Here is a 56,347-nt window from a genome sequence, read left to right as displayed (position 1 = left end):
GGTTCGTCGCAGATCAGCAGCTTCGGCTCTACCACCAGCGCGCGGGCGATGCCGATGCGCTGACACTGACCGCCCGAGAACTCGTGTGGATAGCGGTTGATCTGGTTCGGCAGCAGACCGACCTTCTCCATCATCTCGCGGACTTTTTCCTTGCGCGCCGCACGGCCCATTTTCGGGCGATGCGTGCGCAGGGGTTCCGCGATGATCTCGCCCACCGTCATGCGCGGGTCGAGCGAAGCCAGCGGGTCCTGGAAGATCATCTGGATATCGGAGCGGTATTTGAGCATCTGCCGCGGCGAGAGGGTGAGCAGATCGGTCTTGCCCTCCCAGAGCACCTCGCCTTCGGCGGGCAGCATCCGGATCAGCGCGCGGGCCAGCGTGGACTTACCGCAACCGGACTCGCCCACGATGCCGAGCGTCTTGCCCTGCTCGAGCTTGAAGCTCACGCCATTCACCGCGCGCAGCTTCGGCGGCTCGGTCCAGGGCAGGTCCGAAGCGCGGCGGATGTCGAAAGTGACCCGAATGTCGCGGGCCTCGATCAGCGGGGTCGTCATGCGGCGGCCTCCTCGATCGTTTCAATGGAACGGTGACAGGCGCGGGCGCGCCCCTCGCTGAATTGCGTCAGCGCCGGCATATCCTGCGCGCAAATCTCCTCGGCAAAGTCGCAGCGCGGGCAGAACGGGCAGCCCTTCGGCGCGCCCGTCATGTTCGGCGGATTGCCCCGGATCGGGGTCATCGCATTGCCCGCGTCAAGCCGCGGCAACGCGCCCAGCAAGCCTCGCGTGTAAGGGTGGGTCGGGTTAGCGAAGAGCGGATCGACGGGCGATTGCTCCATCACCTGACCACCATACATAACGATCGCACGCTCGCAGAAGCCCGCGACCACGCCGAGGTCATGAGTGATCAGCACCGTGGCCATTCCCAGCTCGCGCCGCAGCTCTCCCAGCAGGTCCATGATCTGCGCCTGCACCGTCACGTCGAGCGCCGTGGTCGGCTCGTCCGCGATCAGCACATCGGGTTTGCACAAAAGCGCCATCGCGATCATCACGCGCTGACGCATCCCGCCCGAGAATTCATGCGGGAACAGCCGCACCCGGTTCTTCGCATCCGGGATCTTCACCAGATCGAGCATATGCGCGGCCTCGGCCACCGCATCGCGCTTGGAAAGCCCCTTGTGCAGCATCAGCACCTCGGCCATCTGGTCCGAGATCCGCATATAGGGGTTGAGCGCCGTCATCGGGTCCTGAAACACCATCGCGATCCGGTCGGCGCGGATCTTGTTCAGCTCGCGCTCGGACAGGTTCAGGATCTCCCGCCCCTCGAATTCCACCGAACCCGAGGCTTTCCCGTTCGCGGCCAGCAGCCCGAGGATCGAAAAGCTGAGCTGCGACTTGCCCGATCCGGATTCGCCCACGATGCCGAGCGCCTCGCCCTTTTCCAGCGCGAAGCTGACGCCGTTGACCGCATGGATTTCGCCCTCGGGCGTCTCGAAACGGACATTGAGGTCTTTTACGTCCAGCAAGGCCATATCAGCGCTCCTTCGGGTCGAGCGCGTCACGCAGCCCGTCCCCCACGAAATAGAAACCGAAGAGGGTGATGACGAAGAAGAAAAGCGGGAAGGCCAGCTGCCACAGCGTGCCATAGCTCATCGTCCCCGCCCCTTCCGAGATCAGCGCGCCCAGCGAGGTCTGCGGTTCCTGCACGCCGAGGCCAAGGAAGGAGATGAAGCTCTCGGTCAGGATCATCAGCGGCACCAGCAGCGTCGCGAAGACCACCACCACGCCCACGAGGTTCGGCAGGATATGGCGGCGGATGATCGTGGGTGCAGGCACGCCGATGGCGCGCGCGGCCTCGACATATTCGCGGTTCTTCAGGGTCAGGGTCTGGCCGCGCACGATCCGCGCCATCTCCAGCCAGGATATCAGGCCTACCCCCACGAAAAGCATCCCGATCGAGCGGCCATACATGACCAGCAGCAGGATCAGCACGAACATGTAGGGGATCGCCAGTAGGATATCGACGAGGCGCATCATGAACCCGTCGACGCGGCCGCCGAAATAGCCCGAGATCGCACCATAGACCGTGCCCACCGAGACCGCGATCAGCGTGCCGATCACGCCCACCAGCAACGAGATCTGGGTGCCTTGCACGGTGCGCGCGAACAGGTCGCGCCCCAGATCGTCGGCGCCGAAATAATGCCCGTTGGCGAGTGACGGCGCCGAGGCCGTCGCATCGCCCATCACGTTATAGTCGATGTCGGAATTGTTCCACGCCGCCAGAAGGTTGCCGAACAGCGCGAAGCTCACGACGAAGATCAGCAGCCCCAGCCCGAAGATCGCGGCCTTGTTGCGGAAGAAGCGGCGGCGCGCATCGGCCCAGAGCGAGCGGCCCGCCACGTCTTCGCGGCTCGTTGCCTCGGCGAGCGAGGTCATCTTGGTTTCATCTATGACCATCTCAATACCGGATTTTCGGGTCGATCCATCCGTAGATGATGTCGACGACAAGGTTGAACAGGATGGTGAGCGTGCCCAGTAGGATCGTGATCCCCATCATCACCGCGTAATCGCGGTTGAGCGCGCTATCGACGAAGCTTTTGCCGATCCCGCCGGTGGTGAAATACACGTCCACGATCACCGAGCCGGTGATCATCGAAACGAAGGCCGGCCCGAGATAGGAAATCACCGGCAGCAGCGCGGGTTTGAGCGCGTGGCGCAGGATGATCTTGCGCTTCGGCAAGCCCTTGGCGCGGGCCGTGCGGATGTGGTTCGAGCTCAGCGTCTCCAGCATGGACGAGCGCGTGATCCGCGCGATCGAGGCCATGTAGGAGGTCGAGAGCGCGATCACCGGCATGATCCAGAACCGCGGATCGTCGAAGCTCCAGCCACCACCGGGCAGCCAGTGCAGCGACAGCGTGAAGATCAGCACGAGGATCGGCGCCATCACGAAATTCGGCAGCACCTGCGCGCCGATCGAGATGCCGACGGCGAGATAGTCGAGCCAGGAATTGCGCTTGATCGCGGCCGTCACACCGAGGCTCACCCCGACCAGAACGGCGGTGATGAAGCTCAGGAAGCCATAGGTCAGCGTCACCGGAAAGCCCTGCGCGATGATGTCGTTCACCGAGCGGTCCTTGTAGGTGAAAGAGGGTCCGAAATCGAAATGGGCGACCACGTTCCACAGATAGGTGGCGATCTGGCGCCACAGCGGCTGGTCGAGCCCGTATTTCGCGTTCAGGTTGGCAAGCACTTCGGGCGGCACGGCGCGCTCGGCGGTGAACGGCCCGCCCGGCGCCACATGCATCAGCACGAAGCTCGCGATGATGAGCGTGAGCAGCGTCGGGATCGCAATGGCCAGACGCTTGAGAATATAGACGATCATACGATTACCCCGGAATGGCTCGGGCGGGCCGATCGCTCAGCCCGCCCGATTTGGGTCCGCGCGGCTTAATTCGCCGTGCGATACATGTTCTTCGCATACCAGTTCAGCTCCACGTTCTCGAACGGGTAGCCCTTGATATGCGAGTTGAGCAGCATCGGCAGCGAGTAGTGGTAGACCGGCGCGAGCGGCATCTGCTCGGCGAGGATCTGCTCGGCCTTGGTGTAATCGGCCTGCGGATCGGCGGCGGTCTTGCTGTCTTTCAGCAGCGCGTCATAGGCCGGGTCCTTCCACTCGCCCACATCCTGATCCGACCACGAGGTCAGCACGTCGAGATAGGTCGAGGGTTCGTTGTAATCGGCACACCAGCCATAGCGCGAAATGTCGAAATCGTGCTGCTGCTGTTTCTCGAGATAGACCTTCCACTCGTAATTCTCGAGCGTGACCTCGACCCCGAGCGGCTTCCAGAACTGCTGTACCGCGATGGCGAGCTTCTTGTGATCCGACGAGGTGTTATACATCAGGCGCAGCTTGAGCGGGTGGTCGGGGCCGTAGCCAGCCTCTTTCAGCAGCTCCTTGGCCTTCGCCATTCGCTCGGCCTGGGTCATCTTCGAGTAATCCGTCTCGGGCATGGTGAAGCCCGCGGTCGCCCAGTGGGTCCAGCTATAGGCCGGCTTCTGGCCACCCTTGAGGATCTTGTCGACGATGATGTCGCGGTCGATCGCGTAGCTGAGCGCCTTGCGCACGCGCACGTCTTTCAGCGCCTCGGGGCCGCTGTCACCCACGTTGAAGATGTAGGAATAGGAACACGAGCGCGGCGGTGCGAAGGCCTGATCCGGATACTCGTCCTTGAGGCGCGGATACTGGCCCGCCGGGGTCTGCACGAAATCGAGCTCGCCCGCCTCGTAGCGCGTCAGCGCCTGGTTGAGATCGGTGATCGGGACGAATTTCAGATCGGTCAGCGTGGTATTCGCCGCATCCCAGTAGCTGTCGCTCTTCACCAGCTCGATGCTCTCGCCGATCTTCCACGACTTGAGATTATAGGCCCCGTTCGAGACCATGTTCTCGGGCTTCGTCCAGTCCGAGCCGAATTTCTCGACGACCTTTTGCGGCACCGGGAAGGTCGAGGAGTTCACCAGCATCTGACGGAAATAGGGGATCGGGGTCTCAAGCTGGACCTGCAGCGTCATGTCGTCGAGCGCCTTCACGCCCAGATCGGTCACCGGCTTCTCGCCCGCGATCACCGCATGGGCGTTCTGGACCTGCATCAGCTCCATATACCAGGCGTAGTCCGAAGCGGTCTTCGGATCGGCCAGACGCTGCCAGGCATAGACGAAATCCTGCGCGGTGACCGGATCGCCGTTCGACCATTTCGCGCCTTCGCGCAGGTGGAACGTGTAGGTCATCTTGTCGTCCGAGACGTCGAAGCTGGTTGCGAGCGCGGGTACAAGATTGCCCTCCGCATCCTGATCGTAGAGCCCCTCGAAGAGCTGGTGGAGCACGTCGTTGCCATCCTTCGACGTGTTCAGATCGGGATCGAGCGTCTTGAGATCGTCCTGCATCCAGTATGTGAAGGTCTGGTTCGCGGCGAGCTTGGTGCCTTCGGGAACATGGCTCGACTGGGCAAGAACGGGCACGGCGCTGCCCAGCATCAGGGCAAGGGCGGAAATCGCGGCTATGGATTTCAAGGGATACCTCCGATTTGTCCGGGGTCGGAGCGTCGCAGCACACAACCTCAGGGTGATCCCGACGCCCCCCGGTTTTTCATTGATGCATCATCAAGAGTGAAGTTTCCCGCACGCGCAAGTCTGACGTCGCGACGGTCACACCCATGTGAGAAGGCTTTCGCGCAAGCCCCAAGAAGCTTGGCGAAACTTGCGCGGCACACGCGCAAAGCGAAACGAATGATCGGGCTCAGGCGTGTCCGGCGGCAGATGAGAGAGTCCGCGGATCGATTCCCATACCTTCAAGAGCGCGCGTCCACTTGGTCGCGTGATCGCCATCAAGCGCAAGATCGGCATCGCTGTCGGCGATGAGCCAGCCATTGTCGAGGATCTCCTCCTCGAGCTGTCCCGGTCCCCAGCCCGCATAGCCAAGGGCCATCAGTGCCTGATCGGGCCCACGGCCCATCGCGATATCTTCGAGAATGTCGCGCGTGCCGGTCATCCGCAGCCGGTCCGTCACTTCCATCTGACCTTCGCTGCGCCGCCAGTCGGGCGAATGCAACACGAAGCCACGCCCGGTCTCGACCGGGCCGCCGAACAGGATCGGACGGTTGAGGCGGATATCGGAGCCCGGTCCCTCGATGCCGAGCGTCTCGAGCAGTTCGGAAAAGTCGGGCTTGGGCAGCGGCTTGTTGACGATCAGCCCCATCGCGCCCTCCGGCGAATGTGCGCAGACCGCGATCACCGAATGCTCGAAGCGCGGATCGCCCATGCCCGGCATCGCGATCAGGAATTTGCCCGTGAGATCCATTGTCGCAGTCCTTTGCGATCCATAGCTGCTATCTAAAGGTGGCGTCGCGGGAGGCAGGGTTCAAGGCCGTTTCGCCAGCCGAGCCTGATCGCGGGTCAATTGTTGCAACGCCCTGTCGCGTTTGTGACTTTGGCAGGCACGCCGCAGAGGCTAGGGAAAGAGTATGACACGTCTGTTACCAGTTCTGAGCCTTGCGCTTGCCACCTTGCCCTTTGCCGCGCCCGCGCAGCAGAGCGTTCTTCCGGCGCCGCCTCCGCCCCCGGGCTTGGAGAATGCCGAATTGCTGCCCGGCTGGCAGCGTAAGGACGGCTCGCGGATGGCCGGGCTCGAGATCTCGCTGGCACCGGGCTGGAAGACCTATTGGCGCGCGCCGGGCGATGCGGGCATTCCGCCGCAGATCACCTTCGCGGGCTCGCAGAATGTGGCCGATGTGAAACTGCATTGGCCCGCACCCGAAATTTTTCTTTCCGCCGGGATGCGCACGATCGGCTATCACGACGGGGTGCTGCTACCGGTCTCGATCACACCCGCTGATCCGACGAAACCGGTGACGCTGAAGGCCGAAGCAACGATCGGGATCTGCGACCAGATCTGTGTGCCGGTGACGCTGAACCTCGAGGCCGAGCTTTCGGGAAAAGGCGCGCTCGACCCGCGGATCGAGCAGGCGCTGGCCGCGGAGCCGAAACCGGTCGATGCCGTTACCCGCTGCCAGACCGAAGCGGTGCGCGACGGGGTCAAAGTCACCGCGCGGATCGACCTGCCGCCGGCCATTGGCCCGGAAGAGACGTTGTTCGAGCTGGCCTCGCGCCCGGTCTGGGTTTCGGAGGCGACCAGCCATCGCGAGGGTGATGCCCTCGTGGCTTCGGCCGATTTCGTGCCCCCTGAGGCGAAACCTTTCGATCTCGATCTCCGCGACGTGCGCATCACCGTGCTCTCGGATCGCGGACCTGTGCAGATCGAGGGCTGCACCGAGTAAGCCGGTCCGAGGCCGATCAGGCCTCGGGCGGCGCCATGTGCCGGACGTGACCGCGCAGCAGACGCGGTGCGATCAGCCCCGCCGCCAGCACGATCATCGTCGCGATCAGCGCAAAGCCTCCGAAGGCGGGCATCATCGCCTGACCCGTCAGCATCGCGCGGCCCAGCGTAATCGCGAAAGCCACGATCAGGAGCGCCGCGACACCGCCCAGAATGCCGCGCAGCTTCACCACCCGAGCGCCATGGCGCACGGCCGTGATCTGGCGCCCGAAATCGAGCTGGATCGCGAGCATCGCAGGCACGACCAGCAGCACGATCACCATGCCGAAGCCCAAGCCATAGACCAGCGTGATGACGGTCGATTTCAGGAACAGCGCCGAACTCGATTGTTCGTAAAGGAGCGGCGCAAGGCCCAGCACTGTCGTCAGCGTGGTCAGCAGAACCGGGCGCAGACGATCGGAGACCGCATCGACGATGGCCGGGACGATGCCGCGCCTCTCGGCATATTCGTCCACGGTCGAGATCAGCACGATCGCATCGTTGATGATGATCCCCACCATGCCGATTCCGCCGACTACGGCGAACATCGACATCGGCAGGTTCCAGACATAATGGCCCCAGATCGCACCGACCGCGCCGAAGGGGATCACCGACATCACCACCAGCGGCCGGGTCCAGCTCGCGAAGATCCAGGCGAGCACGATATAGATCCCGATCACCACCATCGACAGGCCGACCGTCGCATCGGACATGAAATCGCGTTCCTGCTCGGCCTGACCCGACATCACATAGGCCACACCGCGTTCCTCGGCGATACGCGGCAGGATCTCGGTCTCGACCTGGGACAGAATCGCATTGGCCCGCGCGGGATCGTCCTCGGAGACATCGCCCGTCACCGAGACCTGCCGCACGCCATCCTCGCGCCGGATCGTCGAGAAGCCGGTCTGGCTGCGCACCGAGACGATATCGGCCAGCGGCACCCATTGACCTGCGGGCGTGCGCAGCTGCATCCGGTCGATGAAGTCGGCGGCCAGTTCCTCGGGCGGCAGTTCCACCCGGATCGTGGCCGAGCGCACACCATCGGGGAAGCTCGCCGCTTCGGTACCGTTGAGCCGCGCGCGCAGCTCGCGTCCGAGCGTCGCGATATCGAAGCCCAGCGCATCGCCCTGCGGGGTGAGGTCGAGCACCAGCTCCTGCTTGTCATAAGCGAGGTTATCCTCGACCGCCGAAACCTCGGGGAATTGCGCCAGTGCCGTCTTGAGATCCTCGGCGGCCTCCTTGAGCACGCGCGTTTCCGCACCGGAGAATTGCACCGCGATCCCGTCGCCTGCGCCACCCATCGAGAAGCGCCGGAAGCTGATCTCTTCGACCAGAGGCAGGCGTGGCGTTTCCTGTTGCAGCCGCGAGACGAAATCGAAGCTCGAATAAGGACGGTAATCGGGGTCGATCACCTCGATCGAGATCGAGCCGAGCAGATCTGTATCCTTGGTGTCGGCCGAGGCCAGCGCACGCCCAGACGCCCCGCCGATTTGCGCGATGGCGTATTCGACCGGGTTCACGCCGTATTCGTCCTCGAACTCCTTGGCGACGCGCGTCACCGTCGCCTGCATCGCGCGCATCATCGCCTCGGTGTCAGCGCGCGTCGCGCCCTCGACCATCGAGAAGGAGCCGTTGACGGTGGATTGCTCGGGCGGATTGAAGAAGCGCCACTGCACCTTGCCCGACATCACGAAGGAGACCTGCCACAAGAGCAACGCGATCGCCGCTGCGATGACCGGATAGCGCGCGGTGACGACTGCCCGCGTCAGCGGCTTCATTACCTTGCGGCGGAACCAGTCGAGCCCACGGTTCACCTGCCGCGAGGGCCAGTCATACCACTTGCCTTCAGAGGTATGCCGCAGCGCGTGGCTCATGTGATTGGGCAGGATGATGAAGCATTCGACCAGCGAGGCCATCAGCACCGCGATCACCGTGTAGGGAATATCGACGATCATGTTGCCCATGCGCCCGCCGATCACGGTCAGGCCCGCGAAGGCGATGACGGTCGTCAGGGTCGAGGCAAAGACGGGGGCGGCCATGCGCCGCGCACCATTCTCGGCGGCCAGCGTGGGATGCTCACCCAGATGGCGCGCGCGGAAATCGGCATGTTCGCCCACCACGATTGCATCATCGACCACGATCCCCAGCGTCAGGATGAGCGCAAAGATCGAGATCATGTTCAGCGTCATGCCGGAGAAATACATCACCGCCAGAGCCGCAGCCATCGAGGTGGGGATGCCCATCGCCACCCAGAACGCGGTACGCGCATTGAGAAACAGGAACAGCAGCCCCAGCACCAGCCCGAGACCGAGCACCCCGTTATTCACCAGCAGGTCGAGGCGCTGCGTGATCCGCTCGGAGCGCGTGCGCACAAGGTCCATCGTGGTCCCGGCGGGTAGGGTCGGCTGCATCTGCGCGACAACCGCCTGCACCTTCTTCTGGATCGCGATTGCATCGCCCGCGGCCGAGCGCGCGACATTGATCACCACGGCCGGATTGTCACCGACGAAATAGGCCTTGTTGCGATCGCCGCCCGCGACATGGATGCGCGCGACATCGCCCACAGTAAGCTGCGAGCCATCAGGTTCGGTCCGGATCACGAGGGCCGCGATCTCGGGAGCGGACCGGCGTTCCTCACCGGTTGTTACGCGGGTCGCGCCGCCCGCCACATCGCCTGCGGGATCGGTCGCGGCCTCGGCGGCGATCACGTTGATGATCTCCGTGAGCGTCACATCATGGGCCATCATCGAGACGGTCGGCACTTCGACGACGGTCTCGGGCGCGGCGATCCCGGCCAACGCGGTGCGCGTGACACCTTGCTGATAAAGCCGCACCACCGCCTCGTCGCCCAAACGTCCGAGCTGTTCGGTCGAAAGCGGCCCGGTGATCACCAGATCGGTCACCGTATCGCGCCAGACGCCCCGCGTGACCTCGGGTTCCTCGGCCCCTTCGGGCAGATCTCCCGCCGTCGCCAGCGCGTTCTCGACATCGTTGACCGCGCGCGACATGTCCCAGCCCGGTTCGAAATCGAGGCTGATGCGGGCCGAGCCCTCAGACGCGCGGCTTTCGGAATTCTCGACCCCCTCGACCGCGATCAGCGAAGGTTCGAGCACCTGCACGATGGCGCGATCGACCTCTTCGGCCCCCGCCCCTTCCCAGGTGACCGAGACGGAGACCGATTCCTCGACCGAGTCGGGAAAGAACTGCGCCCTCATCCTCGGCAGGGCGATCAGACCGGCGCAGATCATCACCACGAGCACGATATTGGCGAGCGTGGCGTGACGGGTGAACATGCCGATCAGCCCGCGTCCGGGCGGCAATTCCCTCGGGTCCAGATTTGCTGCCATCTCAGCCCCCGATCCGCGATTCGAGTTTCTCGACGGTCGCGACCGGCACTTCTTCCTGCTTCAGTTCGGCAAGGAAGCGCTGCTTGGCGCGGTCGGGCATGGCGGGGTTTGTCTCGACATAGTCGATCAGCTTGGCGCGCCGCTCCGGGTCGAGCTTCATCATCTCGGGTCCGGTGGCTGCCTCGGGCTGGCCGGGCCGCATCGGACGCAGCTTGATACCGCGGCCCAGAAGCGGTGTACGTTCGGTCACGATCTCCGTGCCGGGGGCGAGGTCCCCACGGATGATCACCGCATCGCCCTGACGGCGCAGAATGGTGACGGGCGCCTCATCGAGCCGGTCCTCCGCCCCGAGCACGAGCACGGTGCTTTTCGCATCGGCCGCCGCCGAGGGGATCTCGGCTACATTGTCGAGCGCGGGCTCGCTTAGACGCACGGTGACGAAATCGCCCGGGCGCAGGTTCGCAGCGCCCGTTTCGATCCGTGCGAAGAGAAGCCGCCCCGTCACGCCATCATCGACGGCAGCGGAAACGCGCGAGAGCTGCCCTTGGGCGGTCAGCGTCTCTTCTCCGGCGACCAGTTCCACCGTGACCGGAAGGTCGCGCAGCTCGCCCCGCGCATCGCTCAGCCGCGCGAATTGCGCGGTCGAGACGCGGAAGGCGATCTCCAACGCGGTCGGGTCGATCAGCTTGCCCAGCATCTCGTTGGTCGACACCAAGCCGCCAGCCACCGCGTTCACCTCCGCTAGGCGGCCTGCGAACTCGGCCCGGACCTCGGTATCGGAGAGCTTTCGCTCCGCCTCCGAGAGCGTGATCTTCGCACGGGTCAGCCCGGTGCGCGCGGTATCAAGCTGTGCCTGTGCGGTCGAAAGGGCCGAGCGACGGTTGAGCACCGCCTGATCTGCGGCAGAGGCCGCAAGCTCCGCCGTCTCCAGCGTCGCAGCAGACCCCACGCCCCGATCCGAAAGCGATTGCTGACGGTCGAGCGCCTTGCGCCGCAGATCGGCCTGACGCTGCGCCGCGCTCACATCATCGCGGGCGATAAGCAAGGCGCGCTCGGCCTGCGCCAATGCGGCTTCCGCCTCAGCGACCGATGCCGCAGCACTGTCGCGGGTCGCCTGCGCCTCGGCCGGATCGAGCTTCACCAGAAGCTGCCCCCTCTCGACCTCCGCGCCATCTTCAAAATCGGACGCGAGCTCCACGATCGTTCCGGCCGCCGAAGCGCGCAATTCCAGCTCGCGCGTCGAGCGCACCTCGCCATAGGCGGTCAGCACCGGCGCGATGGTGCCGAACTCGACCGGCATCACGTTGGCCGCGAAGACCCGCTCGCGCTGCATCTGCGCATTTCCACCCCGCGCCTTGCGCGCCTCGACCGCCTTGTAGATCGAGAACCCGCCCATCGCGAGCAGGCCCAGCGTCAAGGCCAGTAGAAACAGCCCCATCAGGGAGCGGGTCAGAAACCGCATATCGACTCCAGTCTCAATATTGGGCGGGCGCTCACCGGCGCCCACAATCGCGCGAGATCATGTTACCCCGCCCAAATAGGCTCGGGGAATGGTTTTCTCTACGTGGCAGGGCGCCGCGTCCGTCACTTTTTCACGGATCTGCGACGGTTTGGCGCGATTTTCAGCCCTGATCGAGCCGCGCGCGCAGCGACAGGAGATCCGCCCAGGCCTCGCGCTTGGCCGCAGGGTTGCGCAGCAGATAGGCGGGGTGGGTCATCGGCAGGCAGGGCCGTCCGAAGGCCTCGGCCCAGGTCCCGCGCAACCGCAGGATGCCGCGCTTGCCCAGCGCGGCCGAACAGGCGGCATTGCCCATCAGCACGATCAGGTCGGGATCGGCCAGATCGACATGGCGGGCGAGGAAGGGCAGCATCTGCGCGATCTCGGCAGGTTCGGGATCGCGATTGCCCGGCGGGCGCCAGGGCAGGACATTGGTGATATAGAGCGCGGCTTCGGCATCGGGGGATTGCCGGGACAGACCGATCGCGGCGAACATCTTGTCGAGCAGGTGCCCCGCGCGCCCCACGAAAGGCAGCCCCTTTTGGTCCTCGTCGCGCCCCGGCGCCTCGCCGATGATCATCACCCGCGCGGCAGGCTTGCCATCGGCAAAGACCGTGTTGCGCGCACCCATCTTCAAGTCGCACAGATCATAGGCCTCGATCGCGGCACGCAGTGCTTCGAGAGTCTGGGCCTTGCCCGCAGCCTCGCGTGCCACCGCGACCGGATCGGGCCCCTCGACCAGAGCCACCTGCGCGACCGGAGGCAGGGCCGGATCGGGCTGAACCGGTGCCTCGGGGGCGCGTGCCTTCGCCTGCGCGGATTTCTCGGGCAATTCGTAGCAATCGAAGGGCTCATCCGCGATCGCGGTATCGACGCCCATCTCGAGCTGCCATTCGAGGGCAGCCAGAGCAGCGTGATAGTCGATTTCCGGGGTCGGCCGAGTCTCCATTGCGCCACCCTAAGCCGCCGCCCCGCGGCGGTAAAGCGGCTGGACGCCCGCCCCCCTCTTTGCCATAAGCGAACCAGTCTAATCGGAGCATCGCGCAATGGCTTTTCGCCCAAGGCACCTGCTGGGGATCGAGCATCTGAGCCCCGAGGATATCCTCACCGTTCTCGACCTTGCCGAACAATATGTCGATCTCAACCGCCGCACGGTGAAGAAAACCGACGCACTGGCAGGGCTGACCGCGATCAACATGTTCTTCGAGAACTCGACCCGGACGCAATCGAGCTTCGAGCTCGCGGGCAAGCGGCTCGGCGCGGATGTGATGAACATGTCGATGCAGACATCGAGCGTGAAAAAAGGCGAGACGCTGATCGACACGGCATTGACGCTCAACGCGATGCACCCGGATCTTCTGGTGGTGCGGCATGGCTCCTCGGGGGCGGTGGACCTGCTGGCGCAGAAGGTCGAATGCGCGGTCATCAATGCGGGCGACGGCAAGCATGAACACCCAACGCAGGCGCTTCTGGATGCTCTGACAATCCGGCGCGAGAAGGGCCGCATCCAGCGTCTGACCGTCGCGATCTGCGGCGACGTGGCCCATAGCCGGGTCGCGCGCTCGAACCTGATCCTGCTCGGCAAGATGGAAAACCGCGTGCGCCTGATCGCGCCGCCGACCCTGATGCCCTCGGGCGTGTCCGAGTTCGGCTGCGAGGTCTATCACGACATGCGCGAGGGGCTGAAAGACGCCGACGTGGTGATGATGCTGCGGCTTCAGAAAGAGCGCATGGACGGCGGCTTCATCCCGTCGGAGCGCGAATATTTCCACCGCTACGGGCTCGACGCCGAAAAGCTCGCCTTTGCCAAGGACGATGCGATCGTGATGCATCCCGGGCCGATGAATCGCGGCGTCGAGATTGACGGCACCATCGCCGACGACATCAACCGCTCTGTCATTCAGGAACAGGTCGAGATGGGCGTGGCGGTGCGCATGGCGGTGATGGACCTGCTCGCGCGCAACCTGCGCGCCGAACGCGGCCGCGCGCTTGCAGGAGACACCTATGTCTAAGATCGAACGCGACGAGGTTCTTAACTACCGGCCCGGCCCCGAGAGCGAATTGCCGCTCGATGAGGGCGAGAAGGTTCTGGCCGTCTTCAGCGCCGATCAAAAGCGCTACTGGACGGATCATGCTGTGCTTGCGGTGATCGGTGCGGTGCTCGTCTCGGCGGTGCTGTTCTGGCTCGACAAAGGACATCAGGTGACCATCGCCGCCTTTGCCATTGTGCTCGGCATGGCGTTGCGCGGGCTCTATTTCCGTTCGGAGGCCTTCGCGCGGCGCTGGCAGCTGACCGACAAGCGACTGATCGGGCCACAGGGCAAACAGGTGATGCTGCTCGAAATCCAGACCGTGCGCTCGCTGATGGGCGATGTGCAGATCGTGACGAAAGCCGGCGACAAGCACCTGATCCGCCACCTCGCCGACGCGGCGCCGGTGGTGCGTGAAATCGAAAGCGCGCAAGCCGCGCGCAAGCTGGTGGCGAAGTGAGGCGAGAGCGATGACCCTGTTTCTGCAAAACGCCAAGCTGATCGACCCCGAGGCGCTGACCGAGACCGTCGGCAACGTGGTCATCGACGCCGGCAAGATCGCCGCTATCGGCGACATGTCTGCGCCCGCCGATGCCGAGGTGATCGACTGCGGCGGCAAATGCCTCGCGCCTGGGATCGTGGATCTGGGCGTGAAGATCGGTGAGCCGGGGGAGCGGCACATGGAGAGCTTCCGCTCGGCGGCCCTTGCAGCTGCCGCAGGCGGCGTGACCACCATCGTCGCGCGGCCCGATACCGCGCCTGCCATCGACAATCCCGAGACGCTGGAATTCGTGCGTCGCCGGGCGGCGGACGCCCCGGTGCGTATCCTGCATATGGCGGCGCTGACGAAAAGCCGCGACGGGCAGGAGATGACCGAGATCGGCTTTCTCAAGGATGCGGGCGCGGTGGCCTTCACCGATGTCGCCCGCGTCTCGGACCAGACCAAGGCCCTGCAGCGCGCCTTCACCTACGCCGCCCATCTGGGCGTTCTGGTGATCGGTCATCCGCAGGAACCGGGCCTGTCGAAAGGCGCGGCCGTCACTTCTGGCAAGTTCGCCAGCCTGCGCGGGTTGCCGGGCGTCTCGCCGATGGCTGAGCGTATGGGGCTGGAGCGCGACCTGGCGCTGGTCGAGATGACGGGCCTTGCCTATCACGCCGATCAGATCACTACGGCGAAGGCCTTGCCCGCGCTCAAACGCGCGAAAGCGGCGGGGCTGGATGTGACGGCAGGCGTCTCGATCCATCACCTGACGCTCAACGCGCTCGACGTGGGCGATTACCGGACCTTCTTCAAGCTCACCCCGCCCTTGCGCGACGAGGAGGATCGCCTTGCGGTGATCGGCGCGGTGGCCGACGGGGTGATCGACGTGATCTGTTCGATGCACACGCCCGCTGACGAGGAATCCAAGCGCTTGCCCTTCGAGGAAGCGGCTTCCGGCGCAGTGGGACTGGAGACGATCCTGCCCGCAGCGATGCGGCTGTATCATGCCGGACAGCTGAGCCTGCCGCAGTTGTTCCGGGCGATGTCGCTGAATCCGGCGAAACGTCTCGGGCTGCCGCAGGGGCGGCTTTGCGAGGGCGCACCGGCCGATCTCGTACTCTTCGATCCGGACGCGCCCTTCGTGATGGATCGCTTCAAACTGCGCTCAAAATCTAAGAACACCCCCTTCGATACTGCTCGAATGGAAGGCAAAACGCTTGCCACATTCGTCGCGGGGGTGCAGGTTTATAGCAACAATAACGACTCATAAACGAGGCGAGGGCAGGCTTATGCCGGGAATTGAGAACGGGTCCGCTTGGCTCGGGCTGGTGGCTGCACTGGGCTACCTGCTCGGTTCCGTGCCCTTTGGCCTCGTGATCACGAAGCTCTTCGGCCTTGGCGATTTACGCAAGATCGGCTCGGGCAATATCGGCGCAACGAACGTTCTGCGGACCGGCAACAAGCCCGCCGCGCTCGCAACGCTGCTGCTCGACAGCGGCAAAGGGGCGATTGCGGTCCTGATCGCGCGCTATACGCTTGGCGAGACGGCAGCGCAGATCGCAGGTGCGGCAGCCTTTATCGGTCATATTTATCCCGTCTGGCTGCGTTTTCAGGGCGGCAAGGGGGTTGCGACCTTCCTCGGCACGATGATCGCGCTCGCCTGGCCGGTAGGGCTGGCGTCTTGCGCGGTCTGGTTGGCCACGGCGGTGGTAACGCGGATCTCTTCGCTTTCGGCGCTGGTCGCGGCGGCGGCAACGGTTCCGCTCGCCTATTTCCTCGACCATCGCGACCTGATGATGCTGGCGGCGGGCCTGTCGGTGCTGATCTTCTGGCGTCACCGCTCCAATATCGCGCGCCTCGCGATGGGCACCGAGCCCCGGATCGGCAAGAAGGCCTGAACGCCTCAGACGTGCTGACCGGCATTCACCTCGATCTCGGTGCCGGTGACGTAGCTCGACGCGTCCGAGCACAGGAACCAGATGACATCGGCCACTTCCGAGGGCTGGCCAAGGCGGCGCAGCGGCAGCTTCTCGACGATCTTCTCGGTGCCGGGGCTGAGGATCGAGGTCTCGATCTCGCCCGGTGCAATCGCGTTCACCCGCACACCCAGCGGCCCGAAATCATGCGCCATCTCGCGCGTCAACGCCTTGAGCGCGGCTTTCGAGGTCGCATAGGCCGCGCCTGCGAAAGGATGGACGCGCGACCCCGCGATCGAGGTCACATTGACCACCGCGCCTCGCGCCGCTGACAGCTCCTCCATCAATCCGCGCGCCAGCACGATCGAAGAGAAGAAATTGACGTGGAACACCTGCCCCCAGGTGCGCAGATCGGTATCGAGCGTGTTCAGTCGCTCCCCCTCCGGCCCTTTCGGCGAAATCCCCGCATTGTTGACCAGCGCGTGCAACTGCCCGTCGATCCGCTCGCGGATATCGGCGATTGCATCAATGACCTCGTCTGGTTTCGCCAGGTCCACCTGGATGTGATCCTCGCGGCCGCCGCCCCAGGGACATTTCTCGGGGAAGGGCTGCCGCGAGCAGGTGATCACCCGCCATCCTTCGGCCGCGAAACGTTTTACCGTGGCGTGGCCGATCCCTCGGCTTGCCCCCGTCAGCAGCATCACCTTGCGATCATCCATGATCCTGACTCCCGTTCTCGCGCTTGCCCCGACCCTAGACGCTTTTGATCCGAGCGCAACGGGCGTTCCAACGGGGCTCTTCCAAACGCCGCGCGAACGGTCTAGCAAGATGGGGCCACCCTGCCCGAGGACCAGCAGATGAGAAAACAGACCATGGATCGTGACTGGATCGCCACCGCCCGCACCCTCTCCGAAGCCCTGCCCTATCTGCAACGCTACACGGGCGCGGTCGTCGTGGTGAAATTCGGCGGCAACGCGATGGGCGACGACGAGGCGATGGCAGAGTTTGCGCGTGATATCGTGCTGATGCGGCAGGTCGGGATGAACCCGGTCGTGGTGCATGGCGGCGGCCCGATGATCAACGACATGCTGAAAAAGCTCGGCATCGAGAGCGAATGGGTGCGCGGCAAGCGCGTCACCGACAAGGCCACCGTCGAGGTCGTCGAGATGATCCTCTCGGGTCTCGTCAACAAGCGCATCGTGCAGGCGATCAACGATCAGGGCGGTCGCGCGGTCGGTATTTCCGGTAAGGATGACGACCTGATGGTCTGCGAGGCCGACGACCCGGAACTGGGCTTCGTCGGCAAGCCGGTCGAGATGAACGTGCAGATCGTGCGTGACCTCTACAATGCGGGGCTGATCCCGGTGATCGCGCCGGTTGCGACCGGCGTCGCCGACAACGAGACCTTCAACGTCAATGGCGACACGGCGGCCGGCGCCATCGCGGGCGCGCTACAGGCTGACCGCCTGCTGCTGCTCACCGACGTAGCCGGCGTGAAGAACAAGCAGGGCGAGGTCATCACCCAGCTCACCCCCGAGGACGTCGCCGCGCTGATCGAGGACGGGACCATCGCGGGTGGCATGATCCCGAAAGTCGAGACCGCATTGCAGGCCGTCAAGGAAGGCGTGCGCGCCGTGGTCATCGTCGACGGCCGGGTCGCCAATGCCTGCCTGCTCGAACTGTTCACCGAACATGGGGCGGGCTCGATGATCCGCTCCACGATCCCGCGCGTGCTGCCGCGCGGACGGTGATCGCGGCACTCGAAGAGGCGCTCGGTGCGCATCGGCTCTTCGTCTCGGGGCTCCTGCATGACGGGGCCGAGACGATCGCCCTGATCTCGCCTGACGAGCCGGGCTTTTGGGCCCATGTCACTGCGCAGCCCGAGTTTTCCGACGACGGCCCCGACCCGCTCGATCGCTGGTCGGAACGGGTGATCGGCGCGCTGGCGCCCCGGTTCGGTGCACGCGCCCTCTACCCTTTCACCGGCCCACCCTGGCAGCCCTTCGTCAGCTGGGCGCTGCAGAGCGGACAGAGCTTCGCTTCGCCGCTGCACCTGATGTGTCATACGCGTATGGGGCTCTGGGCCTCGGTTCGGGGCGCGCTCGCGCTGCCGGGGCTTCTCCCCCTGCCCAAACCCGCCGAAAACACCTGCGCAACCTGCCCTGCACCCTGCACCGCCGCCTGCCCGGTTGAGGCGCTTGGACCCGACGGTTACGACACCGAGGCGTGCCACGCCCATCTCGATGCGCCCGAAGGGGCGGATTGCCGCAATCTCGGCTGTCTGGCACGCCGCGCTTGCCCGGTGGGCGAAAGCTATGGCAGGCTGCCCGCACAATCGGCCTGGCATATGAGGCAATTCCATCCATGACCCCGCTCGGACACCACCGCCTGATCCTGACGCGCCACGCGAAATCGAGCTGGGACGACCCGCTCATGGAAGATCGCGATCGGCCCCTGAACGCCCGCGGTCGCGCCGCGGCGCTGGAACTGGGCGATTTCCTCGCCTCGCGGGGCCTCGAACCCGAAGAAGTGCTGTGCTCCTCGGCGCAGCGTACCCGCGAGACCTGGGATCAGGTCGCGGCTGCGGTGATCGAAACCCGGCCCGAGGTGAGCTATGTCGAAAGCCTCTACCACGCCGCGCCCGAGATGATGCTGCAAGTGCTGCGCACGGCCTCAGCGCCGACGGTGATGATGCTCGGCCACAATCCCGGCATCGCCGAATTCGCGCACCAGCTTCCCGCCCGGCCCATCCACGATCCCGATTTCCGCCGATTTCCGACCTGTGCCACCCTGATCGTCGATTTCCAGATCGCGGACTGGTCCGAGGTGATGCCGGGCCAGGGTTCGGTGCTTGATTTTTTCACGCCCACGCGGCGTGGCTGACTGGAGGAGACTGAATGGGCTATCTGAAATCCACCCCCGATGCGCAGGGGTTCTTTGGTGACTATGGTGGGGCGGAGCTGCCGCCGCCGCTGGTCCCGCATTTCAAGGAAATCACCGAGGCCTATGAGCGCCTTGCCCATTCCGCCGAATTCATCCGCGACCTGCGCTATATCCGCAAACATTTCCAAGGCCGCCCCACCCCGGTGAGCTACCTGCGCAACCTCTCTGACATGTGCGGTGGGGCGCAGATCTATGCCAAGCGCGAAGACCTGAACCATACCGGGGCCCACAAGCTGAACCATTGCATGGCCGAGGCTCTGCTGGCCAAATTCATGGGCAAGACCAAGCTCATGGCCGAAACCGGCGCGGGTCAGCATGGCGTGGCACTGGCCACCGCTGCGGCCTATTTCGGTCTCGAATGCGAGATCCACATGGGTGAGATCGACATCGCCAAAGAAGCGCCGAACGTGACCCGGATGAAATTGCTCGGCGCCGAGGTGGTGCCGGTAGGCTTTGGCGGGCGCTCGCTGAAGGAAGCCGTCGACAGCTGCTTCCAGAGCTATGTCGCCCAGGCCGATACCGCGCTCTTTGCGATCGGCTCGGTCGTCGGCCCCCATCCCTTCCCGCGCATGGTTCGCGATTTCCAGCATGTGGTGGGGATCGAGGCGCGCGAGCAATTCCTCGAAATGACCGGCCAGCTGCCCGACATGGTCGCGGCCTGCGTGGGCGGCGGTTCGAATGCGATGGGGATTTTCGCAGGTTTCATCGACGATGAGGACGTGTCCCTGCACGGGGTCGAACCGATGGGCACCTCCTCGAAACTCGGCGATCACGCCGCCACAATCACCTACGGCAAGGACGGGATGATCCACGGCTTCCGCACCATGGTGCTCGAGGATGAAAACGGCGATCCCGCTCCGGTTCACACCATCGCTTCGGGGCTCGATTATCCTGGCGTTGGCCCGGAACATGCCCATCTCTACCGCACCGGCCGCGTGAACTATTCGGCTGCCGACGATAAGGAAGCGCTCGACGCCTTCTACAAGCTCTCGCGCCACGAGGGGATCATCCCGGCGCTCGAAAGCTCTCATGCGGTGGCCTTCGCGATGCGTGAAGCAAAGGCGAACCCGGGCAAGTCGATCCTGATCAATCTCTCCGGCCGCGGCGACAAGGATATCGACTATGTCACCGAGACCTTCGGCTTCGGCGAAAGCTGATCGCGCCATTGATGGCTAATGATAAAGGGGCCGGTACACCACCGGCCCCTTCTTCTTGATCAAAATATCTCGGGGGGTGAATGGCCGCGAGGCCAGAGGGGGGCAGCGCCCCCCTGCCCCGATCAGTGCCCGAGGATCTGGCTCAGGAACTGCTTGGTGCGCTCGGATTGCGGGTTGTTGAAGAAGTCATGCGGGTTGTTCTGCTCGACGATCTGACCGTCAGCCATGAAGATCACCCGGTTCGCCACCGCCTGCGCGAAGCCCATTTCGTGGGTCACGCAGAGCATGGTCATGCCCTCTTCGGCGAGCTCGATCATCGTGTCGAGCACTTCCTTGATCATCTCCGGATCGAGCGCCGAGGTCGGTTCGTCGAACAGCATGATCCGCGGCTTCATGCACAGTGAGCGCGCGATCGCCACACGCTGCTGCTGACCGCCCGAGAGCTGGCCGGGATATTTGTCGGCCTGTTCGGGGATCTTCACCTTCTCGAGGAAATGCATCGCCGTCTCGATGGCTTCCTTCTTGGGCGTCTTGCGCACCCAGATCGGGGCCAGGGTCAGGTTCTCGAGGATCGTCAGATGCGGGAACAGGTTGAAGTGCTGGAACACCATTCCCACCTCGCGGCGGATCTTGTCGATGTTCTTCAGGTCATTCGTTAGTTCGATCCCGTCGACAACGATCTTGCCCGCCTGGTGCTCCTCCAGACGGTTGATGCAGCGGATCAAGGTCGATTTCCCCGAGCCCGAAGGCCCGGCGATGACGATCCGTTCACCGCGCTGCACGGTCAGGTCGATGTCACGCAGAACGTGGAACTGGCCATACCACTTGTTCATGTTCTCGATCTGGATCGCGACCTCGTCACTCACCGTCATGTGGCTGCGGTCGATATTCGCGTCGAAATGCGGTTCGGTCATTAGGTTTTCTCCCTTAGCGATGGTCGCGCTTGAGCCGGTTCTCGAGATACATCGAGTAACGCGACATCGCGAAGTTCAGGATGAAGAAGATGGCGCCGACGAAGATGAAGGGCTCCCAGTAGATGCCCTTCCACGCGAAATCGGCGCGAATGAAGTCCGGGATGCCCTTGAGCGGGTCGAACAGACCCACGAAGGCCACGAGGGTCGTGTCCTTGAACATGCCGATGAAGGTCGAGACGATCCCCGGGATCGAGATCTTGAGCGCCTGCGGCAGGATGATCAGCCGCTGCGCCTTCCAGTAGTCGAGCCCGAGTGCGTCAGCTGCCTCGTACTGCCCGCGCGGCAAGGCCGCGAGACCGCCCCGGATCACCTCCGCGATATAGGCGGCGGCGAACATGGTCACGAGGATCATCACCCGCAGGATGATGTCGAAATTCGTGCCCGGCGGCAGGAAGTAGTTCAGCAGCAGAGACGCCACGAACAGCAGCGTGATCAGCGGCACGCCCCGGATGAACTCGATGAAGATCACTGAGAAGGTCCGGATCAGGAACATGTCCGACTGTCGTCCGAGCGCGAGGATCACCCCCAGGGGCAGCGACATCGCGATGCCGCCCGCGCCCAGCGTGATCGCCAGCAGGAAGCCACCGAACTTCGCCGATTCCACCGGCTCGATACCAAGCGGGATAATCGCATGCAGCACACCAGCCAGCGGCGAGACGCCGAACAGCCAGAACAGGATCGCAACGATCGCACCGGCAGCAAAGCCCCCGATTGTGCCGAAGCGCGCCACGTAGTTGAAGACGACAAACGCCAGCACGAAACCGAGCGCGACAAGCACCGGCCCCCAGATCGAGCCGCCCCAGAGCAGCCAGACCGCGAGGAACGGGTAGATCGGCGTGAACCAGATCAGCTTGCGCGGCACCCATTGGAACAGCACCGGTCCAACCGCTGCGAAGAGCAGCAGGAAGGTCAGGATCGGGCGCCAATACAGCTCCGGCGGATAGAAGCCGAAGATGAACTGGTGCCAGCGATCACGGATGACGCCCCAGCAGGCGCCGGTCGCGCCGTCGCCGTATTCGGTCGTGATGATCTGACGGCACTCGGCGAGCGAGTTTGCATTCCAGACGCCGTGCAGGAACCAGGCGTAGAAATGCGAGAAGAAACCGTAGATCGCCAGGATCCCGAGAATCGTCAGCAGCGTGTTGAGCCAGCCCGAGAACAGGTTCTCGCGCAGCCATTGGATTGCGCCGGATTGGCTTGCCGGAGCCGGTTTCGGGTCCAGCATCGTGTCGCGGACATAGGCGACGGATTGGGCGTGGGTATCGCTCATCTCACCGCTCCTTCAGCTTCACGCGATTGTTGTAGACGTTCATGGCGCCCGAGATCGACAGCGAGATCGCGAGGTAGATCAGCATCATAAGCGAGATCGCCTCGAGCTCCCGGCCCGTCTGGTTGAGCGTGATCCCCCCGAGCGTCCCGCGCAGTTCAAGATAGCCGACCGCGATGGCGAGCGAGGAGTTCTTCGTCAGGTTCAGATATTGCGAGATCAGCGGCGGGATGATGACCCGCAGCGCCTGCGGCAAGATCACGAGGTTCATCGTGCGATTGGGGCGCAGCCCCAGCGCATAGGCCGCCTCGGTCTGCCCCTTGGAAATCGCGAGAATACCGGCGCGGACGATCTCGGCGATGAAGGCCGCGGTGTAGAGCGTCAGGCCGAGCCAGAGCGGGACAAAGGAGTTCGAGACATTCGTGCCGTTCTTGAAGTTGAAGCCCTGAAGGACCGGCTCGTCGGGGTTGAACCCGAGCGCGATTAGCAGCGCGAGCATCGGCACGATCAGGATCAGCGCACTTTTCCACCAGGTGGTCGGGCGCACGCCCGTCGCTTCCTGGATCTTCGCCGCGCTGGCCAGAACCCGTTTGTTCACCCAGATCGAGGCAATCAGCACCAGAACAATCGCGAGGAAGTTCAGCGAGATCGGCGCAAGCGCGGTGTCGAGAGAGCCCAGAGAGCGATCGAAATGGATCGAGGGGATCGCGGTGTAGCGATTGGTGAAGGCGATCGAGTCGAACAGCATGCTCGCGCTCGCCTCGCCCGTCGTCGGGTTGATCTTGTAGGCGTTCGGGGACGGCGCGGCCTCGGTCAGCAAGGCGATCGCCACGAGGATCCACAGCAGCAGCGGGATGTTGCGGAACACCTCGACATAGACCGTCATCAGGCGCCCCACGAGCCAGTTCTTCGACAGGCGCAGCACGCCCACGAAAATCCCAAGGATCGTCGCCGCGACACAGCCCAGGAACGAGATCCAGAGCGTGTTGATCAGCCCGACGAGAAGCGCCCGGCCATGTGTCATGTCGTTGTTATAGGGGATGATAGCGTTGCCGATATCGTAGCCTGCGCGCTGCGACAGGAAGGAGAAATTGAAGTCCTTGCCCAGAGCGCTGAGGTTCTGAATGGTGTTGTCTACGAGCCAGCCGACGAACGCCATCACGATGAAGAACACGACGACCTGAATCGTCAGCGACCTGTATCGCGTATCGTAAATGAGCTGGCTGAGCCGGAAGCCTTGGCTCTCCGGCGCGTCATGCGCGGTTGTCATTGCGTATTTCCCCTGTCGCCGCGTGCTTATCTTTGTCTGGCCGTTTTATCCCGGCCTTCGGAGGATTGGTCCCCCGCCCACGGTCTTTTGAAATTTGGTCAGGGCGCGGTTTGACCCGCGCCCTGCCAGGCCCTCCTTAGCGGAAGGGCGGAGCGTACATCAGGCCGCCCTGGGTCCACTGGGCATTGAGCCCGCGGGCCAGACCGATCGGCGTTTGCTCACCGATGGTGGCGGCGAAGATTTCACCGTAGTTGCCGTTCGCCTTGATGGCGTTGACAGCCCAGGTCTTGTCGAGGCCGATCATCGCGCCGAGGTCACCCTCGGTGCCGAGCAGGCGGTTGACTTCCGGGTTGTCGGTGCCCTTGGCCAGCTCGTCGATATTGGCCGAGGTCACGCCGTATTCTTCGGCCGCGATCAGCGCGAAGACGGTCCAGCGCACGATGTCGGTCCACTGGTCGTCACCCTGGCGCACGGCCGGAGCCAGCGGCTCTTTCGAGATGATTTCCGGAAGGATCACGTAATCCGACGGGTTGGCGAAAGCGGCGCGGGTGGCCGCGAGGCCCGACGCGTCGGTGGTGTAGGCGTCACAAGCGCCGGCGAGGAACTGCTGTTCGCCTTCGGCGTTCGAATCAACCGTGATCGGCTGATAGGACATGTTGTTGGCCTTGAAGTAGTCGGCGAGGTTGAGCTCGGTGGTGGTGCCGGTCTGAATACAAACCGAAGCGCCGTCGAGTTCCTTGGCCGAGGTCACGCCCGAATCCTTGCGGACCATGAAGCCCTGACCGTCGTAGTAGTTGGTCGCGGTGAACTGAAGCTTCAGGTCGGTGTCGCGCGAGAAGGTCCAGGTGGTGTTACGAGCCAGCAGGTCGACTTCGCCCGAGCCGAGCGCGGTGAAGCGGGTCTGACCGGTGGTCGGGACATATTTCACTTTCGACGCATCGCCGAGGACCGCCGCAGCGACCGCCTGGCAGATCGCCACGTCGAAGCCGGACCAGTTGCCGTTCGCATCCGGCGCCGCGAAGCCGACGAGACCGGTGTTCACGCCGCAGATCAGTTCGCCGCGCGACTTGACATCGTCAAGCGTGGCAGCACCCGCCAGACCAGCGGTCAGCGTGGCGGCCGTCAGCGCGCCGAAAAAGACGGATTTCTTCATTTTTACCTCTTCCTGTTTCGCCACCCTCTCGGGGCGGTTCTTTGGCCCGGTTCGGACCTGGTCGATCGTGTCTCATGACACGGAGTAACAAAAGAGTGGTCCAATTGATCAAAGAAGGTCAAGCCCACTTTCCAATTTCCGCGAGCGCAACTGCACATTTGATCAGCAGGTGCCAATGACTTCGGCAAAACCTCGGGCAGAGTGCGAAATCGCACATGCTCACCTTTGGGCGAGCTCCCAGATTCGTCCCGCGTCACACAGGGCCTCACGCTTGAGCGATGCGATCTCCGCCGCCTCTTCGTCCTCGCCCCATTGCGCGATCTGCCAATCCTCGTCGAGACGCGAGAGTTCCCAGGCCTCCAAGGCCGTCAGACGCCCCCGCGCCACCGCGAGCCCGAGCACCAGCGAGCCGGTGATGCCGACGAGATCGTGCAGAGCTGCCAGCGCGAAGGGATCGCAAGCCGCAACCTCGGCGCGAAGCCGGGCCAGCGCGTCCTGAGATTGCGCCACAGGCAGAACTCCTGCTGTGACAGTCAGTCGCAACCCGTAGGTCTGCGCCGCCCAATCGAGCAACGGGTCCCATTTCTCGGCCTGAAGCGCGACCAGTTCGGCCGGTTTGTCGGCGCGGTAGCACAGCAGATCGGTCTCTCCATATTCCGCGACATGGGTGACGACCTCGTCATGCTGATGTGTGACTTTGTCGATCGCGGCATTGGCCGAGCGGGTGACGGGCATCGTGTGAGGCGCGATCTTGTCCTCCTGTGCGTCCCATTCGGCGGCGATCGCCTCGGCTAGCGCGCGGGTCGGCACGACGAGCGGCGCCTTGGCGGGGGTCTTCACCGCGCGCCCGTCGAGCGCCACGCCGAAGCCGCCCTCGGCCTCCGTCACCGAGGTCTCCTTCCAGAACCGCTTCGCCGCCCATTCGCTCATGCACTCATCTCCCACAGTTCGAGAAGCGCCGCCTCCAGCGCCTCGAAATCACTCACCATGCGATGCGCGCCCGCGGCCTCCAACTCGGCGTGCGGGTGATAGCCCCAGCGCACGCCGATCGTGGCGACGCCCGCGCTGCGGCCCATCTCGATATCGAAGGTCGTATCGCCGATCATCACCGCATCCGCGGCACTCACCCCGGCATCGGCCAGCGCCGCGCCGATCATCGAGGGGTGCGGCTTCGAGGGGTGATCGTCGGCGGTCTGGGCGCTGATGAACAGCCCCTCGAGCCCGTGATGGGTCAGGAGCGCACGCAGCCCGCGGCGCGATTTGCCGGTGGCCACCGCCAGCAGCATGTCGTCGCGCGCGGCGAGCTTGCGCAGCAGTTCCGCCGCGCCGGGGTAGAGCGGCGCGGGGCTCGCGGCGCGCTGGGTGAAATAGCTCTGCTTGTAGCCTTCGACGATCTGCTCCTGCGTGGCGGCGTCCAGTTCCGGCGCGAGCCGCGCCACTGCGAGCGGCAGCGACAGACCGACGATCTGCAAGACCGAGGATGCAGGCGGCGCGGGCAGGCCCGCCGCCTCGAAGCCCAGCGTCATCGCATGGGTGATATGGGTCTGGCTGTCCGAGATCGTGCCGTCGACATCAAAGATCGCGAGCTTCATTTCAGATCCTCGAACGGGTCGGCGGGCACGTCATTCTCGTGCCAGTCCAGCAGATCCCAGGTCCGTTTCATATGCTCGGGCAGCGGCGCGGTGAGCGTGATGCGCTTGCCGGTCACCGGATGATCGAAGCTGATCTGCCGGGCATGCAAGTGCAGCTTGCGGGAAATCTCGCCGCCCAGTTGCGCGCCCCAGCCATCACCGAGATTCTCCTGCCCCGAGCCGCCATATTTGCCATCGCCGATGATCGGGTGGCCGATCTCGGCCATATGCGCGCGTAACTGGTGCGTGCGCCCGGTGATCGGCACCAGCGCGACCCAGCTCACCCGCTGCCCGAGGATGTGCAGCGTGAAGTAATCGGTCGTGGCGCGCTTGGCACCTTCGGTTTTGTCGATCTTGGCGGGGTGGATGCAGATCATCTTCTCGCCCTCGCCACCACGGCCATGGCCCGGAGCCTTCACGAGGCCGAAGCGGATCGTGCCGGTCTTGGGCTCGGGCGCGCCAGCGACGGCGGCCCAGTAGATCTTGCGGGTGGTCTTGGCGCGGAAGGCTTCCGACAGGCGGCGCGCGACGCGGTCGGTGCGCGCCAGCAGCAGCACGCCCGACGTGTCCTTGTCGAGGCGATGCACCAGCTTCGGCTTATCCTTGTAGCCGAACATCAGCGCCTCGCTCAGCCCGTCGACATGGCGGTTGCCCTGCCCCGAGCCGCCCTGCGAGGGTAGACCCGGCGGTTTGTTGAGCGCGATGATATGCTCGTCCTTCCAGAGCACGCAGCTCTGGATGAATTTCGCATCGGCGTCGGAAATACCCTCGTGCTTCGGCTTCGGCGCTTCATCGGGGATCGGCGGCACGCGGATCTCCTGACCCGGCGCCACGCGCGCATTGGCCTTCACACGACCCTTGTCGACGCGCAGATCGCCCTTGCGGCAGAACTTCTCGATCATGCCCTGCGAAAGCTGCGGAAACTTCTTCTTCAGGAACCGGTCGAGACGCTGCTCGCCATCTTCTTCGGTCACCGTGATATGTTGCACACCGCTCATAGCATTGCCCGCATCATATGAACGCCCGCGATCAGGCCGATCAGCGCCGCGACCAGCGTGAGGCCGACATAGAAGGCCGCGAGGCCCGTCTGGCCCCGCTCGATCAGCGTCCATGTTTCAAGAGAGAAGGAGGAATAGGTGGTGAAGCCGCCCAGCACCCCGGTCGCGAGAAACGCGTTCCAATGGGTCAGCTGCTTGTCACCGAGGAAGGTGATCAGCATCCCCATCAGGAAGGACCCGAGAACGTTGACCGTGATCACGCCAAGCGGCATCGGCTGCGGGCCGAAGCTGCGCATCAGCCCCACACCCACCAGATAACGTCCCGAGGCGCCGATCGCACCGCCAAGCGCGACCTGCAAAACCGTTGAAAGCATCGCTGTCTCCTTTGGGCGCCCTTGGACCTGCGACGGGCGAAAATGTCAAGTTTGGCGGCGCTCGCGCTGCTTGGAGAACCAGTCGAGGCGCTTTTTCAGCTCGCGCTCGAAGCCGCGTTCGACGGGCTGATACAGGACGGGGCGCTTCATCGTGTCGGGGAAGAAGTTCTGCCCCGAGAACCCGTCCTCGGCATCGTGGTCGTATTGATAGCCCGCGCCGAAGCCCTGTTCCTCCATCAGCTTCGTCGGTGCGTTCAGGATATGCATCGGCGGCGGCTCGGAGCCGGTGCGCTTGGCCTCCTTGCGCGCGGCCTTGTAGGCGATGTAGCCCGCATTGGATTTCGGCGCGAGCGCGAGATAGAGCACCGCCTGCGCCAGCGCCAGCTCCCCCTCGGGCGAGCCGAGCCGTTCGTAGGTGTTCCACGCGTCGATGCAGAGCACCTGCGCCTGCGGATCGGCCAGCCCGATATCCTCGACGGCCATGCGGGTGATGCGCCGGGCGAGGTAGCGCGGGTCCTCCCCACCCTCGAGCATCCGCGCAAACCAATAGAGCGCGGCATCGGGGTCCGAGCCGCGCACCGATTTATGCAGCGCCGAGATCAGGTTGTAATGCTCGTCGCCCGACTTGTCGTATTTCGCGGCGCGCTTCATCAGCCGGGTCGAGAGCGCGTCAGTATCGAGATTGCCCGTCACCTTCCAAGCCGCGACCTGCTCGATCAGGTTCAGAAGCGCCCGCCCGTCGCCATCGGCCATCTCCAGCAGCGCCTCGCGCGCCTTGCCGGTCAGCGGCAGCGGCTTGCCAAGCGCTTTCTCGGCCCGCTGCGCGAGCCGTTCGAGATCGGCCAGATCGAGCCGTTGCAGGATCATCACCTGCGCGCGGCTCAGCACAGCGGCGTTCAGCTCGAAGCTCGGGTTCTCGGTGGTGGCGCCGACCAGCAGGATCGTGCCGTCCTCCATATGCGGCAGGAAGCTGTCCTGCTGCGCCTTGTTGAAGCGGTGGATCTCGTCGACGAACAGGAGCGTTCCCCGGCCTTGGGTGCGGCGCAGCTTGGCGGCCTCGAAGACCTTTCGCAGCTCGGGCACGCCAGTGAAGATCGCGGAAATCTGCACGAAGGCACGGTCGGACGCATCGGCCAGCAGCCGCGCGATCGTCGTCTTGCCCACACCGGGCGGCCCCCAGAGGATCAGCGATCCAAGGCTACCCGCCGCAAGCATCGCCCCCAGCGGCCCGTCGGGACCGAGTACCTGCTCCTGCCCGATCACCTCGGAGAGCGATTTCGGACGAATTCGATCCGCCAGCGGACGAGGTGCCTCGGCTGCGGGTCGGGAAGGGGTTGGAGAGTCGAAGAGATCGGCCATGATGGTCGTGAAGGTAGTGCCTCGGCCGGTGCTCGAAAAGCCCCCGCGCGTGTGGGCGCGCGGGGGCCTTGTCTGCAATCAGTGGAGGTTCTGCGAGAAGTCCATCGAGACGACCTGGTTATTGATGCCGTCGATCTCGAGAACCGGGCCCATCGCGGTCATGTCCACGCCGACGCGCCCCGCCCAACGCGGCCAGTTCGCATTGAGCAACGTGAGCGCCGAACGTGCGCCCAGACGACGCGCAGCATTGCCGATCTCCATCACCAGCTTGGCATGGACCCGGCGGCGCATCGAGGCGGGCACATCATGGGCCACGAAGAGGCGCGAGCTTTCCCAAACCGTCTCGGCGACAGGCGCTTCTTCGTAGAGAAGATGCGACGGGATCGTGTCGAGCAAGCCGCGCTGCGCATCGCGGATCATGTAGGTATAGATGCCGCATTTGGTGGTGGTGGGCGTCAGGCGATTGCCCGCGAGCACCTTGCCCAACTCGTCATGGACGACGACCCAGCGGCTGGCCGGCGTGTCATATTGGTCGTATTCCATGCCCATCGCCTCGGGCAGGTTCCATTTGTTATGGACGATGAAAAGCTCACGCCGAGCGCGAAGCATGTTCGCAAACAGCTCGCCATGGTTGTGGAAATTGGTGAACGAAAGCGTAGTGGTCTGCATGTCTTCCTCCTGCAGGGTTGGTCGGTCAAATCAGCCGTGCGGAGGGCGACAGCCACTAGAGCAGTCGAAAGTCCTTGGCGCGCTGGATGGCTTCGGCCGTAGTCCGGGCCATTAGCCGTGTTCGCGCAGAGTTCAGACGCGCCTTGAGAGCGCTTTCAGAAATACCCAGTTTCGCGGCTGCTGCCGCATGTCGGTCGCCCCCAGCAACACAGCGCAAAGCCTCGATCTGGGCCTTGGTGAGCTCCTCGGGGGGTTCGGTCATCCCGTGCAACTCGCACACGATCTTCTCGAACATACCGATCTCTTCGTCGAAGAATTCCCGATCGTCGCGGGCAAAGCTCGCGATGGTGCGGGACCGGATAGGTCCACAGGAGACCGTAACCCCGTATACGAGGCCATATTTCCGGGCTTCATCGAAGAGGTGGAACGGATCCGGAAGGCGCGGGTCGCTCCACCGGATCGATCCGGTCTCGCTAAACCCCCACGCGGTCATCGGGTCTCGCAGCACATATCCATTCTCGGTGTAATGATCGAGCCAGGCCTTGTCATAGGTCTGGAAGGTCATCAACGGCGCCGTGAAGCGGATATGCAACCCAACAAAAAAGCCGCGCGGAGCCAAACGGCCCAACTCTCTCAGCTTCAGATCGATTCTGCTCTGTATCGACATACCTTTTTAGACAGGTTGGGAAAAATCCGGTCAACTTAAAAGTGTTAACCGATTTACGGCTTCCGTTGGGTCACCGCAGCGAAGGGGATAATCTGGGCAGAAGCCGGATGCTGGGGGTGTCTCCGGTACTGCGAACCCAATCTGCCCGACGAGAAGGGCGAAATGAGGGCAATAAAGAAAAATCCCGCCTCGAAAGGCGGGATTTTGTGGTCTTTTCATGGTCCGATTGGGACGGGCGCGAGGATCAATCCTCAGCGGCCTCCTCGGCTTCGACACGCGCCTTGTCGGCAGCGCCTTTGGCAGCCGGGTCGCGGTCGACGAATTCGATGATCGCCATCGGCGCCATGTCACCATAGCGGAAGCCGGCCTTCAGGACGCGGACGTAACCGCCCTGACGCTCGGCATAGCGCGGGCCCAGGATGTCGAACAGCTTCGAGACGTACTGGTCCTGCTTGAGCTGTGCGGCAGCCTGACGGCGGGCATGCAGATCGCCACGCTTGGCGAGCGTGATCAGCTTCTCGATGACCGGACGGAGTTCTTTCGCCTTCGGCAGGGTCGTCTTGATCTGCTCGTGCTCGATCAGCGAGCCAGCCATGTTGGCGAAGAGCGCCTTGCGGTGCTCATGAGTACGGTTGAGGCGGCGGTAGCCACGTGCGTGACGCATTGTCATTCTCCAATCTTGCGTTTTGCTTTGTCAGGCCGGCGATGCGTGTCACCGGCTCACCTTGGGGCCTCTCGACCCAGATCGTCCCCGGCAGCCCGGGCATTTCGTGAGGGGCGTTTAGCCAACGCCCCTCAAATCGTCAATCAGAACTGGTCTTCGAAACGCTTGGCCAGATCTTCGATGTTCTCCGGCGGCCAATCCTCGACTTCCATTCCGAGGTGCAGGCCCATGCCCGAGAGCACTTCCTTGATCTCGTTGAGCGACTTGCGGCCGAAGTTCGGGGTGCGGAGCATCTCGGCTTCGGTCTTCTGGATCAGGTCGCCGATGTAGACGATATTGTCGTTCTTCAGGCAGTTCGCCGAACGCACCGAAAGCTCCAGCTCGTCCACTTTCTTCAGAAGAAGCGGGTTGAACTCGAGACCGTCGTCCGCGTCCTGCTTCGAAGCCGATTCCGGCTCTTCGAAGTTCACGAAGATCGACAGCTGATCCTGGAGAATGCGGGCAGCGAAGGCCACCGCGTCTTCCGCCGAGATCGAACCATCGGTTTCGACCTTCATGGTCAGCTTGTCATAGTCGAGAACCTGACCTTCGCGGGTCGGTTGCACTTCGTAAGCGACTTTCTTGACCGGCGAGTAGATCGCATCGACCGGGATCAGGCCGATCGGCGCATCCTCGGGACGGTTCTTGTCAGCGGCGACGTAGCCTTTGCCGGTGTTCACGGTCAGCTCCATGAACAGGTCGGCGCCATCGTCAAGGTGACAGATCACGTGATCCTTGTTCAGGACCTCGATACCGGCGGTCTCGGTGATGTCGCCAGCGGTCACGACACCCGGGCCCTTGGCCGAGATCGAGAGACGCTTCGGACCTTCGACATCCATGCGCAGCGCGACGCCCTTGAGGTTCAGCACGATGTCGGTGACGTCTTCACGCACACCGGCGACCGAGGAGAACTCGTGCAGGACGTTGTCGATCTGAACGCTGGTGATCGCGGCGCCCTGGAGCGACGAGAGCAGCACGCGGCGCAGCGCGTTGCCGAGCGTCAGGCCGAAGCCACGCTCGAGCGGTTCGGCGACGATGGTCGCCTGGCGCAGCGGGTCGTTGCCGGGCTTGATTTCAAGCTGCGTCGGCTTGATGAGTTCGGCCCAATTCTTGTGGATCATGCGTTTGCCTCCATACCAGTCCCAGACCCATGCCCAAAGTCGGGGACGCCCGAGGATAAAACCGAAAAATGCGGCAGGGCCGCGCGGAGAATCCGCACGGCCCGACCGTCGTAATCTAGATCAGACGCGGCGACGCTTCGGCGGGCGGCAGCCGTTGTGAGCGATCGGGGTCACGTCACGGATCGAGGTGACGGTGAGACCGACAGCAGCCAGCGCGCGCAGCGCCGATTCACGACCCGAACCGGGGCCCTGAACTTCGACGTCCACGGTGCGCAGACCGTGTTCCTGAGCCTTCTTGGCCGCATCTTCTGCAGCCATCTGGGCGGCATAGGGGGTCGACTTACGCGAACCCTTGAAGCCCATCGTGCCAGCCGACGACCACGAGATCGCATTGCCCTGCACGTCCGAGATCAGGATCTTGGTGTTGTTGAACGAGGAGTTCACATGAACGACGCCAGCGGCGATGTTCTTGCGTTCCTTGCGCTTAGCGCGAACCTTATCACGAGCCATTGTTCCTGCCTCCCCTTACTTCTTCTTGCCGGCGATCGGCTTGGCCGGGCCCTTGCGGGTACGGGCGTTGGTATGGGTGCGCTGACCGCGCACGGGCAGGTTGCGGCGATGACGCAGGCCACGGTAGCAGCCGAGGTCCATCAGGCGCTTGATGTTCATCTGAACTTCACGGCGCAGGTCGCCTTCGACGGTGTGGTTGGCGTCGATGTATTCGCGGATCGCGAGCACTTCGGCGTCCGAAAGCTCGTTCACGCGGCGGGTCTGGTCGATGCCGGTGGCTTCGCAGATCTGCTTGGCCGAGTGGGGACCGATCCCGGTGATGTAGGTGAGTGCGATCGGGACGCGTTTCCCGGTCGGAATGTTGACGCCAGCAATACGTGCCAAAGCGCTTATCCTTTCGTTGCGAGCCCGTAACCCCAGGCCCTTTTTTCACAACACAAGGCCCGAAACTGGCGCTTCGGGCCCGCGACTGTTTCCCGTCAGGGAATCTTCCCCTTGCGGAAACGATTCTCAGAAGAGACGCCGTGACCTAGAGGGAAACGCCCTCCGGGTCAAGACTTGATTCACGATTGCGAGACGCCGTCGAGAATTCCTGCGATCGCGCCCGCCACGTCCTCGATTTCGGCGAGGCCGTCGACGGTCGAAAGATCGCCCGCGTGGTAGTAGTAACCGATCAGCGGAGAGGTCTTCTTGTAGTACTCCATCAGACGGGTGCGCAGGCTGTCCTCGTTGTCGTCGGCACGGCGTTTGACATCCGTGCTGCCGCATTTGGCGCATTTGCCATCGGCGGGCCAGGGCTTGGTTTCGTCGTGATAGACCTCGCCGCACCCGCCACAGGTCGAGCGACCGGTGATGCGCGAGACGAGCGCCTCGTCATCGACCTGCATCTCGATCACCGCGTCGAGCTTGGCCCCCATCTTCGCGAGCAGCTCCCCAAGCGCGTCGGCTTGTGCCAGCGTGCGGGGGAAGCCGTCGAAGATGAAGCCCTCGCCGCCACCGGCGAGTTTCTCTTCGATCAGACCGATCACGATTTCGTCGGTCACGAGCTGGCCCTTGGCCATCACCTCTGCGACGCGGTTGCCCATCTCGGTGCCCGAGTCCTTCGCCTCGCGCAGCATGTCACCGGTCGAGAGCTGGACCATGCCGCGCTCTTCCACGAGACGGCGGGCCTGCGTGCCTTTACCGGCGCCCGGCGGGCCAAGAAGAATGATGTTGGCCATATCGGTTCCTTCCTGAAATCGCTTGAGCGTGCTTAGCGGCGCGCGGGCGGCTTGCGCGGCCCCTTCTTCTTCGAACGACCCCGCAGCTGCGAGCGCTCGATCAGGCCTTCATACTGATGGGCCAGAAGATGCGACTGGATCTGGTTGATCGTGTCCATCGACACGGTCACAACGATCAGCACCGAGGTGCCGCCGAAATAAAACGGGATCGACAGCTGCGAACGCAGGATCTCGGGCAGGAGGCAGACCGCGGCAAGATAGGCCGCACCGATGACCAGCACACGGCTGACGACGTAATCGAGGTAATCCTCGGTCTTCTTGCCGGGACGGATACCGGGAACGAAGCCCCCCTGGCTCTTGAGGTTGTCTGCCACCTCGTCCGATTTGAACGAGACGTTCGCCGTGTAGAAATAGGCGAAGAAGACGATCATCGCGACGTAGAACAGCAGGTAGAGCGGCTGGCCGGGGCCGAAATAGGCGAGGATCGTCGACATCACCGGGCCGGTATTCTGGCCCGAGAAGGTCGCGATCGTCGTCGGCAGCAGCAGCAGCGAGGAGGCGAAGATCGCCGGGATGACGCCCGCCGGGTTCACCTTGATCGGCAGGTGGCTCGAGCCACCGTCATAGACCTTCATCCCCACCTGGCGGCGCGGATACTGGATATGGATCTTGCGCAGTGCGCGCTCCATGAACACAACGAAGGTAATCACCACGGCGATCATCACGATCACGCCCAGGATCACCGGGGTCGAGATCGCACCCGCACGGCCCTGCTCGAGGAAGCGGGCGAGAGCTGCCGGGATTTCCGCGACGATACCGACAAAGATGATCAGCGAGATGCCGTTGCCGATGCCGCGCGCGGTGATCTGCTCGCCCAGCCACATCAGGAACATCGTGCCGCCGACGAGCGTGATCACGACGGCCGCAATGAAGAACAGGCCCGGATCATGGGCGAGATCGCCCTTTTCGAGCGACACGGCCAGGCCCCAGGCCTGGAAGGTCGCAAGCGCAACGGTCGAGTAGCGCGTGATCTGGTTGATCTTCTTGCGGCCCTGCTCGCCTTCTTTCTTCATCTGCTCAAGCGCGGGCACGAGGGCCGTCAGAAGCTGGATGATGATCGAGGCGGAAATGTAGGGCATGATGCCGAGCGCGAAGACACCCATGCGCCCCAGAGCGCCGCCGGTGAACATCGACAGCACGCCGCCCAGGCCAGAGCCCGCGCTTTGCATGAATTCGCGCAGCGCCTGCGCGTCGATGCCCGGGACCGGAATGTAGGTGCCGAGGCGGTAGATGATCAGCAAACCGATGGTGAAGAAGATGCGCTGGCGCAGCTCGGTGGCTTTGCCCAGGGCGTCCCAGCTCAGGTTCGCCGCCATTTGCTCTGCAGCAGATGCCATATGCTCGTCTCTTTCATGTAAAGCGCCGCCCAACCGGTTCCCGGTCGGCGGCGCCTAGAAAACCTTCGCCTATGTAATCGGGCCGGAGCCCGCTCACAACAGCTTATTCAGCAGCCTGCGCCACCGTGATCGAGCCGCCAGCCTTCTCGATGGCCTCGATGGCCGACTTCGAAGCGCCGGTGACGTTGAGCGTCACTTTCGACTTGATGTCACCCTTGGCGAGAACGCGCACGCCGTCGAGCTTGCGGCGAACGACACCGGCCGCGACCAGCGCGTCTTCGGTGATCTCCGCCTTCGCGTCGAGCTTGCCGGCTTCGATGAATTTCTCGATCTGGCCGAGGTTCACCACGTTGAACTTCTTCGCGTTCGGCTTGGTGAAGCCACGCTTCGGAAGACGACGGTAGAGCGGCATCTGGCCGCCTTCGTAGCCGTTCAGGGCCACACCCGAACGCGACTTCTGACCTTTGATACCACGGCCAGCCATCTTGCCCTTGCCCGAACCGGGGCCGCGGGCAACGCGTTTTTGTTTCTTGGCAGCGCCGGGATTGTCGCGCAGTTCGTTGAGTTTCATATCGCTTCTCCTTGCCGGAGCACCTTCCCGAAGCGAGTGCGGAAGGGACACGGCTTTTCTTGGTTGATTCTGATGCGGCCTCGCGGCCACCGGGGGCGTATAGAGCGTTTGTTCACGCCTTGCAACTCCTGCCTGCACAGGCCGCGCGGGCTGTTGCGCGCACCAGCGCACGCAGCTCCAACCCTTTTCTAAGTCCCGCTTTGCACGATTGCCGCGACGCCGAAATCCTTATCCAGAAGCGGAGCCAGACGATGACCAATCCTTTCCACAACCGCGCGCCTTCCCTCTCGGGCCCGGCCCTCGACATCGTGCCCGTGGCGCCCGATGACGCGACCGACCTGCCGACGGTGGCGGTGGCGCTCTATGTCGAAACCGGCGGCGTGGTGAGCTTCGTCACTGCGAAGGGCAATGCGCGCACGGTCACGGTCGCCGATTTCGTGATCCTGCCGGTCGGGGCCGAGCGAGTGCTCGCCACCGGCACCACGGCCACGGGCATCCACGCGCTAACGGTGGTGTGATGCTGGGCTTCGGTTTCGACACGTTAACATTAGCGGGGCAACGGCGCGCGGGGGGCTGGTCGCCCGCCGCGCTCGCGCCGATCGCATGGTACGAGCCCGCCGATCGCGCGACGCTGTACCAGGACGCAGCAATGACGGTGCCGGTGCTCGCCGATGGCGATCCGGTCGGCGCGATGCGCGACAAGTCGGGTCACGGGCGCGACCTGATCCAGAGCATCGACGCCCGCCGCCCGCTCTATCGCACCGATGGCACGACGCATTGGCTCGAATATGACGGGATCGATGATGCGCTGAGCGTGGTGCAACTGCCCTTCTCCACCGAGGCGACGGTGGGTCTGGCCTTCTCGGTCCTGTCCAATCCCAGCGGCTACCCGCCGGTACTACGCAACGGCACGGCGGCGACAGATGGCTCGGGTCGCCAGCCGATGATCTATCTCGACGCCAATGCGCCACAGGTGGTCAAGACCTGGTGGGGCAATCGCGGACTTGCGGTCACCTTGCCCGCGCAGGTGACACAGATGGGGCCGCTCTCGCTGGTCAGCTCGACCGCGGGCGGAGCGGCGCAGATGCGTATCGGCGCGCTGAGCGCAAGCACGACCGGCATCAGCATGACACCGGACATGAGCGGCAACTTCGCGGTCGGCATGGCCGGTTTCGTCGGACGGATCTATGGCGTGGTCATCTGCGATACCGAGCAGCCGCCCGAAGCCCTCGACGCGCTGACGGCCCATCTGGGCACATTGTCGGCGGGATAGGCAGCCCCACTGAGAGACCAAGACGCCCCCGCAGCAAACCGTTGCGGGGGTTTTCTGATGGCACACACACGCAATAGTTGCATTTCGTCGAGCCACACCACAGGATTACCGGCATAGCCGCGGCCAAAAGGAGGGCGCACATTGCCGATCGCTCTGACGGCTTATGCTTTGACCCTGATCGCTGCTTTGGCGGGGCTGGCCTTGCTCTATCGCGCTGGCATGCTGAGCGCGCTGGCGATGCTCCTCTATCTGAGCGCTCTGCTCCTGATCCGCCCGATGATGCTCTTTACCGGTCTGGATGTGCCGCAACCGGCGAATGCCTTTGACGATGTGGCGCTCGATGCGGCGGCGGCGTTGCTCGCCGCGGTTCTCTGGATCGGGCTATTCACCCTCTGCGCACTGGCGATGCGCGCCTATCTGCCCCGCATCGGCACGGCGCTGCTGCCACGTCCGGTCAGCGCCCCCGACCTCGCACGGGTACGCCTGCTTGCGGCGGGACTCGCGTTGCTCTCAGGCGTGATCACGGCGGGGTTCGTGATCCAGTCCGGATCGCTTGGCGCTTTCCTTTACCGGGTGAAGGTCGCGCGCGAGATGTCGGGCCTTTTCCTCTTTCTCCATCTCGCGGTGCTCAGCCTGATGCTGAGCCTCTACGGTCTGCTCGAGGAAATCCGCCGCGCCGAGAGCACAGCACACCGCCGCTCCGCCCTCATCTACTACGGGCCGCTGATGCTCATCGCGATGGGGGCGAGCTTTGCCTGGGGCAATCGCGGCAACATCGCCTATATCCTGATCGCGGGCGCGCTGTCCTGGCATGTGCTGATCGCGCCGCTGCGGCCAATGCGCGTGCTGATCGGTGCGGCCGTGCTGTTCGTGGCACTTTTCGCAATGGGCAATCTGCGCGAGGCCCGGCTCGAAGCTCTCACCGGTACGCCCTATTCCGAACGCAGCCTGACGCGCAGCCTCTCGAGCTCCCTGCATCTGGCGGAATTCGACGCACTCAGCCTCGCGATCAAGGATGCGGGCAGCCGCTACGAACTGCGCAACGGCGCCGATTTCCGTAACGGGGTTCTCGGCATGGTGCCGCGCCAGATTCTGCCCGAGCGCGAGATCTTCAATGTCGGCGGCTGGTTCCGGCAGGTCTACGAGCCCGGCAAGGTCAATGGCTGGCCGGTCACGGTGATCGGCGACTGGTTCGTGAATTTCGGCTGGATCGGGGTGGTTCTCGGCGCCGCGCTCTCAGGCGCGGTCGCGGGACTTTTCGACAGCGCCTATGGCCAAGTGCGCAGCCGGACATGGGACGCGGTCCTTGCACCCGCGCTCGGCATCCTGATCCTCAAGGGCGGGGTGGGAACGGGAGCGCCCCAACAGATCGTGCTGACGCTGATCCCGCTTGCCATTCTGTCGCTGGCATTACGCCTGCGCGGGAAAACTGGTCGAGCCAGCGCGCGATGGCGGTCCGGGGAAGTTTGACCTTCATCGGCGCCTCTTGCGCGATCCGCGCTGCAATCTCTTCCTCGGGCGCGTCGCGCGCGATCACCGGGAGGCCGGTGTCACGGGCGATCTCGGCCGCGCGGTTGTCGATCGCCAGGATCAGCGCACGCCGCCCCCTTTGCAGCGCCCGAATGCCGCCATGCAGCCGGTTGCCGACATAGTCGAGCCCCTGCCCGCTTTCGAGAAGTGCATCATAAGCCTCGAGCGTGGGCGCGAGAATTTCGGCGCGGCCTTGCGTGAGCTGCGCGACATAGTCGAGATCGTCGATCCCCTGCGGCCAGACATGAACCTTGCGATAGCTGCGCGCGAGCAGATCGAAGACACGGGCATCAGCCGGTGACGGCTTTCGCATGGTGAACGTCGTGACGACTTCCTCGGCCTTACCCTGCGGGATGCACGAGAGACGTACAGGCTCCAGCCCCCACATCGTGACACAAGCCGTCACCTCGACATTCTCGATCCCGGCCTGCGCGAGCATCTCCTTGGTATGACTGTCACGCACCGAATGGATCGCGTCGCGCGACAGCAAGCGCCGTAGCATCGCCGCCGTCATCGCACTGGGCGGGCGCTCGTAATCGCGCCAGCCTGCGGCAAGCAGCACCAGCTTGTTGACCAGCACCATGTCGCGCAGCCCGACCCTCCAACCGCGATCAAAAAGCAGCCGCGACGTCAGCAGATTGCTCCCCCCGACAATCGCGTAGTCGGCCTGCCGGATCAGCCGGTGCGAGCGGATGCCCATGCGCTCATGCGTCGGCAGATGCGTCAGGAAATGCCCCGGCAGGGCCTGTCGGATCCAGTGGCGGGCGGCCTGCGAAATGATCTCGTCGCCCGCATTGCGCGTGGCGATCGCCGGGTCGAGGATCGCCACGGCGCGGCGCGCGGCAAAGAAAGTGTCAGACATGGGCAGGCTCCTTTGGCTGGCGAGAGGTGGCGGGCCGGACCAGCACGATGAGTAGCGGCAACTGCCCGGCCGAGACGGCGAGAAGAGCAAGCGCCACCCCGTCGAGACCGCCGAATTGCGCGCCCGTCGCCGTGCCTGCGAGAATTGCGAGCGTCGCCCCGAACCGGAGCCGCGCCAGGCAGGCAAAGCGGCGCTGAGCGACAAGCCCGGTTTGCAGCGCCGCAATCGGCAGGCGCAGCGCCAGAACAGCAGTCATGAGGGTAAGCAGCCGTGTCTCGGTCACGAAGGAGGGCCCGAAGACAAGGGTGAGAACCGGACCGCCAAAGAGCGAAACGATCACCAGCGCCGCGATGCCCAGTGCCGCGAGCGATCCGGCAAAGCGCGCCACCATCGGGCCAAACGTGCCCGACCCGTCACTTATCGCGCGGGCAAGTCGCATCGCCATCGCCTGGCTCAGCGCCGCGGCGAAGGCAGTGCCGAGCACCAGCACATAGCCGACCGCCGTATAGATCCCGGCGAGCGCCAGAGGCAGCAACGTCCCCACGATCAACCGCGGCGCGGCGGTTCCGATCTCGCCCAGCAGCATCGCGAGGCCGAGCGCCCGGCCCTCGCGCAGCAAAGCCCAGAGCCGCGCGCGTGTGAAATCGGGACGCATGCGAACGAAGCGCGCGGCTTGTGGCAAATCGTGGCCCAGCGCCACCGCGCCCCAAGCGGCCGCCTGCCCAGCGACGGCCAACGCCACCGACCCGCTCGCCAGAAGAAGCGCAACAAAGACGGACAGTCCTCCCAGGCCGCGCAGCACGAGCGAGCGCGCGACCGGGTCCATCCGCCCTGCCGACTGGAAGGCGCCATAGCTCAGATCGCTGAGCGCATCGGCTGTGCGCGCCAACGCCACCATCGCCAGGATCATTCCCAGTGCCGGATCGCGCAAACCCAGCGCCAGTGCCGTCACCGCGATCACCGCCAGCGCTGCACCCGTCGTCAGCCCGCGCAGACCCAGATACACCCCGAACCGCGCGCGACCCTCGGGATCGGTCGCAAGACCCATGCGCAATCCCAGCCCCGCCGCGAGGAAGGTGATCGAGGCCAGCGACACCGCGATGCCATAGCGCCCGACATCTTCGAGCGGCGCCAGCCGCGCCAGCGCTACGACCAGCCCGGCCTGCGCCAGAAGGAACATCCCCTGCCCCAGCAGCGACCAGCCAAGATCCGCGCGGATCGAGTTCATCGGCGCCGGGAGGGAGAGGGACGACCGCGCCGCCACGCTCACTCCGCCGTCTTGCTGATCGAGGCGCTCAGCATCCGCGGCATGATCGCGTTGACCACGTTGCTCCAATGCGTGACCTTCTGCGCCGCGACGAAGACCACGTCATTCGGGCGCAGCTCGAACCGGGTCGCGAGCAAGAGCCCCGCCGCATTGCCCGCATCGAGATGCCAGGCGGTGACCTGCCCTCGCGACTCGCGCTCCTCTGCGGCCCGCAGCACGTAGATCTGGCGTGGGTCGGCGGTCTGAGTGAAGATCCCGCCCGCCTCGTCGAACAACGCATCGGCAAGCGAAGCGGTCTGGCCGAAGGGGAGCGCATAGCGGCTCTGTTTCGGCAGTTCGCCCGCAATATAGACATAGTCACGCTTCTCCGCGCCCAACTCCAGCCGCGCGGCGAAGCTGTCGCGTTTCTCTTTCAACGCGGCGCGGCGCAACTCGATCTGCGTCGCGAGCATCTTCGTCTCGCTCTCCCGGAACCCGCCAAGCTTGAGCTGCTGCTCGAAATAGGCTGCCGCCTTATCGAGATCGTATTCCGAACCAACAAAAACACTGTCGCCCGGTGCGAGCCGGATTCTCTGTGCACCCGAGCGCTTGAAGAGATCGACGAGCGGGATCTGGTAAAGCTTGCCCGAGCGGAAGATCCGAACCAGCGCATAATCGGGATCGGCGCCGCGCAACCCGCCGCGCTCTGCCAGCGCCTCATCGAGAAAGAGTGGGCTCAGACCGATCGCGATCACGCCGGGATCTGCGACCGCGCCCCCGATGGTCACTTTCTGCGAGTGGAACTCCGCCAGTTCGACCGAGAAATTCGGGTTCGCATTCTTGTCGAGGAACTGGCGGAAGAGTGCAGCCTCAGCCTCCTCAATCGTCATGCCCGAGATCTCGACGCGCCCGATACCGGGGATCGAAATCGTGCCGTCATCCTGCACGGTGTAGCCCTGCCGCGCGTTCTGCGCCGCGAGCAGCCCCGAGAGTTCCTCGACGCTCGACCCGGTCTTCGGCGTGGCGAGCAGCACCACGTCACCAACCCCGATCCGGTAGCTGTCGGAGGTGACCGGCGGCGGCAGGATCGTCACAAGCTGCACCGGGCGCGCGGGCCGATCGATTGCTGGAGCGGGCGCTGCACCCGCGCCCCGCAGCCCTTCGCTCCCCGCGCTTTGCACGAAATAGGCGGGCAGCGCGCGCGGCGAATAGCCCGCGCCGTTGGCCTCGAGCACCGCTTGCGGGGTGATCTCGCGCACGGTCACATCACCTTGCGCGCTTTGCCCCGGCACGACCGCACTCTTGTTATAGACGACGCCACAGCCTGACAGCATCAGAACGAGGGCCAGCGTCGGCCCCCGCCACAACTCCGTTTTCCAATCCCGCATCTGCCCTTGCCTCATTCGTTTTTATATTTTTGACCTGCGCTGGCGCGCTCACTGCCCCGTTCACTGCCCCGTGCGCGCCAGCACCACCGCGACCGTGCGCAACAAAATCCCCAGATCGTGCAGCAGCGAGCAGCGCATGAAATACCAGACATCGAAGGCGACCCGTGCCTCGTAGGAGACCGCGTTGCGCCCCGAGACCTGCCAGAGCCCGGTCAATCCAGGGCGCTGAACCTCGTAGACGGGGCGGAACCGGCCGTAGAACCCAAGCTCCTCATGCGTCACGGGGCGCGGCCCCACGAGGCTCATCTCGCCGCGCCACACATTCCAGAGCTGGGGCAGTTCATCGAGGCTTGAGGTACGCAGGAAACGGCCCAACCGTGTCACGCGCGGATCGTTGTCGAGCTTGCGCGCGTTTTGCCATTGCGCCGCCGCCGCCGGATCCTGCCCGAGATGGGCTTCCAGACGCGCCTCGGCGTCGGGTACCATTGTGCGCAGCTTCCAGCACCGGAAACTCCGCCCGCCGCGCCCGACCCGGGGGTGGGCGTAAAACCCCGCTCCCCCGTCGCGCCGCACCGCGAGCCAGATCAGCCCGATCAGCGGCAACGCCACCGGTGCGAGCAAGAGCACGCCGATCAGGTCGAAAAGACGTTTGCCACTACGGAAATAAACAGGACGCCAGCCGCCTGGTGCGGCCAGCCCCGGCGGAACCGGGATCGCATCCTGAGAATAGAAGCCTTGCACATCGAAGGTGCTCATCAGCCTCTCCTCGCCCAGAACACCCCTGCCCCACGGTAGCGAGACCCGTGCACGGCGCGGTCTGTCCCCGATCGCTCCGTTCACAAGTTGTTTATCCATTGCGAAATTCTGCGAGTCGGTCAACTATAAGTTGTGGCGCTGATTGATTTTCTGTTTTTGGTTGCGCCATTTTCGAATCCATTGCCGCGCGGAGACCCCGTTGAAGAAGTTTCAGATGCCTCGCGCCTCCGGCTCAACGAGCCGCCCCTCCCGCTTCGAGACCGAGACCGTCGATCCGCTTGTGACGCTGACGATGCTCGGGCGCGGCTGGCGGGTGATCCTTGTGACGCTCATTCTCGCACTGGCCGCGGCAGCGCTTTATCTCGCCATGCTCGCCACCCCGAGCTACGTGGCGCGCGCGACGGTGATCCTCGAGACGCATCGCAGCGAAGTCGTCGATTTCAACGGTGTGGTCGACGGGCTTCGCGGCGATGCGGATGAGCTTAACAGCGAGGTCGAGGTGCTGCGCTCGCGCGGCCTGCTCAACCGGGTCGTCGGGACGCTCGATCTGGTGCAGGATCCCGAGTTCAACACCCGCCTTGCACCGCCCTCGCTTCTAGATCGGGCTCTCTCGCTCCTGCGTTCCGCGCCGCCCGCCCCGTCGGCGCAGCAAATCCGCGATGCGACCACGACCGCGCTGATCGAGGCGCTGAAGGTGCGCAACCTGCCCTCCAGCTATGTCTTCGAGATCGCCGTCACCTCGGAAGATCCCGCGAAGGCGGCGCGGATCGCGGACACGATCGCCAACCTCTACATCCGCAACCAGATCGAGGTGAAGTTCGAGGCAACGGAGACCGCGACGAGCTGGCTGACCGAACGGGTCGGGACACTCAAACAGGAACTGGAGACCGCCGAGGGGCGGGTGAAGGCCTTCAACACCCAAAGCCCGCTGATCTCGCCCACGGCCCTCGCTGCGCTCGAGGTTCAACTCAAGGACATCCGCGAACGGCTGACCCGAATGCGGCAGGAACGCGATGCCCGCGAAACCTATCTGCGCGCGCTGAGCGAAGCCGCGAGCCCGGAGGACAAGCGCGCCGCCGCCGCCGATCCCACGCTCAATCGGATCGCGCCCGACGACCGGGCCGCTTTCGATGCCCGTTTCACCACTCTTGTCGCGCAGGCCGAAACCGACCTGCTGCGCGCCGAGGATCAGATCGCGGCGCTCGAAACCTCGGACGTGGCGCTTCAGGGCCAGATCTCGCGTCAGGGCGAGGACATGATCGAGCTGCAACAGCTCTCGCGTGAAGCCGAGGCGAGCCGGATGCTCTACGAATTCTTCCTCAATCGGCTCAAGGAGACCTCGGCGCAAAACGGCATCCAGCAGGCGGATGCGCGCATCCTCTCGCAAGCGGTGATCCCCGACGCCCCCGCGAGCCCGCGAAAGGGGCTGGTGATCGGGCTTGCCGCGGCCCTCGGGATCGTCGTGGGGATCGCGCTCATCGCCGCCCGCGAATTGCGCAACACCGCCTTCCGCACCGCGCGCGAGCTGGAGGCTGCAAGCGACACTCTGGTAATGGGGCAGATCCCGCTACTGCGCGCCCGCACCCGCCCCGAGATGCTACGCTTCCTGCTCGACGCCCCCGGCGCACCCGCGATGGAAGCAGTGCGCAACCTGCGCACTTCGCTCATGCTCGCCAATGTCGATGCGCCGCCGCGCGTAATCCTGACCACCTCGGCATTGCCCGGCGAAGGAAAGACCACCACGGCGATCGCGCTGGCGGTGAACCTCGCCGCCTCGGGCAAGGCGGTCCTGCTCGTCGAGGGAGATCTGCGCCGCCGCACCCTGAGCGACTACTTTCCTGGCCTGGCAGGCGGGGCGGGGCTCGCCTCGGTCCTCTCGGGTCAAGTGGAGTTGGACGAGGCTGTGCAGAACGATCCCGAAAGCGGGCTGTCCCTGTTGATCGGCGAGGAGAGCGCAGCCAATGGCGCCGATCTCTTCGCCTCTGCGGCCTATCGCCATTTCCTCGAGGAGGCCCGGCGCCATTACGACCATGTCATCATCGACACGCCTCCGGTACTCATCGTTCCCGACGCCCGCATCCAGGCGCAGGCAGCCGATGCGGTTCTCTTCGCGGTGCGCTGGAACGCCACCACGCAGGGACAGCTCGAGGAAGCGCTGCGCATGTTCGAGACGGTACACCGGCCCGTGACGGGGCTGGTGCTGACGCAGGTCGACATGGCCAAGATGCGCCGCTATGCGCAGGACAGTTCCGAGCTTCGTTATGGCAGCTATGCTGCCTATGGCGCGGCGGAATAAGGATGGGCGCTTGACCTTCCGCACCGGCCCTCGCTACTGCGGGGCAAGTGAAGCGAAGGGCAGCAGACATGACGCGCATCCTGATCACCGGCACCGCCGGCTTCATCGGCTACCATCTGGCGAAGCTGCTGCTCGACGAGGGCTTCCGGGTGCATGGCTATGACGGGATGACCGACTATTACGATGTCGCCCTGAAAAAGCGCCGCCACGCGATGCTGCTGCAAAACCCGAATTTCACCGTGACCGAAGGGATGCTCGAGGATCTCGAGACCTTTGACGCGATGGCCGACGACTTCAAACCCGAGATCATCGTCCATCTCGCAGCCCAGGCGGGCGTGCGCTACAGCCTCGAACAGCCCCGCGCCTATATCGACGCGAATGTCGTCGGCACCTTCAACGTGATGGAGGCCGCGCGCCGCCATGAGGTGCAGCACCTTCTGATGGCCTCGACCTCGTCGGTTTACGGTGCGAACGAGGACATGCCCTATGCCGAGACCGACAAGGCCGACACGCAGCTGACGATCTATGCCGCGACGAAGAAGGCGACCGAGGCGATGGGCCATTCCTACGCCCATCTGTGGAATATCCCCACCACCATGTTCCGCTTCTTCACCGTTTACGGCCCCTGGGGGCGGCCCGACATGGCGCTGTTCAAATTCACCGATGCGATCCTCGATGGGCGCCCGATCGACATCTACAATCACGGCGAGATGTATCGCGACTTCACCTATGTCGAAGATCTCGTGCGCGGCATCCGCCTGCTGATCGACGCGGCGCCCGAACGCCCCGCCTCGCGCGAAGACATCCCCGAGGGCGACAGCCTCTCGCCCGTGGCCCCTTACCGGATCGTCAATATCGGCAATTCGGACAAGGTGAAGCTGTTGGATTTCGTCGATGCACTCGAGGCGGAACTCGGCCGCCCCGCGATCCGCAATTACATGGAGATGCAAAAAGGCGACGTGCCCGCAACCTGGGCGGATGCCTCGCTGCTGCAACGTCTGACGGGGTATCGACCGCAAACGGATGTGCGCGACGGGATCGCGAAATTCGTGGCGTGGTTCCGCGACTATTACGGGAAATGACGCCGCGCCCTCTTGCCGCTCCGCGGCATGAGCCTAGATCGCGGGCTTGATACCTTCGATATATTCGACCTTCCGGAGACCTCCCATGACCCTCGAACCCCGCCACGCGCGGGCCGTGATCCTGTCGCTGGCCCTCGGCACCTTCGGTATCGGCGTGATCGAGTTCGCGTCGATGGGGCTCTTGCCCTATTACGCCGCCGAGTTCGGGGTGAGCGAGGCGCAAGCGGGCCATGCGATCTCGGCCTATGCGCTTGGCGTGGTCATTGGTGCGCCGGTTCTCGCGGTAGTGGGCGCCAAGATCCCGCGCAAGCAGTTTCTGATCGGGCTGATGGGGTTCTATGCGGTGGCGAACCTGCTCGCGGGATTTGCCCCGAACATGGAGGCTTTCATGATTGCGCGCTTTGCCTCTGGCTTGCCGCATGGCGCCTATTTCGGGATGGCAATGCTGTTCGCTGCCGATCTGATGCCCAAGGGCAAACGCGCGCAGGGCGTTGCTTGGGTGATCACCGGGCTAACGATCGCGAATGTGGTAGGCGTGCCGCTCGCGGGCGCGATCGGGCAGAATTTCGGCTGGCGCTGGGGCTTTGCCATCGTCGCGGTGATCTGCGGGGCTTCGGCCGCGATGATCTGGCGCGTGGCCCCCGTCACCCCGCGTGATCCGAACGCAAGCCCGATGCGCGAGCTTGGCGCGCTGGCCAACCGCTCGGTCTGGCTGACGCTGCTGGTCGGATCGGTCGGCTTCGGCGGCATCTTCGCGGTCTATTCCTACCTGTCGGCGGCGATGATCGACACCCATGCCGGACCTGACTGGACGATCCCGGTCGCGCTTTCGGCCTTTGGGGTGGGCGGAACGATCGGCAACATGATCGCGGGCAAGCTCTCGGACTGGTCGCGATTTGGCGCGGGTTTCATCCTGCTTTGTGGGATGATCGTGATGGTGCTGCTCTATACGCTGACCATCGGCAATTGGGTGGCGATGTCGGTTGCGATGGTGGCACTCGGCTCGACCGCCGGGATGGTGATCCCGATGCAGGTGCGCCTGATGGAGGTCGCGGGCGAGGCGCAGACGCTGGCCGCCGCCCTCAACCACGCCGCCTTCAACCTCGCCAATGCGATCGGGCCGTTCCTTGCGGGGATCGCTCTGGCGAAGGGCTATGGCTGGGAAGCGACGGGCTATGTCGGCGCGGGGCTGGCCGTTGCGGGTCTCGCGTTCCTCGGCATTGCCTGGCTCGACAGCCGCCGCCCGGCCCCCTGCCCCGCCTGATCTGTCTCGCCTGATCTGTCTCGCCTGATCTGTCTCGCCTGATCCGTCCGGCAAAAAAAGCGCGCGCCCCGAAGGACGCGCGCAGGCCAGACCGGCCGGAGGTACAGATCAGAGGGAAAGGCTCTGTTCCGGTAAGCAGGACGCATCGCCTCGCCCCGCTCGCCGGTCGGTCCGGGTCGTCTCAGTAGTGATGCTCATGCTCCGAGGTCTTCCCGCGGAAGACATAATAGGCATAGGCCGTGTAAGCGAGGATGATCGGCAGGAAGATCACCGCGCCAACGAGGATGAAACCCTGCGAAATCGGCGGCGTCGCGGCCTCGCGGATCGTGATCGACATCGGCACGATATAGGGGAAGATCGAGAGGCCCAGCCCCGCGAAACACAGCACGAAGATCGCGATCCCCGAGAGATAAGCCATCACGCCCCGGTCCGAACGGATCCCCTTCCAGTAGCCGTAACCCGCCGCGAGCAGCAGCAGCGGCACCACCGCGCTCAGGATGATCCCCGGCCAGGCGAACCAGCGCTGGAAATACTCCGGATGCAGGAAGGGCGTGGCGAGCGAGGCCAGCCCGATGAAGCCCAGCGTGATGATCAGCGACCACTCGCCAACCCGACGCGCACGGTCGTAAAGGTCATGCGAGGTCTTGATCACCAGCCAGGCCGCGCCCAGCATGATGTAGCCCGCGACCAGCGCCAGCGCCGTGCCCAGCGAGAAGAAGCTCACCCAGTCGAGCGGTCCGCCGGTGAAGGTGCGCCCGGTCACCTCGGGACCACGCAGCAGGCCCCCGAGGATCGCGCCCTGCGCCAGTGTCGCCACCAGCGAGCCGCCGAAGAAGGCCTTGTCCCAGAGCGGCTTCCAGCGCCGGGTCTTGCCGCGGAACTCGAAGGCCACGCCGCGGAAGGCCAAGGCCAGCAGCATGATGATAATCGGCACGTAGAGCGCGTTCAGGATCACCCCATAGGCCAGCGGGAAAACGGCAAGCAGACCGCCGCCGCCCATCACGAGCCAGGTCTCGTTGCCGTCCCAGACCGGCGCGACCGAATTCATCGCGCGGGTCCGGTTCTCGTCCGAGCCGAGGAAGGGGAAGAGGATGCCGATGCCAAGGTCGAACCCGTCGAGCACGACATAGGTCATGATGGCAAAGGCGATGATCGCGGCCCAGATATCGGGCAGGTAGTGGGCGAAGCCGCTCATGCGTGGGCCTCCGATTTATCAGTGGTGACATCCTTGGCGAGCATCGCGCCCGCCACGCCGGCCGCGCGCTGCGGCGTGTTCTCGACGGGCTCGGCGCCCTCGGGGCCGCGCTTCATCAGCCGCCCGAGGTAGAAGATCCCCGAGCCGAAGAGGAAGGCGTAGACCAGCACGAAGCCGATCAGCCCCGCCCAGGCCGCCGTGTGGCTGAGGTTCGATACCGATTCAGCCGTCGTGAAATGGCCGTAGACCGTGTAGGGCTGGCGGCCGAATTCGGTGGTGAACCAGCCCATGATGATCGCGAGGAAGCCGCCCGGCGCGAAGACCAGCGCCACCTTGTGATAGAGCCCCGGCGCGTGCAGGCGCTTCCGCCACATCAGCCAGGCGCCCCAGAAGCCGATCCCGGCAAAGGCGAAACCAAGCCCCACCATGATCCGGAACGTGAAGAACACGATCGTCATCGGCGGGCGCTCATCCTTCAGGAAATCGCCCAGACCAGGCACCTCGCCATCGAGCGAGTGGGTCAGGATCAGCGACGAGGCATAGGGGATCTCGATCTTGTAATCGGTGGTCTCGGTCTTGTCGTTCGGAATGCCGAAGAGGATCAGCCCCGCGCCCTTGCTCGTCTCCCAGTGACCTTCCATCGCGGCTATCTTCGCGGGTTGATGCTCGAGCGTGTTGAGCCCGTGCTGGTCGCCGGCAAGGATCTGGATCGGCGCGGTCACGAGGATCATCGCCACCGCCATGCGGAACATCGTGCGTACCGCGTCATCCGCCGTGCCCTTGATATGATGCCACGCGCCCACGCCGGCCACGACGAGCGCGGTGGTCAGGTAGGCCGCCAGCACCATATGCACGAAGCGATAGGGCAGCGAGGGGTTGAAGATGATCTCCCACCAGTCCTTCGGAATGAACTGGCCGACATCGTTCATCGCAAAACCTGCGGGCGTCTGCATCCAGCTGTTGACCGAGAGGATCCAGAAGGCCGAGAGCAGCGTGCCAAAGGCCACCATCACCACCGCGAACATGTAGATCCACCTGTTCACCCGGTTGCGCCCGAACAGCATGATCCCGAGGAAACCCGCCTCGAGGAAGAAGGCCGTCATCACCTCGTAGCCCATCAGCGGCCCGATCACCGGCCCCGCCTTATCCGCGAAATGCGCGAAGTTCAGGCCGAACTCGTAGGACATCACGACGCCCGAGACGACGCCCATCCCGAAGACCACTGCAAAGATGTGTTTCCAGAACTCGAAGACCCTCAGATAGACCTCTTTGCCGGTGATCATCCGCAAGGCTTCGAGCACCATGAGGAAGCTCGCCGTGCCGATCGAGAAGGCCGGGAAAACGATATGTGCCGATACGACGAAGGCGAATTGCGCCCGCGCCAGATCGAGTGTCGGTATGTCGAAAATACTCATGTCCGTCCGCGTTTCTGCTTTGATTGAGGGGCCAGCTAGACTTGCCGTTAACTACGGCAACCGCGGGGTCGTGGTTCACCTTGTCGCACTGTGGCGGCTTGTCGCAGACTCAATGAAATAAGCCCGCGCGGGGTTCCGCACGGGCTTTCAACGATCATTGGGTTTTGGGCGCTCAGGCGGCCTGTTTCAGGTCAACTCGCGACGGGATGAACTCTCCGTGAAGCGCCTTGATGACGGGCTTCAGATCGTCGCGTTCGAGCACGAATTGCACATCCACATTGCGCGGACCCTGCGTGGCGCCAAGGCTTTCCATGCCGGCATTGGCGATCGCCTGCAGGCCCCGGGTCAGCACCGAGAGCCCCTTCAGATCGCGCCCGATGACCGAGGCCATCGCCAGCATCCGCGCCGAGATCTCGGCCGAGGGGTAGAGCTTGTTGAGGTCTTTCTCGACCTTTTGCAGCACCTCGATCGGGGCATCGACGTAATGGGTGATCGTGTTCGCGTTCGACGCCTTCGAAATGATGCGCACGTCATGGCGCGTCAGCACCTCAAGGATTGCCGCGTCATAGCCCTTCACCCCGACCATATCCTGTTCGAACACCTCGAGCGCGATGATCTCGAGCCCGGTCACCATCTCGACGGCGGCCTGTTCGGCGGGCTTGTCGTCGATCAGCGTGCCCGGATCGCCCGGATCGAAGGCGTTGGTCACGCGCAGCGGCACATCGGCCTGGCGCAGGGTCTTGGCGGCTTTCGGGTGGATCGCCTCCATGCCCATGTTCGACATCTGGTCGGCCACGTCATAGTTCGTGTGACCGAGCTTGCGCACGCGGCCCTCGCCCACCAGCTTCGGATCGGCCGAGGACAGGTGGAATTCCTTGTGGATGATCGCTTCGCGCGCGCCGGTGAGGGCCGCGAGCTTCGAGAAGGTCACCTCGGAATAGCCACGGTCGAATTCCCGCATCAACCCTTCGGCGCATTGCGCATAGCCCGTCACGATCGGCATCTCGGTTGCGGGATCGACGTCTTTCATCGCCCCCAGGATCCGGCCTTCGAGGTCGTGATCGGTCTCGTCGCGCCAGCCCGACAGGTCCACGAGCCGCGCATTCACGCCATTGCGCTGCAGCAGGAGCGTGGTGACGAAGGCCGAATGCGCCTCGCCCAGACCCGACAGCAACTCGCGGATTTGCAGCATATGCTCGGAGAGGCGGAAATGCCCGTAAGAGCACAGCCGCTGCAGGTCGATTAGGCAGTTGCGTGCGCCCTCGATGCGCTCGCGCACGAATTCGGTGGCCTGGGCCACATCGCCCGGATGCTCGAGCACTTTCTCATGGGCCTCGATCATCGCCGCCGAGACGCGGCTGAGCGCCTCGTGCCAGCCATGCTCGCTATCGGCCTTGGCGAATTGCGCATAGACCCCCGCCTCGCCCGACTTCTTATGTTCGAGCAGCAGGTTGGTGATGCCACCGAAGGCCGAGACGACGAAGATGCGGTTGTAAAGATCAGCGCCTTTGCGGTCCCCGATGAACAGCGTGTCGAGCAGCTCATCGACGCGGCTCATCGAGGTGCCACCGATCTTTTCGACGGTATGGGCAGGTTGGGTCATATTGGCCCCCTTACGAATTTTCGAGTTCCTCGGCCGGCGCGTAGGAGCCATCCTCGCGGTGCACTTCCTTGCCGGTCACCGGCGGGTTGAAGCAGCAGGCCATGACGAGGTCTTCGTCGCCCGCAACGAGGCGGTGATGGTCATGCAGGTTCAGCGCATACATCACGCCGGGCTTGATCTCGTGGCGGGTGCCATTGTCGAGCTCAGTGATATGGCCATTGCCCGAGATGCAGTAGACGCTCTCGAAATGGTGCTTGTAGTGGAAGGTATGGTCCGACCCGGCCTTCAGCGTGGTGATGTGAAAGCTGAAGCCCATCTTGTCATCGGCCAGCAGCATCCGCACGCTGGTCCAGTCGGCATCGGCCACGGCGCGGTCGGTGTTTTTCAGTTCGTTGAAGTCGCGAACGATCATTGTCGTTTCTCCGTCTTTTAAGTCGTCAGGGTTGCTGGGGGAGGCAGCGGCGGATCATTCCGCCGCGATCTGCGTGCGCCCGGCCATGATTTCTTCGGCGGCATCGCGCAGGATCTGCAGCCCCTTGCGGAATTGCTCCATCGGCGTGGTCAGCGGCGCAAGCACCTTCACGACCTGATCGTCATTGCCCGAAGTCTCGATCACGAGACCCTTTTCGAAGCAGCGACCACAGATCTCGGAGGCCAGTTCACCGGTGCCGACATCGACACCCTGCATCAGGCCACGGCCTTTCAGGAAGGCGCCCGGCACCAGATCGGCGACGGCAGCGAGACCTTCGCGCAGGACATCCGACTTCACGGCCAGTTCGCGCTGGAACGCATCATCGGCCCAGAACTTCTTGATCGCGACGGTGGCGGTCACGAAGGCATGGGTGTTGCCGCGGAAGGTGCCGTTGTGCTCGGCCGGGCCGAACACGTCGTAATCGGGACGCACCAGAACCAGCGCCATCGGCAGGCCGAAGCCCGAGATCGACTTTGCCTGGGTCACGACATCCGGCATCACGCCCATCTCCTCGAAGGAGAAGAAGGTGCCAGTGCGGCCGCAGCCTGCCTGAATGTCGTCGATGATGAAGAGCGCGCCGTGTTTGCGGGCGACCTTCTCGACACCTTGGATGAATTCGGGGCTGGCGGCGTTGAGGCCACCCTCGCCCTGCACCGTCTCGAGCATGATCGCGGCGGGCGCGTCGATGCCGCCCGAGTTGTCCGAGAGCATCTGGTCGAGCAGCGCGACCGAATCCACGCCCTCGGCATAGGCATCATAGGGCATGCGGGTCACGCCCTGCGTGTCCATGCCCGCGCCGCCCCGGTGATAGCCGTTGCCGGTCGCGGCCAGCGCGCCCATCGTCACGCCATGGAAGCCGTTGGTGAAGGCGATGATATTGGTGCGGCCGGTGGCCTTGCGCGCGATCTTCATCGCGGCCTCGACGGCATTCGCGCCGGTCGGGCCCACGAACATCAGCTTATGATCCATCCCGCGCGGGGCGAGGATATGCTCCTCATAGGCGCGCAGGAAATCGCCCTTGGAGTCGGTATGCAGGTCGAGCGCGTGACCCATCTTGTTTTCCAGAAGATGGTTGATAAGCGCCTCTTTCATGTCCGGGTCGTTGTGCCCGTAGTTCAGCGACGAGCAGCCGGCGAGGAAGTCGATATAGGTGTTGCCCTCGGCATCGGTCAGTTCCGAGCCCTGAGCGCTGGTGAAAACGGTATCGAAGCCACGGCAGTAGGAGCGGGCTTCCGATTCGCGTTGGGTAAAGATCGTCTTATCCGTCGAATGAACGGTCATTGGGTATCTCCGTAATTTTGGGAAGGCAGGGCGGCAGCCGCAGCGTCAGGCTGCGGCGCGGGCCTCTTGCGCGAAGGTGATCGTGACCATGTGCTCGGTCGCGGCATGGCCGTCGAAGTGGTCGTCTTCGTGGAAATGAGCCTCGTCGGTCAGCTCACCGCCGATGGAGCGGGCGAAGGACCGGAACAGGGCCCAGCTCGCCTCGTTGCTTTCAGTGATCGTGGTCTTGAGCTGCGTGCATTCCGCGGCCTCGTCGCGGTCGATCAGGTGACGCAGCATCCGCTTGCCAAGTCCGAGTCCGCGCGCCTCGGGCGCGACCGCAACCTGCCAGACGAAGAAGGTCTGCGGCTCGGAGGGCGCAATATAGCCCGAAATCCAGCCGACCGCCTGACCGTCACGCTCAACGAGCACGCAGGTATCGCTGAAGTGGTCGCATTGCAGCAGGTTGCAATACATCGAATTCTCATCAAGCGGCTTGCAGCGGCGGATCAGCTTCCAGATCTCGCTGCCATCCTCGGCCTCCGGCTTACGGAAGACCAGCTTGGACCCTTTCTTGATCGACTCGACTTGCGGCACGTTCCTGCTCCTCTCACTTGCTTCGGGAGACTAAGTAGTTCATCGCTCCAAAAATTTCAACTACCTAACTAAACGACTCTCAGAAAGTTCCGCTTTCGGCCTTAAATTATTGCTTAAAGGCCCTAAATACGATTAGCATGACAAAGCATATAAACACAAACGAAGCGGATAAACTTAGCAAGCCCAAGCAATTGCAGAGCGCAGAGCTCTCTGCGATACTTGGCCGTCTGGACAAAAAAGGGGCCCGCCGCCTGATGGAGCGTGTTGATACGAGTCTGATCGCTCTGCGCCGAATTCTGCGCGCAACCGAAATGTTCGGACGCGACCTTGCGAAAGCGGCCGGGCTGACGCCCGCGCAGTTCCGTGTGCTTCAGGTCGTCTCTGAAAAAGGCTGGTCGACACCGAAGGCGATTTCGCAGCGCATGGGCGTGAGCCAGGCGACGATGACGGCGCTGATCGACAAGCTTGAGAAGAAAGGCATGGTGACGCGCCAGCGCTCGGAGCGCGACCGGCGGCAGACCGATATCGTCATTACCGAAAAAGGCGCGGGAGCCATCGATGAAGCCCCGGACGCGCTGCAACAGATCTTCGTGCGCCGTTTCGAGGCGCTTGAGGATTGGGAACAGGCGCAGCTTATCGCGTCGCTCGAGCGCGTGGCCGCGATGCTCGACGCACATGAGATCGACGCAGCCCCCGTTCTCGACTGGGGTGATATTTCCGGCAAACCGAACTGAGGCTCACGGTCCGACCCAGGCCCCCGTTTCATCACGCATGAAGCTTTGTGGGGCACGCGGCCCGAAGGTCATCCCCTCGGCCTCGTAACGCGTGATCGTGAGCGCCCTGCGTGTGCCTTCGATCAGGCTGAACATGTTCGGCGCCCCCCTCAGCCGCGACGACAGCCCCGTACCCGCCTGCACGAAAAGAATACCGGGAACCGCAGAAAACGGCGCGGCGGAGCCCAGATGCAGGTGTCCAGAAAGCACCAGATCGGCGCCGCAGGCCCGCAAGCCGTCCAACGCGTCTCTGGCCCCATCCATCAGCGATTTGTCGACGTCAGGCCCGTGTTCGAGCGGGTGGTGCATCACCGCGAGGCGCAGCTTCTCCCCTGCATCGGCGAAGGCCGCGCACAGTCTCGAAACCGCGCGCTTCGGCACACGTCCGCGCTGCCAGGCGAAGCGGTTGACGGTATTCACCCCGACCACCTTCGTCTGCGCATCCTCGAAGACCGGCTCCAGTTCGGTGTCGATCGCAGCCTTGTATCGCCCGAAGGGGTTGAAGAGGCGCAGCGCGAGATTGTCGAGCGGCGTGTCGTGATTGCCCGGCACCGAAAGCGTGGGCGCTTCGATCCGGCGCAGGAACATACGTGCCTGATCGAACTGGCCTCGCCGTGCGCGCTGGGTGAAATCGCCCGAAATCACCACCAGATCCGGCGCGAGCCCGTTGACCGCACGCAGCAAGGGCGCCTCGAGCGAGGGCAGACTGCGGCCGAAATGTAGGTCGGAAAGATGAACGATGCGGCTCATGCCGGGGTACCCTGCGCAGCATCGGCAGGCTTCACGATCCAGAGCGGCGCATCGCTCATCGCAAAGTGAAACGGGCTCGCTTCGCGCCGCTTCTCGCCGTCGAAAGCCAGAAGCGCGCGGGTCCTGCCGGTGTCGAGCTCGAGATCATGCGCGCGCACCAAATCGTAATCGCGACCCTCGCGCGCACGCCGCCGCACAAGACGCCAGGCGAGGCGGAACAGATCGCTCCGTGTGCGTCCCTTCGCGACCAGAACCGCGAAGGCGTCCTCGCCGATCACCTTCGCTCCGTCGAGACCGAAGAAATCGAGCTGATAGGCCGAGCGCGCGACGAAAATGAGCGGCGTACGATGCTGGCTGGTTTTGCCATCGGCGGTGAGGCGCAAGCGCATCGGGCGTTGGAACCGCAGGAAGGTTTTGACCACCGACCAATGCGCGACGATGCGGCGCCGACCCCAGCGGGCATAG

The 56,347-nt window shown here is 64.1% G+C and carries 55 protein-coding genes and 1 pseudogene (2 of these 56 running past the window's edge); 16 read left to right on the top strand and 40 right to left on the bottom strand.

The features are described 5' to 3' along the window. The 6 genes from TP2_RS10360 to TP2_RS10335 form a co-directional block, all read right to left on the bottom strand. Positions 1–554 carry the 5' portion of an ABC transporter ATP-binding protein gene (locus TP2_RS10360; RefSeq protein ID WP_038076991.1) on the bottom strand. It extends 460 nt beyond the left edge of the window, so 554 of the gene's 1,014 nt are visible here — the first part of the coding sequence; the start codon lies at positions 552–554; the stop codon falls past the left edge of the window. Next, a complete protein-coding gene (locus tag TP2_RS10355) occupies positions 551–1,528 on the bottom strand; it encodes an oligopeptide/dipeptide ABC transporter ATP-binding protein (protein ID WP_038076988.1) in 978 nt (325 codons plus the stop codon). The genes TP2_RS10360 and TP2_RS10355 overlap by 4 nt, the downstream gene beginning before the upstream one ends. Position 1,529: 1 nt before the next feature. Continuing rightward, positions 1,530–2,432 (bottom strand): ABC transporter permease, encoded by a 903-nt coding sequence (locus tag TP2_RS10350; protein WP_240473743.1) that lies wholly within the window; start codon positions 2,430–2,432, stop codon positions 1,530–1,532. 22 nt (positions 2,433–2,454) lie between these two features. Continuing rightward, positions 2,455–3,378, bottom strand: a complete 924-nt coding sequence (oppB, locus tag TP2_RS10345) for an oligopeptide ABC transporter permease OppB (protein ID WP_038076981.1) — start codon at positions 3,376–3,378, stop codon at positions 2,455–2,457. 65 nt (positions 3,379–3,443) lie between these two features. Further along, positions 3,444–5,027, bottom strand: coding sequence for a peptide ABC transporter substrate-binding protein (locus TP2_RS10340; protein WP_038076978.1), 1,584 nt, complete (start codon positions 5,025–5,027; stop codon positions 3,444–3,446). Between the two features lie 262 nt (positions 5,028–5,289). Then, the gene (locus TP2_RS10335; RefSeq protein WP_038076975.1) at positions 5,290–5,850 is read right to left on the bottom strand and encodes a YqgE/AlgH family protein; all 561 of its coding nucleotides are present in this window, start codon (positions 5,848–5,850) and stop codon (positions 5,290–5,292) included. Between the two features lie 163 nt (positions 5,851–6,013). Between TP2_RS10335 and TP2_RS10330 the strand changes: the two genes are divergently transcribed. Further along, the gene (locus TP2_RS10330) at positions 6,014–6,826 is read left to right on the top strand and encodes a protein-disulfide reductase DsbD domain-containing protein (protein ID WP_038076973.1); all 813 of its coding nucleotides are present in this window, start codon (positions 6,014–6,016) and stop codon (positions 6,824–6,826) included. 16 nt (positions 6,827–6,842) lie between these two features. Here TP2_RS10330 and TP2_RS10325 read toward each other — a convergent pair whose 3' ends face one another. From TP2_RS10325 to TP2_RS10315, 3 genes are all read right to left on the bottom strand, one after another. Next, complete coding sequence (locus tag TP2_RS10325) at positions 6,843–10,211, bottom strand: efflux RND transporter permease subunit (RefSeq protein ID WP_038076971.1); 3,369 nt, start codon at positions 10,209–10,211, stop codon at positions 6,843–6,845. A gap of 1 nt (position 10,212) precedes the next feature. Further along, positions 10,213–11,673 (bottom strand): efflux RND transporter periplasmic adaptor subunit, encoded by a 1,461-nt coding sequence (locus TP2_RS10320; RefSeq protein ID WP_038076968.1) that lies wholly within the window; start codon positions 11,671–11,673, stop codon positions 10,213–10,215. 160 nt (positions 11,674–11,833) lie between these two features. Next, entirely contained in the window at positions 11,834–12,658 is an 825-nt protein-coding gene (locus tag TP2_RS10315) for a uracil-DNA glycosylase (RefSeq protein WP_038076965.1), read from the bottom strand. Positions 12,659–12,755: 97 nt separating this feature from the next. Between TP2_RS10315 and TP2_RS10310 the strand changes: the two genes are divergently transcribed. The 4 genes from TP2_RS10310 to plsY are packed head-to-tail and all read left to right on the top strand — an operon-like array spanning position 12,756 to position 16,118. Continuing rightward, positions 12,756–13,721, top strand: a complete 966-nt coding sequence (locus TP2_RS10310) for an aspartate carbamoyltransferase catalytic subunit (protein ID WP_038076962.1) — start codon at positions 12,756–12,758, stop codon at positions 13,719–13,721. After that, on the top strand, positions 13,714–14,199 hold the full coding sequence (locus TP2_RS10305; RefSeq protein WP_051692462.1) for a hypothetical protein: 486 nt from the start codon (positions 13,714–13,716) through the stop codon (positions 14,197–14,199). Before TP2_RS10310 ends, TP2_RS10305 begins: the two co-directional genes overlap by 8 nt. A 10-nt stretch (positions 14,200–14,209) precedes the next feature. Beyond that, positions 14,210–15,490 (top strand): dihydroorotase, encoded by a 1,281-nt coding sequence (gene pyrC / locus TP2_RS10300; RefSeq protein ID WP_038076961.1) that lies wholly within the window; start codon positions 14,210–14,212, stop codon positions 15,488–15,490. A 19-nt stretch (positions 15,491–15,509) separates the two neighbouring features. Then, positions 15,510–16,118, top strand: coding sequence for a glycerol-3-phosphate 1-O-acyltransferase PlsY (gene plsY, locus TP2_RS10295; protein WP_038076958.1), 609 nt, complete (start codon positions 15,510–15,512; stop codon positions 16,116–16,118). 5 nt (positions 16,119–16,123) lie between these two features. On the opposite strand, the gene TP2_RS10290 is transcribed toward plsY, so the two are convergent. Next, positions 16,124–16,855, bottom strand: coding sequence for an SDR family NAD(P)-dependent oxidoreductase (locus TP2_RS10290; protein WP_038076955.1), 732 nt, complete (start codon positions 16,853–16,855; stop codon positions 16,124–16,126). 153 nt (positions 16,856–17,008) lie between these two features. Between TP2_RS10290 and argB the strand changes: the two genes are divergently transcribed. The 4 genes from argB to trpB are packed head-to-tail and all read left to right on the top strand — an operon-like array spanning position 17,009 to position 20,236. Beyond that, entirely contained in the window at positions 17,009–17,887 is an 879-nt protein-coding gene (gene argB, locus TP2_RS10285) for an acetylglutamate kinase (protein WP_038076953.1), read from the top strand. Then, a complete protein-coding gene (locus TP2_RS10280) occupies positions 17,884–18,504 on the top strand; it encodes a hypothetical protein (protein ID WP_038076950.1) in 621 nt (206 codons plus the stop codon). Before argB ends, TP2_RS10280 begins: the two co-directional genes overlap by 4 nt. Continuing rightward, the gene (locus tag TP2_RS10275) at positions 18,501–19,019 is read left to right on the top strand and encodes a SixA phosphatase family protein (protein WP_038076948.1); all 519 of its coding nucleotides are present in this window, start codon (positions 18,501–18,503) and stop codon (positions 19,017–19,019) included. The genes TP2_RS10280 and TP2_RS10275 overlap by 4 nt, the downstream gene beginning before the upstream one ends. A gap of 14 nt (positions 19,020–19,033) precedes the next feature. Next, on the top strand, positions 19,034–20,236 hold the full coding sequence (trpB, locus tag TP2_RS10270; protein ID WP_038076945.1) for a tryptophan synthase subunit beta: 1,203 nt from the start codon (positions 19,034–19,036) through the stop codon (positions 20,234–20,236). A 122-nt stretch (positions 20,237–20,358) separates the two neighbouring features. On the opposite strand, the gene TP2_RS10265 is transcribed toward trpB, so the two are convergent. From TP2_RS10265 to rplO, 18 genes are all read right to left on the bottom strand, one after another. Beyond that, entirely contained in the window at positions 20,359–21,150 is a 792-nt protein-coding gene (locus tag TP2_RS10265) for an amino acid ABC transporter ATP-binding protein (RefSeq protein WP_038076942.1), read from the bottom strand. A gap of 13 nt (positions 21,151–21,163) precedes the next feature. After that, a complete protein-coding gene (locus tag TP2_RS10260; protein WP_038076938.1) occupies positions 21,164–22,480 on the bottom strand; it encodes an amino acid ABC transporter permease in 1,317 nt (438 codons plus the stop codon). 1 nt (position 22,481) lies between these two features. Continuing rightward, positions 22,482–23,747, bottom strand: a complete 1,266-nt coding sequence (locus TP2_RS10255) for an amino acid ABC transporter permease (protein ID WP_038076936.1) — start codon at positions 23,745–23,747, stop codon at positions 22,482–22,484. A 136-nt stretch (positions 23,748–23,883) separates the two neighbouring features. Continuing rightward, positions 23,884–24,900, bottom strand: coding sequence for an amino acid ABC transporter substrate-binding protein (locus TP2_RS10250; protein WP_038076933.1), 1,017 nt, complete (start codon positions 24,898–24,900; stop codon positions 23,884–23,886). 219 nt (positions 24,901–25,119) lie between these two features. Next, a complete protein-coding gene (locus TP2_RS10245; protein ID WP_038076930.1) occupies positions 25,120–25,830 on the bottom strand; it encodes an ATP12 family chaperone protein in 711 nt (236 codons plus the stop codon). Further along, positions 25,827–26,492 (bottom strand): HAD-IA family hydrolase, encoded by a 666-nt coding sequence (locus TP2_RS10240; RefSeq protein ID WP_038076928.1) that lies wholly within the window; start codon positions 26,490–26,492, stop codon positions 25,827–25,829. Before TP2_RS10240 ends, TP2_RS10245 begins: the two co-directional genes overlap by 4 nt. Further along, positions 26,489–27,529 carry an RluA family pseudouridine synthase gene (locus TP2_RS10235; protein ID WP_038076926.1) on the bottom strand — a complete coding sequence of 347 codons (1,041 nt, stop codon included), beginning with the start codon at positions 27,527–27,529 and terminating at the stop codon, positions 26,489–26,491. Before TP2_RS10235 ends, TP2_RS10240 begins: the two co-directional genes overlap by 4 nt. After that, entirely contained in the window at positions 27,526–27,903 is a 378-nt protein-coding gene (gene crcB / locus TP2_RS10230; RefSeq protein WP_038076923.1) for a fluoride efflux transporter CrcB, read from the bottom strand. Before crcB ends, TP2_RS10235 begins: the two co-directional genes overlap by 4 nt. 45 nt (positions 27,904–27,948) lie before the next feature. Then, positions 27,949–29,262, bottom strand: coding sequence for a replication-associated recombination protein A (locus TP2_RS10225; RefSeq protein ID WP_038076922.1), 1,314 nt, complete (start codon positions 29,260–29,262; stop codon positions 27,949–27,951). A gap of 78 nt (positions 29,263–29,340) precedes the next feature. After that, positions 29,341–29,931, bottom strand: a complete 591-nt coding sequence (locus TP2_RS10220) for an acyl-homoserine-lactone synthase (protein ID WP_038076919.1) — start codon at positions 29,929–29,931, stop codon at positions 29,341–29,343. Between the two features lie 55 nt (positions 29,932–29,986). Next, positions 29,987–30,598, bottom strand: coding sequence for an autoinducer binding domain-containing protein (locus TP2_RS10215; RefSeq protein ID WP_038076918.1), 612 nt, complete (start codon positions 30,596–30,598; stop codon positions 29,987–29,989). A gap of 244 nt (positions 30,599–30,842) precedes the next feature. After that, the gene (gene rplQ, locus TP2_RS10210) at positions 30,843–31,262 is read right to left on the bottom strand and encodes a 50S ribosomal protein L17 (protein ID WP_038077662.1); all 420 of its coding nucleotides are present in this window, start codon (positions 31,260–31,262) and stop codon (positions 30,843–30,845) included. A 143-nt stretch (positions 31,263–31,405) separates the two neighbouring features. Then, the gene (locus TP2_RS10205; RefSeq protein ID WP_038076916.1) at positions 31,406–32,422 is read right to left on the bottom strand and encodes a DNA-directed RNA polymerase subunit alpha; all 1,017 of its coding nucleotides are present in this window, start codon (positions 32,420–32,422) and stop codon (positions 31,406–31,408) included. A 120-nt stretch (positions 32,423–32,542) separates the two neighbouring features. Then, entirely contained in the window at positions 32,543–32,932 is a 390-nt protein-coding gene (gene rpsK / locus TP2_RS10200) for a 30S ribosomal protein S11 (protein WP_038076914.1), read from the bottom strand. 15 nt (positions 32,933–32,947) lie between these two features. Beyond that, positions 32,948–33,316: a 30S ribosomal protein S13 gene (gene rpsM / locus TP2_RS10195; RefSeq protein ID WP_038076913.1), complete on the bottom strand. Its 369-nt coding sequence runs from the start codon at positions 33,314–33,316 to the stop codon at positions 32,948–32,950. Between the two features lie 179 nt (positions 33,317–33,495). Beyond that, entirely contained in the window at positions 33,496–34,152 is a 657-nt protein-coding gene (locus TP2_RS10190) for an adenylate kinase (RefSeq protein WP_038076911.1), read from the bottom strand. A gap of 32 nt (positions 34,153–34,184) precedes the next feature. Continuing rightward, positions 34,185–35,549 (bottom strand): preprotein translocase subunit SecY, encoded by a 1,365-nt coding sequence (gene secY / locus TP2_RS10185; RefSeq protein WP_038076909.1) that lies wholly within the window; start codon positions 35,547–35,549, stop codon positions 34,185–34,187. A 103-nt stretch (positions 35,550–35,652) separates the two neighbouring features. Continuing rightward, entirely contained in the window at positions 35,653–36,120 is a 468-nt protein-coding gene (rplO, locus tag TP2_RS10180; protein ID WP_038076907.1) for a 50S ribosomal protein L15, read from the bottom strand. A 251-nt stretch (positions 36,121–36,371) separates the two neighbouring features. Here rplO and TP2_RS10175 point away from each other — a divergent pair, with 251 nt between their 5' ends. The 3 genes and pseudogenes from TP2_RS10175 to TP2_RS18885 form a co-directional block, all read left to right on the top strand. Next, a complete protein-coding gene (locus tag TP2_RS10175) occupies positions 36,372–36,638 on the top strand; it encodes a spike base protein, RCAP_Rcc01079 family (RefSeq protein ID WP_038076906.1) in 267 nt (88 codons plus the stop codon). Further along, on the top strand, positions 36,638–37,393 hold the full coding sequence (locus TP2_RS10170; RefSeq protein WP_157617097.1) for a hypothetical protein: 756 nt from the start codon (positions 36,638–36,640) through the stop codon (positions 37,391–37,393). Before TP2_RS10175 ends, TP2_RS10170 begins: the two co-directional genes overlap by 1 nt. A gap of 219 nt (positions 37,394–37,612) precedes the next feature. Then, positions 37,613–38,710 (top strand): annotated as a pseudogene (locus tag TP2_RS18885) (O-antigen polymerase); the annotation flags it as partial. A 16-nt stretch (positions 38,711–38,726) separates the two neighbouring features. Here TP2_RS18885 and TP2_RS18880 read toward each other — a convergent pair. The 4 genes from TP2_RS18880 to TP2_RS10145 are packed head-to-tail and all read right to left on the bottom strand — an operon-like array spanning position 38,727 to position 43,175. Then, positions 38,727–39,785 carry a polysaccharide pyruvyl transferase family protein gene (locus TP2_RS18880; protein WP_084714157.1) on the bottom strand — a complete coding sequence of 353 codons (1,059 nt, stop codon included), beginning with the start codon at positions 39,783–39,785 and terminating at the stop codon, positions 38,727–38,729. After that, positions 39,778–41,013 (bottom strand): lipopolysaccharide biosynthesis protein, encoded by a 1,236-nt coding sequence (locus tag TP2_RS10155; protein ID WP_206198338.1) that lies wholly within the window; start codon positions 41,011–41,013, stop codon positions 39,778–39,780. Before TP2_RS10155 ends, TP2_RS18880 begins: the two co-directional genes overlap by 8 nt. A 38-nt stretch (positions 41,014–41,051) precedes the next feature. Next, positions 41,052–42,419 carry a polysaccharide biosynthesis/export family protein gene (locus TP2_RS10150; RefSeq protein WP_206198337.1) on the bottom strand — a complete coding sequence of 456 codons (1,368 nt, stop codon included), beginning with the start codon at positions 42,417–42,419 and terminating at the stop codon, positions 41,052–41,054. Between the two features lie 60 nt (positions 42,420–42,479). After that, positions 42,480–43,175: a sugar transferase gene (locus TP2_RS10145; protein WP_084714154.1), complete on the bottom strand. Its 696-nt coding sequence runs from the start codon at positions 43,173–43,175 to the stop codon at positions 42,480–42,482. Positions 43,176–43,389: 214 nt separating this feature from the next. Here TP2_RS10145 and TP2_RS10140 point away from each other — a divergent pair, with 214 nt between their 5' ends. From TP2_RS10140 to TP2_RS10130, 3 genes are all read left to right on the top strand, one after another. Further along, on the top strand, positions 43,390–45,471 hold the full coding sequence (locus tag TP2_RS10140; RefSeq protein WP_038076893.1) for a polysaccharide biosynthesis tyrosine autokinase: 2,082 nt from the start codon (positions 43,390–43,392) through the stop codon (positions 45,469–45,471). Between the two features lie 68 nt (positions 45,472–45,539). After that, positions 45,540–46,553: an NAD-dependent epimerase/dehydratase family protein gene (locus TP2_RS10135; protein WP_038076891.1), complete on the top strand. Its 1,014-nt coding sequence runs from the start codon at positions 45,540–45,542 to the stop codon at positions 46,551–46,553. Between the two features lie 85 nt (positions 46,554–46,638). Then, the gene (locus TP2_RS10130; protein ID WP_038076888.1) at positions 46,639–47,817 is read left to right on the top strand and encodes an MFS transporter; all 1,179 of its coding nucleotides are present in this window, start codon (positions 46,639–46,641) and stop codon (positions 47,815–47,817) included. 181 nt (positions 47,818–47,998) lie between these two features. Here the strand turns inward: TP2_RS10130 and cydB are convergent, their stop codons facing one another. The 6 genes from cydB to ectA form a co-directional block, all read right to left on the bottom strand. Continuing rightward, the gene (gene cydB, locus TP2_RS10125; RefSeq protein ID WP_038076887.1) at positions 47,999–49,012 is read right to left on the bottom strand and encodes a cytochrome d ubiquinol oxidase subunit II; all 1,014 of its coding nucleotides are present in this window, start codon (positions 49,010–49,012) and stop codon (positions 47,999–48,001) included. Continuing rightward, positions 49,009–50,427: a cytochrome ubiquinol oxidase subunit I gene (locus TP2_RS10120; protein ID WP_051692460.1), complete on the bottom strand. Its 1,419-nt coding sequence runs from the start codon at positions 50,425–50,427 to the stop codon at positions 49,009–49,011. The genes cydB and TP2_RS10120 overlap by 4 nt, the downstream gene beginning before the upstream one ends. A gap of 172 nt (positions 50,428–50,599) precedes the next feature. Further along, the gene (locus TP2_RS10115) at positions 50,600–52,030 is read right to left on the bottom strand and encodes an aspartate kinase (protein WP_038076884.1); all 1,431 of its coding nucleotides are present in this window, start codon (positions 52,028–52,030) and stop codon (positions 50,600–50,602) included. A 10-nt stretch (positions 52,031–52,040) separates the two neighbouring features. Then, positions 52,041–52,442, bottom strand: a complete 402-nt coding sequence (locus tag TP2_RS10110; protein ID WP_038076879.1) for an ectoine synthase — start codon at positions 52,440–52,442, stop codon at positions 52,041–52,043. A 54-nt stretch (positions 52,443–52,496) separates the two neighbouring features. Then, positions 52,497–53,783, bottom strand: a complete 1,287-nt coding sequence (ectB, locus tag TP2_RS10105; protein ID WP_038076877.1) for a diaminobutyrate--2-oxoglutarate transaminase — start codon at positions 53,781–53,783, stop codon at positions 52,497–52,499. Positions 53,784–53,828: 45 nt separating this feature from the next. Continuing rightward, a complete protein-coding gene (gene ectA / locus TP2_RS10100; protein WP_051692458.1) occupies positions 53,829–54,359 on the bottom strand; it encodes a diaminobutyrate acetyltransferase in 531 nt (176 codons plus the stop codon). Positions 54,360–54,613: 254 nt separating this feature from the next. Here ectA and TP2_RS10095 point away from each other — a divergent pair, with 254 nt between their 5' ends. Then, entirely contained in the window at positions 54,614–55,093 is a 480-nt protein-coding gene (locus tag TP2_RS10095; protein ID WP_038076874.1) for a MarR family winged helix-turn-helix transcriptional regulator, read from the top strand. Positions 55,094–55,096: 3 nt separating this feature from the next. Here the strand turns inward: TP2_RS10095 and TP2_RS10090 are convergent, their stop codons facing one another. Both TP2_RS10090 and TP2_RS10085 read right to left on the bottom strand, forming a co-directional pair. Then, positions 55,097–55,882 carry a metallophosphoesterase family protein gene (locus tag TP2_RS10090; protein ID WP_038076866.1) on the bottom strand — a complete coding sequence of 262 codons (786 nt, stop codon included), beginning with the start codon at positions 55,880–55,882 and terminating at the stop codon, positions 55,097–55,099. Continuing rightward, positions 55,879–56,347: the 3' end of a diacylglycerol/lipid kinase family protein gene (locus tag TP2_RS10085; RefSeq protein ID WP_240473742.1), read on the bottom strand. It continues 509 nt past the right edge of the window; the window shows 469 of its 978 coding nt (coding positions 510–978); the start codon falls outside the window, past its right edge; the stop codon is at positions 55,879–55,881. Before TP2_RS10085 ends, TP2_RS10090 begins: the two co-directional genes overlap by 4 nt.

Source organism: Thioclava pacifica DSM 10166 (assembly GCF_000714535.1).
Taxonomy (GTDB): domain Bacteria; phylum Pseudomonadota; class Alphaproteobacteria; order Rhodobacterales; family Rhodobacteraceae; genus Thioclava; species Thioclava pacifica.
This window is presented reverse-complemented; position numbering and strand designations above follow the sequence as displayed.

Excerpts from the sequence above, each read along its gene's own strand:
- TP2_RS10355 (WP_038076988.1), bottom strand. The coding sequence starts at position 1,528 with ATGGCCTTGCTGGACGTAAAAGACCTCAATGTCCGTTTCGAGACGCCC.
- TP2_RS10350 (WP_240473743.1), bottom strand. The coding sequence starts at position 2,432 with ATGACCTCGCTCGCCGAGGCAACGAGCCGCGAAGACGTGGCGGGCCGC.
- oppB (WP_038076981.1), bottom strand. The coding sequence starts at position 3,378 with ATGATCGTCTATATTCTCAAGCGTCTGGCCATTGCGATCCCGACGCTG.
- TP2_RS10340 (WP_038076978.1), bottom strand. The coding sequence starts at position 5,027 with ATGCTGGGCAGCGCCGTGCCCGTTCTTGCCCAGTCGAGCCATGTTCCC.
- TP2_RS10335 (WP_038076975.1), bottom strand. The coding sequence starts at position 5,850 with ATGGATCTCACGGGCAAATTCCTGATCGCGATGCCGGGCATGGGCGAT.
- TP2_RS10330 (WP_038076973.1), top strand. The coding sequence starts at position 6,014 with ATGACACGTCTGTTACCAGTTCTGAGCCTTGCGCTTGCCACCTTGCCC.
- TP2_RS10325 (WP_038076971.1), bottom strand. The coding sequence starts at position 10,211 with ATGGCAGCAAATCTGGACCCGAGGGAATTGCCGCCCGGACGCGGGCTG.
- TP2_RS10320 (WP_038076968.1), bottom strand. The coding sequence starts at position 11,673 with ATGCGGTTTCTGACCCGCTCCCTGATGGGGCTGTTTCTACTGGCCTTG.
- TP2_RS10315 (WP_038076965.1), bottom strand. The coding sequence starts at position 12,658 with ATGGAGACTCGGCCGACCCCGGAAATCGACTATCACGCTGCTCTGGCT.
- TP2_RS10310 (WP_038076962.1), top strand. The coding sequence starts at position 12,756 with ATGGCTTTTCGCCCAAGGCACCTGCTGGGGATCGAGCATCTGAGCCCC.
- TP2_RS10305 (WP_051692462.1), top strand. The coding sequence starts at position 13,714 with ATGTCTAAGATCGAACGCGACGAGGTTCTTAACTACCGGCCCGGCCCC.
- pyrC (WP_038076961.1), top strand. The coding sequence starts at position 14,210 with ATGACCCTGTTTCTGCAAAACGCCAAGCTGATCGACCCCGAGGCGCTG.
- plsY (WP_038076958.1), top strand. The coding sequence starts at position 15,510 with ATGCCGGGAATTGAGAACGGGTCCGCTTGGCTCGGGCTGGTGGCTGCA.
- TP2_RS10290 (WP_038076955.1), bottom strand. The coding sequence starts at position 16,855 with ATGGATGATCGCAAGGTGATGCTGCTGACGGGGGCAAGCCGAGGGATC.
- argB (WP_038076953.1), top strand. The coding sequence starts at position 17,009 with ATGGATCGTGACTGGATCGCCACCGCCCGCACCCTCTCCGAAGCCCTG.
- TP2_RS10275 (WP_038076948.1), top strand. The coding sequence starts at position 18,501 with ATGACCCCGCTCGGACACCACCGCCTGATCCTGACGCGCCACGCGAAA.
- trpB (WP_038076945.1), top strand. The coding sequence starts at position 19,034 with ATGGGCTATCTGAAATCCACCCCCGATGCGCAGGGGTTCTTTGGTGAC.
- TP2_RS10265 (WP_038076942.1), bottom strand. The coding sequence starts at position 21,150 with ATGACCGAACCGCATTTCGACGCGAATATCGACCGCAGCCACATGACG.
- TP2_RS10260 (WP_038076938.1), bottom strand. The coding sequence starts at position 22,480 with ATGAGCGATACCCACGCCCAATCCGTCGCCTATGTCCGCGACACGATG.
- TP2_RS10255 (WP_038076936.1), bottom strand. The coding sequence starts at position 23,747 with ATGACAACCGCGCATGACGCGCCGGAGAGCCAAGGCTTCCGGCTCAGC.
- TP2_RS10250 (WP_038076933.1), bottom strand. The coding sequence starts at position 24,900 with ATGAAGAAATCCGTCTTTTTCGGCGCGCTGACGGCCGCCACGCTGACC.
- TP2_RS10245 (WP_038076930.1), bottom strand. The coding sequence starts at position 25,830 with ATGAGCGAATGGGCGGCGAAGCGGTTCTGGAAGGAGACCTCGGTGACG.
- TP2_RS10240 (WP_038076928.1), bottom strand. The coding sequence starts at position 26,492 with ATGAAGCTCGCGATCTTTGATGTCGACGGCACGATCTCGGACAGCCAG.
- TP2_RS10235 (WP_038076926.1), bottom strand. The coding sequence starts at position 27,529 with ATGAGCGGTGTGCAACATATCACGGTGACCGAAGAAGATGGCGAGCAG.
- crcB (WP_038076923.1), bottom strand. The coding sequence starts at position 27,903 with ATGCTTTCAACGGTTTTGCAGGTCGCGCTTGGCGGTGCGATCGGCGCC.
- TP2_RS10225 (WP_038076922.1), bottom strand. The coding sequence starts at position 29,262 with ATGGCCGATCTCTTCGACTCTCCAACCCCTTCCCGACCCGCAGCCGAG.
- TP2_RS10220 (WP_038076919.1), bottom strand. The coding sequence starts at position 29,931 with ATGCAGACCACTACGCTTTCGTTCACCAATTTCCACAACCATGGCGAG.
- TP2_RS10215 (WP_038076918.1), bottom strand. The coding sequence starts at position 30,598 with ATGTCGATACAGAGCAGAATCGATCTGAAGCTGAGAGAGTTGGGCCGT.
- rplQ (WP_038077662.1), bottom strand. The coding sequence starts at position 31,262 with ATGCGTCACGCACGTGGCTACCGCCGCCTCAACCGTACTCATGAGCAC.
- TP2_RS10205 (WP_038076916.1), bottom strand. The coding sequence starts at position 32,422 with ATGATCCACAAGAATTGGGCCGAACTCATCAAGCCGACGCAGCTTGAA.
- rpsK (WP_038076914.1), bottom strand. The coding sequence starts at position 32,932 with ATGGCTCGTGATAAGGTTCGCGCTAAGCGCAAGGAACGCAAGAACATC.
- TP2_RS10190 (WP_038076911.1), bottom strand. The coding sequence starts at position 34,152 with ATGGCCAACATCATTCTTCTTGGCCCGCCGGGCGCCGGTAAAGGCACG.
- secY (WP_038076909.1), bottom strand. The coding sequence starts at position 35,549 with ATGGCATCTGCTGCAGAGCAAATGGCGGCGAACCTGAGCTGGGACGCC.
- rplO (WP_038076907.1), bottom strand. The coding sequence starts at position 36,120 with ATGAAACTCAACGAACTGCGCGACAATCCCGGCGCTGCCAAGAAACAA.
- TP2_RS10175 (WP_038076906.1), top strand. The coding sequence starts at position 36,372 with ATGACCAATCCTTTCCACAACCGCGCGCCTTCCCTCTCGGGCCCGGCC.
- TP2_RS10170 (WP_157617097.1), top strand. The coding sequence starts at position 36,638 with ATGCTGGGCTTCGGTTTCGACACGTTAACATTAGCGGGGCAACGGCGC.
- TP2_RS18880 (WP_084714157.1), bottom strand. The coding sequence starts at position 39,785 with ATGTCTGACACTTTCTTTGCCGCGCGCCGCGCCGTGGCGATCCTCGAC.
- TP2_RS10155 (WP_206198338.1), bottom strand. The coding sequence starts at position 41,013 with ATGAACTCGATCCGCGCGGATCTTGGCTGGTCGCTGCTGGGGCAGGGG.
- TP2_RS10150 (WP_206198337.1), bottom strand. The coding sequence starts at position 42,419 with ATGCGGGATTGGAAAACGGAGTTGTGGCGGGGGCCGACGCTGGCCCTC.
- TP2_RS10145 (WP_084714154.1), bottom strand. The coding sequence starts at position 43,175 with ATGAGCACCTTCGATGTGCAAGGCTTCTATTCTCAGGATGCGATCCCG.
- TP2_RS10140 (WP_038076893.1), top strand. The coding sequence starts at position 43,390 with ATGCCTCGCGCCTCCGGCTCAACGAGCCGCCCCTCCCGCTTCGAGACC.
- TP2_RS10135 (WP_038076891.1), top strand. The coding sequence starts at position 45,540 with ATGACGCGCATCCTGATCACCGGCACCGCCGGCTTCATCGGCTACCAT.
- TP2_RS10130 (WP_038076888.1), top strand. The coding sequence starts at position 46,639 with ATGACCCTCGAACCCCGCCACGCGCGGGCCGTGATCCTGTCGCTGGCC.
- cydB (WP_038076887.1), bottom strand. The coding sequence starts at position 49,012 with ATGAGCGGCTTCGCCCACTACCTGCCCGATATCTGGGCCGCGATCATC.
- TP2_RS10120 (WP_051692460.1), bottom strand. The coding sequence starts at position 50,427 with ATGAGTATTTTCGACATACCGACACTCGATCTGGCGCGGGCGCAATTC.
- TP2_RS10115 (WP_038076884.1), bottom strand. The coding sequence starts at position 52,030 with ATGACCCAACCTGCCCATACCGTCGAAAAGATCGGTGGCACCTCGATG.
- TP2_RS10110 (WP_038076879.1), bottom strand. The coding sequence starts at position 52,442 with ATGATCGTTCGCGACTTCAACGAACTGAAAAACACCGACCGCGCCGTG.
- ectB (WP_038076877.1), bottom strand. The coding sequence starts at position 53,783 with ATGACCGTTCATTCGACGGATAAGACGATCTTTACCCAACGCGAATCG.
- TP2_RS10095 (WP_038076874.1), top strand. The coding sequence starts at position 54,614 with ATGGAGCGTGTTGATACGAGTCTGATCGCTCTGCGCCGAATTCTGCGC.
- TP2_RS10090 (WP_038076866.1), bottom strand. The coding sequence starts at position 55,882 with ATGAGCCGCATCGTTCATCTTTCCGACCTACATTTCGGCCGCAGTCTG.